The sequence below is a fragment of the Phyllobacterium chamaecytisi genome (genome assembly GCF_020164455.1).
Taxonomy (GTDB): Bacteria; Pseudomonadota; Alphaproteobacteria; order Rhizobiales; family Rhizobiaceae; genus Phyllobacterium; species Phyllobacterium chamaecytisi.
The window spans coordinates 110165-161016 of sequence record NZ_JAIQWW010000017.1 but is presented as its reverse complement, the minus strand read 5'-3'; the positions used below and the strand labels follow the sequence as shown (position 1 = coordinate 161016).

The 50852-nt window shown below is 55.4% G+C and carries 49 protein-coding genes and 1 pseudogene (1 of these 50 cut by a window edge); 35 read left to right on the top strand and 15 right to left on the bottom strand.

Annotated elements, in window-relative coordinates:
* The first annotated feature begins 35 nt into the window (after window positions 1-35).
* Window positions 36-476, top strand: coding sequence for a PPC domain-containing DNA-binding protein (locus tag LB462_RS23215; RefSeq protein ID WP_224512902.1), 441 nt, complete (start codon window positions 36-38; stop codon window positions 474-476).
* 138 nt (window positions 477-614) lie between these two features.
* Here LB462_RS23215 and LB462_RS23210 read toward each other — a convergent pair whose 3' ends face one another.
* From LB462_RS23210 to LB462_RS23195, 4 genes are all read right to left on the bottom strand, one after another.
* The gene (locus tag LB462_RS23210; RefSeq protein ID WP_224512900.1) at window positions 615-836 is read right to left on the bottom strand and encodes a hypothetical protein; all 222 of its coding nucleotides are present in this window, start codon (window positions 834-836) and stop codon (window positions 615-617) included.
* Window positions 833-1645, bottom strand: coding sequence for a DUF2092 domain-containing protein (locus tag LB462_RS23205; protein ID WP_224512898.1), 813 nt, complete (start codon window positions 1643-1645; stop codon window positions 833-835). The genes LB462_RS23210 and LB462_RS23205 overlap by 4 nt, the downstream gene beginning before the upstream one ends.
* A 274-nt stretch (window positions 1646-1919) precedes the next feature.
* Window positions 1920-2243: a hypothetical protein gene (locus LB462_RS23200; RefSeq protein ID WP_224512895.1), complete on the bottom strand. Its 324-nt coding sequence runs from the start codon at window positions 2241-2243 to the stop codon at window positions 1920-1922.
* 33 nt (window positions 2244-2276) lie between these two features.
* Entirely contained in the window at window positions 2277-4439 is a 2163-nt protein-coding gene (locus LB462_RS23195) for a mechanosensitive ion channel family protein (protein WP_224512893.1), read from the bottom strand.
* 277 nt (window positions 4440-4716) lie between these two features.
* Here LB462_RS23195 and LB462_RS23190 point away from each other — a divergent pair, with 277 nt between their 5' ends.
* Both LB462_RS23190 and LB462_RS23185 read left to right on the top strand, forming a co-directional pair.
* Window positions 4717-6321 carry a serine hydrolase gene (locus LB462_RS23190; protein ID WP_224512891.1) on the top strand — a complete coding sequence of 535 codons (1605 nt, stop codon included), beginning with the start codon at window positions 4717-4719 and terminating at the stop codon, window positions 6319-6321.
* Between the two features lie 846 nt (window positions 6322-7167).
* A complete protein-coding gene (locus tag LB462_RS23185; protein WP_224512889.1) occupies window positions 7168-8262 on the top strand; it encodes an LCP family protein in 1095 nt (364 codons plus the stop codon).
* Window positions 8263-8375: 113 nt separating this feature from the next.
* Here the strand turns inward: LB462_RS23185 and LB462_RS23180 are convergent, their stop codons facing one another.
* Window positions 8376-9149, bottom strand: coding sequence for a class I SAM-dependent methyltransferase (locus tag LB462_RS23180; RefSeq protein ID WP_224512887.1), 774 nt, complete (start codon window positions 9147-9149; stop codon window positions 8376-8378).
* A gap of 198 nt (window positions 9150-9347) precedes the next feature.
* On the opposite strand from LB462_RS23180, the gene LB462_RS23175 reads away from it, so the two are divergent.
* On the top strand, window positions 9348-10151 hold the full coding sequence (locus LB462_RS23175) for an FkbM family methyltransferase (RefSeq protein WP_224512885.1): 804 nt from the start codon (window positions 9348-9350) through the stop codon (window positions 10149-10151).
* A 27-nt stretch (window positions 10152-10178) separates the two neighbouring features.
* Here the strand turns inward: LB462_RS23175 and LB462_RS23170 are convergent, their stop codons facing one another.
* Both LB462_RS23170 and LB462_RS23165 read right to left on the bottom strand, forming a co-directional pair.
* Window positions 10179-10733 carry an NUDIX hydrolase gene (locus LB462_RS23170; protein WP_224512883.1) on the bottom strand — a complete coding sequence of 185 codons (555 nt, stop codon included), beginning with the start codon at window positions 10731-10733 and terminating at the stop codon, window positions 10179-10181.
* 78 nt (window positions 10734-10811) lie between these two features.
* Entirely contained in the window at window positions 10812-11909 is a 1098-nt protein-coding gene (locus tag LB462_RS23165; protein ID WP_224512881.1) for a rhamnan synthesis F family protein, read from the bottom strand.
* A 155-nt stretch (window positions 11910-12064) separates the two neighbouring features.
* Between LB462_RS23165 and LB462_RS23160 the strand changes: the two are divergent.
* The 3 genes and pseudogenes from LB462_RS23160 to LB462_RS23150 all read left to right on the top strand — a co-directional run.
* Window positions 12065-12202, top strand: a pseudogene (locus LB462_RS23160) (hypothetical protein); the annotation flags it as partial.
* Window positions 12203-12297: 95 nt separating this feature from the next.
* Window positions 12298-13272 carry a GDP-mannose 4,6-dehydratase gene (gene gmd / locus LB462_RS23155; protein WP_224512870.1) on the top strand — a complete coding sequence of 325 codons (975 nt, stop codon included), beginning with the start codon at window positions 12298-12300 and terminating at the stop codon, window positions 13270-13272.
* 28 nt (window positions 13273-13300) lie between these two features.
* A complete protein-coding gene (locus tag LB462_RS23150) occupies window positions 13301-14299 on the top strand; it encodes a GDP-mannose 4,6-dehydratase (protein ID WP_224512879.1) in 999 nt (332 codons plus the stop codon).
* An 8-nt stretch (window positions 14300-14307) separates the two neighbouring features.
* On the opposite strand, the gene LB462_RS23145 is transcribed toward LB462_RS23150, so the two are convergent.
* Both LB462_RS23145 and LB462_RS23140 read right to left on the bottom strand, forming a co-directional pair.
* Window positions 14308-15627, bottom strand: coding sequence for a glycosyltransferase (locus LB462_RS23145; RefSeq protein ID WP_224512877.1), 1320 nt, complete (start codon window positions 15625-15627; stop codon window positions 14308-14310).
* Window positions 15628-15913: 286 nt separating this feature from the next.
* Entirely contained in the window at window positions 15914-16093 is a 180-nt protein-coding gene (locus tag LB462_RS23140; protein WP_224512875.1) for a hypothetical protein, read from the bottom strand.
* A 511-nt stretch (window positions 16094-16604) separates the two neighbouring features.
* Here LB462_RS23140 and LB462_RS23135 point away from each other — a divergent pair.
* From LB462_RS23135 to LB462_RS23090, 10 genes are all read left to right on the top strand, one after another.
* Entirely contained in the window at window positions 16605-18023 is a 1419-nt protein-coding gene (locus LB462_RS23135; RefSeq protein WP_224512872.1) for a mannose-1-phosphate guanylyltransferase/mannose-6-phosphate isomerase, read from the top strand.
* Between the two features lie 81 nt (window positions 18024-18104).
* Window positions 18105-19079, top strand: a complete 975-nt coding sequence (gene gmd / locus LB462_RS23130) for a GDP-mannose 4,6-dehydratase (protein ID WP_224512870.1) — start codon at window positions 18105-18107, stop codon at window positions 19077-19079.
* A gap of 63 nt (window positions 19080-19142) precedes the next feature.
* Window positions 19143-19928, top strand: coding sequence for an ABC transporter permease (locus tag LB462_RS23125; RefSeq protein ID WP_224512868.1), 786 nt, complete (start codon window positions 19143-19145; stop codon window positions 19926-19928).
* Complete coding sequence (locus tag LB462_RS23120) at window positions 19928-21160, top strand: ABC transporter ATP-binding protein (protein ID WP_224512867.1); 1233 nt, start codon at window positions 19928-19930, stop codon at window positions 21158-21160. The genes LB462_RS23125 and LB462_RS23120 overlap by 1 nt, the downstream gene beginning before the upstream one ends.
* A gap of 4 nt (window positions 21161-21164) precedes the next feature.
* Window positions 21165-22025: an FkbM family methyltransferase gene (locus LB462_RS23115; RefSeq protein WP_224512864.1), complete on the top strand. Its 861-nt coding sequence runs from the start codon at window positions 21165-21167 to the stop codon at window positions 22023-22025.
* Window positions 22025-22987, top strand: a complete 963-nt coding sequence (locus tag LB462_RS23110) for an FkbM family methyltransferase (RefSeq protein ID WP_224512862.1) — start codon at window positions 22025-22027, stop codon at window positions 22985-22987. The genes LB462_RS23115 and LB462_RS23110 overlap by 1 nt, the downstream gene beginning before the upstream one ends.
* Before the next feature lie 65 nt (window positions 22988-23052).
* Complete coding sequence (locus LB462_RS23105; protein ID WP_224512860.1) at window positions 23053-24300, top strand: glycosyltransferase family protein; 1248 nt, start codon at window positions 23053-23055, stop codon at window positions 24298-24300.
* Window positions 24301-24766: 466 nt separating this feature from the next.
* Entirely contained in the window at window positions 24767-25720 is a 954-nt protein-coding gene (locus tag LB462_RS23100) for a glycosyltransferase family 4 protein (RefSeq protein WP_224512858.1), read from the top strand.
* Entirely contained in the window at window positions 25717-26820 is a 1104-nt protein-coding gene (locus LB462_RS23095) for an FkbM family methyltransferase (protein WP_224512856.1), read from the top strand. The genes LB462_RS23100 and LB462_RS23095 overlap by 4 nt, the downstream gene beginning before the upstream one ends.
* A gap of 265 nt (window positions 26821-27085) precedes the next feature.
* The gene (locus LB462_RS23090; RefSeq protein ID WP_224512854.1) at window positions 27086-27391 is read left to right on the top strand and encodes a hypothetical protein; all 306 of its coding nucleotides are present in this window, start codon (window positions 27086-27088) and stop codon (window positions 27389-27391) included.
* Window positions 27392-27398: 7 nt separating this feature from the next.
* On the opposite strand, the gene LB462_RS23085 is transcribed toward LB462_RS23090, so the two are convergent.
* Entirely contained in the window at window positions 27399-28070 is a 672-nt protein-coding gene (locus tag LB462_RS23085; protein ID WP_224512920.1) for a pentapeptide repeat-containing protein, read from the bottom strand.
* 157 nt (window positions 28071-28227) lie between these two features.
* Between LB462_RS23085 and LB462_RS23080 the strand changes: the two genes are divergently transcribed.
* Complete coding sequence (locus LB462_RS23080; protein WP_224512852.1) at window positions 28228-28656, top strand: DUF4864 domain-containing protein; 429 nt, start codon at window positions 28228-28230, stop codon at window positions 28654-28656.
* Window positions 28657-28670: 14 nt separating this feature from the next.
* Here LB462_RS23080 and LB462_RS23075 read toward each other — a convergent pair whose 3' ends face one another.
* Window positions 28671-29606: a dimethylarginine dimethylaminohydrolase family protein gene (locus tag LB462_RS23075; protein ID WP_224512850.1), complete on the bottom strand. Its 936-nt coding sequence runs from the start codon at window positions 29604-29606 to the stop codon at window positions 28671-28673.
* Between the two features lie 11 nt (window positions 29607-29617).
* Entirely contained in the window at window positions 29618-31207 is a 1590-nt protein-coding gene (locus LB462_RS23070) for a zinc-binding metallopeptidase family protein (protein WP_224512848.1), read from the bottom strand.
* 110 nt (window positions 31208-31317) lie between these two features.
* Here LB462_RS23070 and LB462_RS23065 point away from each other — a divergent pair, with 110 nt between their 5' ends.
* The 6 genes from LB462_RS23065 (at window position 31318) to LB462_RS23040 (ending at window position 37673) form a co-directional block, all read left to right on the top strand.
* Complete coding sequence (locus LB462_RS23065; protein WP_224512846.1) at window positions 31318-32208, top strand: LysR substrate-binding domain-containing protein; 891 nt, start codon at window positions 31318-31320, stop codon at window positions 32206-32208.
* Window positions 32209-32334: 126 nt separating this feature from the next.
* Window positions 32335-33441, top strand: coding sequence for an ABC transporter ATP-binding protein (locus tag LB462_RS23060; RefSeq protein WP_224512844.1), 1107 nt, complete (start codon window positions 32335-32337; stop codon window positions 33439-33441).
* 43 nt (window positions 33442-33484) lie between these two features.
* Window positions 33485-34600 (top strand): ABC transporter substrate-binding protein, encoded by a 1116-nt coding sequence (locus LB462_RS23055; RefSeq protein ID WP_224512841.1) that lies wholly within the window; start codon window positions 33485-33487, stop codon window positions 34598-34600.
* Between the two features lie 64 nt (window positions 34601-34664).
* On the top strand, window positions 34665-35498 hold the full coding sequence (locus LB462_RS23050) for an ABC transporter permease (RefSeq protein ID WP_224512839.1): 834 nt from the start codon (window positions 34665-34667) through the stop codon (window positions 35496-35498).
* Between the two features lies 1 nt (window position 35499).
* Window positions 35500-36312 carry an ABC transporter permease gene (locus tag LB462_RS23045; protein ID WP_224512837.1) on the top strand — a complete coding sequence of 271 codons (813 nt, stop codon included), beginning with the start codon at window positions 35500-35502 and terminating at the stop codon, window positions 36310-36312.
* Window positions 36309-37673: an FAD-binding oxidoreductase gene (locus LB462_RS23040; RefSeq protein ID WP_224512835.1), complete on the top strand. Its 1365-nt coding sequence runs from the start codon at window positions 36309-36311 to the stop codon at window positions 37671-37673. The genes LB462_RS23045 and LB462_RS23040 overlap by 4 nt, the downstream gene beginning before the upstream one ends.
* Window positions 37674-37685: 12 nt before the next feature.
* Here the strand turns inward: LB462_RS23040 and LB462_RS23035 are convergent, their stop codons facing one another.
* On the bottom strand, window positions 37686-39137 hold the full coding sequence (locus LB462_RS23035; RefSeq protein ID WP_224512832.1) for a DHA2 family efflux MFS transporter permease subunit: 1452 nt from the start codon (window positions 39135-39137) through the stop codon (window positions 37686-37688).
* Between the two features lie 392 nt (window positions 39138-39529).
* On the opposite strand from LB462_RS23035, the gene LB462_RS23030 reads away from it, so the two are divergent.
* The 7 genes from LB462_RS23030 to LB462_RS23000 all read left to right on the top strand — a co-directional run bounded on the left by LB462_RS23030 (window position 39530) and on the right by LB462_RS23000 (window position 46446).
* Window positions 39530-40117: a thioredoxin family protein gene (locus LB462_RS23030; RefSeq protein ID WP_224512830.1), complete on the top strand. Its 588-nt coding sequence runs from the start codon at window positions 39530-39532 to the stop codon at window positions 40115-40117.
* Between the two features lie 13 nt (window positions 40118-40130).
* Complete coding sequence (locus tag LB462_RS23025; RefSeq protein WP_224512828.1) at window positions 40131-41762, top strand: FAD-dependent oxidoreductase; 1632 nt, start codon at window positions 40131-40133, stop codon at window positions 41760-41762.
* On the top strand, window positions 41759-42088 hold the full coding sequence (locus LB462_RS23020; RefSeq protein ID WP_224512826.1) for a 4Fe-4S binding protein: 330 nt from the start codon (window positions 41759-41761) through the stop codon (window positions 42086-42088). The genes LB462_RS23025 and LB462_RS23020 overlap by 4 nt, the downstream gene beginning before the upstream one ends.
* A 12-nt stretch (window positions 42089-42100) precedes the next feature.
* Entirely contained in the window at window positions 42101-42937 is an 837-nt protein-coding gene (locus LB462_RS23015) for an ABC transporter ATP-binding protein (RefSeq protein WP_224512823.1), read from the top strand.
* 19 nt (window positions 42938-42956) lie between these two features.
* Window positions 42957-43823 (top strand): ABC transporter permease, encoded by an 867-nt coding sequence (locus LB462_RS23010; RefSeq protein WP_224512821.1) that lies wholly within the window; start codon window positions 42957-42959, stop codon window positions 43821-43823.
* Between the two features lie 42 nt (window positions 43824-43865).
* Window positions 43866-44894 (top strand): aliphatic sulfonate ABC transporter substrate-binding protein, encoded by a 1029-nt coding sequence (locus LB462_RS23005; RefSeq protein WP_224512819.1) that lies wholly within the window; start codon window positions 43866-43868, stop codon window positions 44892-44894.
* A 115-nt stretch (window positions 44895-45009) separates the two neighbouring features.
* Window positions 45010-46446 (top strand): MFS transporter, encoded by a 1437-nt coding sequence (locus LB462_RS23000; RefSeq protein WP_224512817.1) that lies wholly within the window; start codon window positions 45010-45012, stop codon window positions 46444-46446.
* 7 nt (window positions 46447-46453) lie between these two features.
* Here LB462_RS23000 and LB462_RS22995 read toward each other — a convergent pair whose 3' ends face one another.
* Together LB462_RS22995 and LB462_RS22990 are read right to left on the bottom strand one after the other, a co-directional pair.
* The gene (locus tag LB462_RS22995) at window positions 46454-46879 is read right to left on the bottom strand and encodes an OsmC family protein (RefSeq protein WP_224512815.1); all 426 of its coding nucleotides are present in this window, start codon (window positions 46877-46879) and stop codon (window positions 46454-46456) included.
* 36 nt (window positions 46880-46915) lie between these two features.
* On the bottom strand, window positions 46916-47248 hold the full coding sequence (locus tag LB462_RS22990) for a hypothetical protein (protein ID WP_224512813.1): 333 nt from the start codon (window positions 47246-47248) through the stop codon (window positions 46916-46918).
* 267 nt (window positions 47249-47515) lie between these two features.
* Here LB462_RS22990 and LB462_RS22985 point away from each other — a divergent pair, with 267 nt between their 5' ends.
* The 4 genes from LB462_RS22985 to LB462_RS22970 all read left to right on the top strand — a co-directional run.
* Entirely contained in the window at window positions 47516-48064 is a 549-nt protein-coding gene (locus LB462_RS22985; RefSeq protein ID WP_370637274.1) for a tetratricopeptide repeat protein, read from the top strand.
* Between the two features lie 95 nt (window positions 48065-48159).
* Window positions 48160-48747: an RNA polymerase sigma factor gene (locus LB462_RS22980; protein ID WP_224512918.1), complete on the top strand. Its 588-nt coding sequence runs from the start codon at window positions 48160-48162 to the stop codon at window positions 48745-48747.
* Window positions 48744-49544 carry an anti-sigma factor family protein gene (locus LB462_RS22975; RefSeq protein WP_224512808.1) on the top strand — a complete coding sequence of 267 codons (801 nt, stop codon included), beginning with the start codon at window positions 48744-48746 and terminating at the stop codon, window positions 49542-49544. Before LB462_RS22980 ends, LB462_RS22975 begins: the two co-directional genes overlap by 4 nt.
* 80 nt (window positions 49545-49624) lie before the next feature.
* Window positions 49625-50852: the 5' portion of an AMP-binding protein gene (locus tag LB462_RS22970; protein WP_224512807.1), read on the top strand. Its footprint extends 491 nt past the window's final position; the window shows 1228 of its 1719 coding nt (coding positions 1-1228); its start codon is at window positions 49625-49627; its stop codon lies off the right edge, out of view.

Below are 50852 nucleotides of genomic sequence, written 5' to 3'. Positions count from 1 at the left end.
GCGGGATTACCCCAACAATCGCATAGGAGGCTATCGTGGCCAGCGACACCGGGACGGTCAGGTACACAAAGACTCCGACAGGCTATCTCATGGTATTGCTTCAAGGGGACAACATGTTTGTCCAACTTGAGGCGTTGATGGATAGCGAACAGATCCCCTCGGCGAGCTTCTCGGCCTTCGGTTTCGCAAAGACTGTCACTTTTGGCTTCTTCGATTTCGTCAAGAAACAATACGATCCAGGATCGTTCGAGAACGTCGAGATGGCAAGCATTACCGGAACGCTGGCTTGGAAAGATGGCAAACCTTCAGTTCATGCGCACGGGGTCGCTTGCGATCATAGGTTCGCGTCCGTTGGCGGCCATCTTCTGGCTTTAGAGGTCGGAACTGGATCACTTGAGATCACCATTACCGCGCACTCGCGAAAACTTGAGCGCAAATTGGACGCCAATATTGGCGCGAATGTACTTAGAATCTAAAAGCCGTCATGGATTATGCACCTACGGTGGCTGGGCCTTGTCGTCCCCGACGCACGACAAGGCAATGGTGCCGGACCGACGAGATGCAACTGAGACGGCTCTGCTGTACTGTCTCTACACGGTATTTAGCCCCATATGCTAACAGACATACACTCCGGCCACACAGCGCCGAACTGTGCGCCTTGTAGTCCGCCGTGCAGCACCAGCAACACTCACGGGGGTGAGCGGACGCCCGACCCTTGCTTCTGCTAGTGTGACAAAACTGATGCCAGGAATGGGCAGTTCCGTTCCCCCTTCCAGCAGGAATGACGAGACGATCCCTGTCAGCAGTGCAATCTTGAGTTTCCTTGAAAGGGTCATTTGGTGCCTCCCACAGCAAAATGGTCCGGAATTTCATCGATGTTTACGAGTTTTTTCGGATCGTCGACCTTCTTGGCATTGGTCGGGGCCTTGAAAGAGAAATTGTCCGCAACGACATCAGTCCCGGTCTTCCAGTCACTGATTTGAACGCTGTATTGCGGGCCCCGATCGCCCTTGGGATCGGTGATGACGTACCTGCACGGATAGGGCTCCGCGCCTTGGGCAACCCATATCTGCCAGTCGACATCCTTCGCCCGGAATGCCAGATGATCGCACTCGGTGCCGCCGATCACACCACTTCCGAGATCCTTCACGTCGATGACATCCTGCATCAGCTCGGCGTAGACATCCGGCAGGAGGAGATCAGCACCTGGCACAGGCCTATTATAAGTGTACCGCAGCTCGTCGATCAAATGGTCGATCGTCCCCGGCACTTCGAATTGGGCATAGAGATTGTCATCCTTGCCGAGCAGCGTCAGGGTCTTGCCGTCAAATGTCATCTCGACATTGGCAAACCCGCCGGAGCGGGTTGCTCGAATCTTGTCTGGCCTGCCCACTTCCATCGTGCCCGAGCTTGCCAGCAGAAGTTTCTGGTGCTCCTTGGTGACGACCTCGAGATTGGTGTCATATTTGAAGGAGATGGCCTTTTGCGCCGCAAGATAGTCGGACATCCCCTTGAGGATAGTTTTGGCTTCGGCTTCTCCTGCCGATGCGCCCGTCGGTGTTCCGGACGCAATGATCAGCGCCAGGACCGCCGATGAAAGCGCGGTCGCGGTGAAATGCATGGAATTATGAGCGGTTGTGATCATAGAAGTATGCCTTCCTTGTGTTGTTATTGCAGATCCCTCGGATCGTGCGTTCCCTCGGAGGTAAAGCAAATGCTGCGCTCTACAGCGCGTCTCACTACAAATTTCAATTAAGCGTCGGGCCGACAAAAATCCCCAACATGCCGAATGCCACCAGGCCGCCGATCACTCCCCTGGCGACCGCTTATACGCTATTGCAAGCATGGATGGCGGACACCAATGAAGAAGACTTCCATCAACAAGAGAGGACCGACAATCGCGTAGGAACGCCTGGGGTCTAATCGCCATTGTCTCGGTCATCATCGTCGTCGTCATCGTCGAATCTCGACGGATCGACAACTGGGAGCAGGAAGATTCGCCAGTCCTCGCCCAATTGGCTACCCGTCGCGCGGCTGGCTTGCCAGGTTTCGGCTTCCTTCGGGAGCGCTCCACGTAAATTGATTTCCGCGACACCGTCCCAGAGGCAACGGCCCTGGTTTTGAAACACATGCAGGTCCCGCCGTAACGCCTCATCCGACAGACGCATCCTCGCATCATCTTCATTCGCCGCGTCGAAGGCGACAATTCCCCGTCCCAAAATCTCGGCCACGAACACGCTCATTTTTCGATCCTCCCAAATCCCTGTTGATAGCCTTCAGCTTTCGCCCTCCACCAATTTCAATTTGGCATCAGCAGCCTTCTTGCGTGCAATGGTTTCGCCGGAAGCGGCGGCCATGGCATTTCCCGAATGATCCTCGCCGCCTGCGACCTGCACCGTTGGTGAGGCAAAGCCGATGCCGTTCAACGCAAAGGCTTCGCGGATCATTGCGTAGGCGCGACGCCGGACGGAAGACTGGTGGCCGGGCTTTGTCATCACGGCGAAGCTCAGGTTGATGCCATAGTCGCTAAAGGCCTCCACGCCCTTCATCTTGACTGTCTCGATGATCTGCGGGCCAAGTTCCTCATCCTCGAGCAGCGCCGCACCAACACCCTTCACCAATTTTTTGACCTTGGCGAGGTCGGCGTCGAAGTTGACCGAGATGAGGAACTTGTCGATGACCCAATCCCGGCTCATGTTCTGCACCGCACCCAGCGTACCGAACGGAACGGTGAAAATCGGACCGCGGTGGTGGCGCAGTTTAACCGAGCGGATGCCGAAGGATTCAACGGTGCCCATGTAGGTGCCGCTCTTGATGTATTCTCCGACGCGAAATGCATCATCGGTCATGTAGAAGATGCCGCTGATGATGTCCCTGACCAGCGACTGCGAGCCGAAGCCGATCGCGACGCCGAAAATGCCCGCACCCGCAATCAATGGGCCGATCGCCACACCAAGGCCGGACAGAACCATCAGGACCGCGAGGACGGCGATGAGCACAGCGAGGAAATTGCGCAGGATCGGTAGCAACGTCATCAGCCGTCCGCTGCGGGCCAGCGCAGCTTCATCGCCACCTGCGATGCGGGCGCGTTCAATGCGCTGATTGATGAGGCCCTTGGCCATATGCCAGATGAGATCGGCTGCCAGAAGGATAACAATGCCGCTCAAGACGCCTCGGGTCATACGGCTTGCGGCCTCATCGTTCATCAAACCCATTGCCCGAAGTCGAACAACGGCGGCGAGCCAAGCGACTGCAAGGATGATGATGACGACCCGCGCGCCCCGCTCTATGAGCACTTCAAACACGGGATTTCCAGTCTTTAGGGTATCTCCGGGGCTGCCGAAAAACGATTTAACGATAGTACTGGTCGTTCTCAATATCGGCGGGAGGACGAGGGCGTATATGCCGACCCACAGAGCAAGGCTCATGCCAGCGACCCACAACAACCAGAGCAGGCACATATAGAATGTGAGCAGCCACTCCTTGACCCGATACGCTCGGGAGGCAACGTTCGCTTGGGGGCGGTTCCAGACGGTTTCGAGTGCGACTGCCAGAAGGCCAAGGCCGAGTATATAGAGGATCAGGCTCTTGACGTTGGGGGTAAAATTGAGCGCCGTCATTAAGGCCGCTGCGGTCCAACCTGTGAAGAATATTCCCGCAAAGTAGGCGACACGCCGATACCAGAACGCCGCCGCCGCATCGTCCATGGGGATGAGGCGCACCACGACTGGGCTCTCGCCGCTTACTTGCCCCCGGACTATTCCGAGCAGTATGGCTGTAATCTGCATGATCACGCGCCAAGCGATAAGGGCCACCAGCATGGGAAGGACAAGCATGGCCAGAAGCGGCGGCCAAGTGAAGGCGTGGAAAGCACCGATGCTGGCCAAAGCAAAGACCAGTAAAGGAGCGATGGCCGCGAAAATCGAGCGGCCGATCATATGGTGACGTTTGGGCGCCCCCTCCATCGTGGCGGGCGCAGCCATTCGTCTGCCCGCGCGGACGAAAATACGTCGGACGACAAATTCGGCACCGAAGCCAAGCGCGGCAAACGCAACGAAGAGGAACAGGATCGATGCCGGACGCCGATCATTGATTTCGATCATGATCGTGGAGCGTGCCCCCGAAAACTCAGCGGGTGCTGCCGGAATGGCTTGTACGATGCCGCGCAAGTGCGCACGAACGGCGCTCGACCAGACCATGAAGTCGCTCGCTCTGGGTACAACAGGTACCTCAGCAGCGGGCGGCGGCGCACCTTTTGTGGTGATCCACGCTTTGATTTCCGGATCATCCAGGAGCTTGATGAGTTCCTCAACCTTTGCGGGAGGGGGCGGTGCTGCCGCGGTCTGCGCTGGCGAAGGCGACACCCACAATAAAGCGAGGCTCAACGCCAGCAGGACGCTTACCTTGGCGGTCAAGTCTCGGATTGCAGCTATGTGCATTCAAATCCCCTGACATTCTTTATACTATACGCTCAAGAAGACGGCCCGTCTCAAAAACAAATGGTGCGCTGGCGCATTTCCTGCATGCTCTGGCCCGGAGTCATTGAACCTGGCCGCGTTACCAACGACCTTTGCTCGCTCCCCGGATCTCATCCCGACTTTTGCTCCGGACACGACTCAATAACAGTAAAACCTCCAGGTTCATCGCGAAGGAAAGTCGAGCAAGCATCACACAGTTCGTGTATCGTTAGGCCATCACCATGCGAGGGGAATGGAGATGACCGAAGCTGCAAAGCGATATGCCAGGCATATCCGCGTTTTGTGCCTGCAACTTCTCGTTGGGGTAGTGTTGGTGGGCATTGAACCAATTGCCAGCCAGGCCCAGTCTTTCGAGCACGCGACAAAAGACAAGATCTTGGCAGCTTTGCCAAAGTTGGAAGAGGCGGCGCAACAAGTCATCGCCAATGGCGGGGTTCCGGGTATTTCTATTGCCGTCGTCTATCAGGATGAGGTGGTCTACTTGAAAGGCTTCGGCGTCAGGGAAGAAGGCAAGAGTGATCTGGTCGACGCCGATACGGTGTTTCAACTTGCCTCGTTCTCCAAGCCGATGGCCTCGACTGTCGTGGCGGCGATTGTGAGCGAAGGGGTGGCGAGTTGGGATTCGCGGATTGCCGACATCGATCCATCGTTCCAGCTTTACGACGCCTATCCGACCACACAAGTGACCGTGCGCGATCTCTTCTCTCACCGCAGCGGCCTCCCCGGAGGGGCCGGAAACGAACTCGAAGAGATCGGCTATGACCGCGAAGCGATTCTTCAACGGCTCCGCCAGGTCAAGCCGGAGAGCAGCTTTCGATCCGGCTACTCCTACAGCAATTTCGGCCTTACCGCGGGCGCGGTCGCTGTGGCCAAGGCGGCAGGCATGAGCTGGGAGGATGCGGCAGAGGCGAAGCTGTACAAACCGCTTGGAATGTCATCAACCAGCTCGCGCTACGCCGATTTCCTGACGCGAACAAACCGCGCTACCCTCCACGCCCAGCTCGACGGCAAATGGAGTGCGCTTGCCAAGCGCGATCCCGACGCGCAGTCACCCGCAGGCGGCGTCAGCTCCAATGCGCGGGACCTCGCTCAATGGCTCCGGCTTGAGCTCGGCAACGGCAATTATGACGGCAAGCCGCTCATCGACGCAGAAGCGATCAGCCAAACCCATCTGCCGCTGATGGCGCGCGGCAAAAACCCGGTGACCGGCGGATGGTCGTTCTACGGACTTGGCTGGAATGTGGAGTATGGCCGGTACGGCGAAGTTTGGGGCCATGCCGGCGCGTTCAGCACCGGCGCACGGACGCTGGTCAGTTTGCTCCCCGCCGAGGAACTCGGCATCGTCGTCCTTAGCAACGCCTTCCCGACGGGTGTTCCCGAGGGGCTTGCCGACACGTTCTTCGAGCTCGTGATGACCGGAAAGACGACGCAGGACTGGGTTATCGAATGGAACAACATCTACGGGCAGCTCTTTGGGCCGGCGATCGAGGCCGCGATCAAGCGTTACGGGACACCGCCCGCCTCCCCGCTGCCAGCGCTGCCGCTGTCTGCCTATGCCGGCACCTACTTCAATCCTTATATTGGCAAGGCAGTAGTAGCCGAAAAAGATGGCACGCTCGAAATCCGCCTTGGGCCAAAAGGCAAGGCGGTTTTCCCGCTCAGCCATTTTGATCGAGACCTCTACACCTACCGGCCATCCGCGGAGATGCCGACCATGCCCGTTGCGGTCACGTTCGAAATTGGGTCAGATCAAAAGGCGGCCCAGGTCAAGATCGACGATCTGAACGAACTTGGACTTGGCGTGTTGACTCGCATCGAGACTGACCGCCCCGCATCGCCTTAGCTTCGCTCCCGCAGCCAAGAGCCATCTTGGAAGCGCCTCGAACGTAGCTTGAATGGAGGTTATATCTCGGCCACATTCACGCGCTCGGCAAGCGCCGAAACCAGAGACATAGAAACAGGAATCGCAGGCTCAAGCGTTCACTTATTCACAGCAATGACTGCGAAGCAACGCGCTGATTCCAACGACCATGCTCATTGCTCGCCGCAATGGTCATCCAACTTGAAACTGTAGTTCCGGGTGCAGCGTTTGTTCTATCAATCTTGCGCGAGTTTCTCTCCCGGTTCAAGGAACCTCCCGCGAACCGATTTCCCCTCGACCTCTATCGTAATCTGATCTCCCGGGGAAATCGGAGCCGGTGCAACCTTCGCCGCAGCGCATACTGCTTTTGTAATTCTTTGAAATCCGTCCCGGCCCGTTGAAATGGCAGGTATCAAGCTCGCGAGACTAGACGAGTCCGGGGCCCATCCACACTCGTCATATACCGAGTTTCTGAGGGAGCTGGTCGCTAAATTGCTGTCGACACTAGGAGTAGTCGTACACGCAGATAAAAAGACGAAAGCGGTGGCAATCAAGACGTAGCAAGCTAATCTCATTTCAGCATTCCCCGATGGATATCGTTCAGGTGACTTCGCCAATTATCATCTTTTCAGTCTAGTTGCGACCGCGAAGACATTGCAGGGGAACGATGTCCAGCGTTGAGAAAGCAGCTCCTATGACGCCGCCGCTACGGCTGCCCTGCCCTTGCGTTTTAAATACGTATGACTAGAATCCTATTTGGCAGGGAACGTGCTGGGTCAAAGCCCTTGCCAAGTGCGGCTATTGGCCCGGCCTCTCCTGGAGAATAACGTGAGCGGTGGGGTGATCGACGAGCAGCCGGCAGCCGAGGACAAGCCCCAGCGCCGCCTGCGGTGGTCACTCATTGTTGTCATCCTCATCGCGCTGCTGCCTGCCACCGTGTACGCGAAGCTCACCCGCAACATCAGTCACATCGAAGTCACCCGCGAGGATTTGGGCGACGTCCGCCCGGCAAAGGCACCGACCGATGCGCTGAACATCCTCGTCGTCGGGTCGGACCAGCGAGACGACAGGTACGCAGGGGAGCGTGCGGACATCATCATGCTCGTGCACCTGTCCCCCACACGGAGCGAGGCGGCCGTGATCAGCTTCCCGCGCGACTCGCTGGTCCAGCTTCCAGCCTGCCGCTCCGGGGAAAGGCGGCCGGGTCAGCAGCGCCGTCTCGGCATGATAAACTCCTCGTTCAGCTTCGGCGGTATCGGCTGTACCTGGAAGACCATGGAAGCGCTCACCGGCATCCACATCGACCACTTCGTCACGGTTGATTTCACAGGCTTCAAAGGGATGGTGGATGCGATTGGCGGGGTGGACCTCTGCATCCCCGAGCCGATCCGCGACAACTACGTACAGCTCGACCTGCCCGCCGGGTGGCAGACGCTGCAGGGCGAACAGGCGCTGGGATACGTCCGTACCCGTCACAGTATTGGCGACAGGTCCGACATCGGCCGCATCCAGCGCCAGCAGGATTTCGTCGTCGCCATGGCGAAGAAGACGCTGAGCAGCTGGACTCTGATCAACCCGGTCAGGCTGCTTGGCTTCCTCAACACGGCTACCAAGTCCATTACCACCGACCCTGCCCTCACACTCGGCGTGATGTTAGACCTCGGACTCATTACCCGCAGGCTGTCGTCCGATAATATCCACTTCGTCATCACGCCGTGGCGCTACTCGACCAGCTACCCCGGCCGGATAGAGTGGCTCCAGGGACCGGCCAAGAAACTGTTCCGGTCGATCGCCGCCGACAAGCCCTTCACCGCGATCAAGGTCAGGGATACCCAGTCCATCCTGCCACCCACGAAGGATACCGTTCCTTACTTCCCAGAAGCGGCGGCCGCGACCGCTCCCTGCACACGTCCAGCCGGCTAGGCCAGCTATGATGCAGCGCTGACGTCCGCGTGATGCTATCGAGGGAGCCAAAACAGGTTCGCGCCGCTAATAGCCGACGCACGGCCCATTTGCGGTAAATCGTGTGTTTGCAGCTACCCTGCCGCTTCTAATTGATTGCCTAGTTTAAACAGCCGCTCATCACTGCCAACGATTGCCCGTAATTGATGATAGCGCGCCTTTGATCCGGCAGGCGTTCGCCGGTACATTCGGAACAGATTTTCGTCCGGAGTTTTGCCAAGGAAAAGCTCGTACGCCTCAGCAAGGAATTGCCTATAGTCTGGCATGTCGTAAAGATACTGCCAGTCCTCAACCTTCTTCGCCCACGTCGATATTAGCCAGCCATCTTGGAATTGAAACCCGTCATGTGCCAGGCCGGCGGCGGCGAGATAGACCCGCAACGTTTCCTCGGTGAACCCGTTGAGATGGAAATCTCCAGAGTGGACCTGATTGCCGAAGAGACAAACACGCCAATTATGAATGTACTCGAAGGTTCCTTCTTTGCGCATGAGGTCGATGATGCCGTATATCCACGATGTTTGAACAAATAGCTTGCCACCAGGCTTCAGAAGCCATGCCCAATCGAACAGCGCATTCATCATAAAGGCGTGTGGGATGTGTTCTAAAACGTCTTTTGCTGTGACCTCATCAAAGTGTCCGCGCGGCAGAAAATAAAGATCATGATCCCGAACTAGGACATCAGGTTTGCAAGCCGGATCACTGTCGAGATTCAGATATCCCGGCCTTTTATCGTAGCCGCAACCTATGTTGATTCTGGTTGGGATGTTTCCGGTCAAGGGCCGTCTGCTAGGCTTCAACCGCCTTTTGATCCGCTGCAAAAACATTCTGGCGTGCACAAGTTTATCCATTCATTCCCCCAAGTGTCTGATTTGGTTATCAACCGAGGAATCGAGGCGCGTCAACAGGTTTACGGGGCATTCCTGAATGAGCGTCATTTTACTCACCGCTGCAGCAACTACTTAAGAATGAATCAACTGCGACCTACGGTAGTCGGGAGGTTGAATATAATCCTCAACGGGATATTATCTTCGTTGGAGGGGGACCCAATGATACGTCAAGCAAGAAACTACCTAGCCCGATGGCTTTCAGGTCAGCAACCTGTAAAAATAAGCGGAAAATCTGCCACCGAAACAGCCGACCAATGCCTCAGACTTCATCAATCAGGCATTATTCCACAATACGAGGATATTTTGGCAGATGGCTATTGCCGTTTTCTGAAAGATGGTGACGTCGCTATTGATATCGGCGTCAACCATGGGGTGCATTTTGATAGATTGAAAGAATGCGTGGGTCCCAACGGTTACGTTGTGGGTTTTGAACCGGTCCCCGATTTTGTCGCTATTGTTCACTCACGTCATGGCAAGGTCATCGATCTGCGCCTAAAGGCATTGTCATCTGAACCCGGATGGGGTGAATTTCTGCATATGACGAAATCAATCGGAGAGTCGGGTTTTAAGGAGCGAACGACGAGCGAAGATCGCGGCGCAAAAGTTATAAAGGTTGAAATCAGCACCCTCGATATCGAGTTCACGGGTATCCCAAAGATCGACTTCATCAAAATTGACACCGAAGGGCACGAGATTTCGGCTCTGAAGGGAGGACATGAGGTTATTGCGCGCACCCGCCCTATCATAAGTGTTGAGTATGGCAGTCCTACCTACAGCCTGTACGGACTGACTGCCGAAAGCCTCTATGATTGGGCCGACGAGAATGGTTATGGGATATCCGATTTATTCGGCAATCTTGTAAAGTCGCGCAAGGAGTGGGTGTACGTCTGTGATCGTTCCTATTGGGACTTTTTTCTCGTTCCAAGAGAAAAGGCCGAAATTTGGCCTTCCGTCTTTGCTTGAGATGAGAAACCACACTACGTGTCGACACTACGGCCTCTGAGGAGCCACGGAGAAATGTTTTTCCGCGAGATGAACACAGGCCATATGGTGGCTCAAGCGAAGCAACGGTGTCGTACGAACCTCATCCCACGGAGCAAGTACGACATCGATCTCCTCCGAGGCGTCTAGCTTGGGCCGGCCGGTGAGTTTGGCATCAAGTGCGAGGAAGTAGTGGATCATATTGTCCTGATTGGTCCAATTGGCATAGAGTGAACCGAGCGCGATAACGTGCTGGCTCCTCGCATAACCCGTTTCCTCCAAAAGCTCGCGCTTGGCCGTGTTCATTGGTGTGATATCTGTTTTGTCGACAACGCCACTGGGTAGACCCGTGACCACTAAACCGGCCCCGTGCCTATATTCCTTTGTCAGGACAACATCGCCTTGTGACGTGATGGGTAAAACGCAGACCCAATCCGGGTACTCCAGCACGTAGTACGGTTCGATAACGACTCCGTCGCTGCGGCGACAGCTATCGGATCTGACCTTGATCCAGCGATCTTCCAGTTCAACCCGGCTCGACATAACTTTCCAAGGTTCAATCATTGCGCTTCATCTTCTGTGATTATGCCGCGGCTTGAACACGACGGGCGGTTTTTGCAATGTCGACAATGGTCGCTGCAACTAAAGGAGGCCTTCCGCGAATCTGACCATATTCCAGTAGGACAAATCCCGACCTGAACCTTTTTGCTTCATCTCGACCAAGATATCCTCAAAGTGATCGTCGGTTCGGACTTCATGGAGATGCTCTTCGATCTCATTCAGGCTGAACTGCAGCCGGTAATACAAATCTCGCTTCATCAAAGGACAACCCATAAAGCGTTGATAAAGAAATGCGCCCGTATGTATTTGAGAACGGGTCGCTATGCGCCGGCACATTTCCTTCACGAACGCCGGCTTCGACAATTTTTGCAGTTCAGCCTCTTTCGCGCGCACCAACCGCGGAAGATAGCCGCTCAGCTTTTGCAATTGATCCCGCGAAAGTGCGTCCAAATGAGGCCGCAACTGATCTGGCGTATAGAATATTTCGACGCTTTCGGCTATCGGGGCGATGGCGGCGGTCAAACCCTTTTCGCCTTTGTTGATTGTCCAAAGCCGGGAATTAACCGGCAGGTAGTTTTGCCAGAAATTCTGAAATTCTTCACTGAAGAAAATCCGATGATTTACACTGATACAGAAAGACTGAATGTGGTACGTATATTCGTGATTTTCGAACGGGGCAGCAATATCAGCTGTCGAATTTGCCAGCCTGTTGAATAAGTCTGGCAAACCTTCTTTAAAGTAATAGACGCTATCATTTAAATAGCAGACGCGACGCGGCCTTAGCCTGTCCCGAATGAAGAGCGTGGCGTCTCGGTAACCGCCAATATCAAAACCGTTGTTATTCCTGATCAGGATGTGTGCGCAATGCTTCTTGAGCTCAGATAACCGTTCATCGTTCAACGGATGGTTGACCACCGCAATGACGTTAATACCCAAGGCGTTGAAGGCCGACAAAGCGTTTGTAACGTACCAGGGAAACGCTTTCGGCTGCCATATCAAGTAAACTGCGTAGACATCCCCCTGCTCCGCTTGCGCCCCAACGTGATGATCGATCTTGGGCGGTCTTGATAGGCATCGACGCTCTGACCAAGCTTTTAGAACCCTTAAGTCGTGATATAGAAAGCGGACAAGCCGGCGCAACGGAATCATAGCAATTCGTCTGATGACTTTAAGGATCACAAGAACTCCAGCGCAGACATGTTGTCTGGTGGACTTAACGGCTTCCCGAGGATAGTCAAGTGGACCACTTCTCCTGACTTCGATGCCGAGCCGAAGTAGCCAACACCAGGCACTACAAAGGGGATTGACGACCGCGTGCGACACTCTAATAGCTAACACATGAATCGACTTATATTCCTTGCGGCCATAAACATCGCCTTGAAAATCCCGGAATCATGCGTCTTGTGATGATCGAGGTACAAAGCGGGGATTATCTCGGCGAGGATGACATCATCCGGTTTGAGGATGTATACCGGGCGGCAATAGATTTCAGCGACAGGACAGAACGCTCTGGTCCAGCCCACGGACAGGCCGGGCGCAGACATGAAATTATCGACGGAGAGATTAGTTGGCCAAGAAAGCATTGGTAACAGGCATAACGGGACAAGACGGTGCATATCTTGCGCAGCTTCTGTTGGACAAGGGCTATGAGGTTCATGGTCTGGCACGGCGTTCCAGTACCTCGGAAGTGAACCTGACCCGGCTCGAATGGCTGGGGATCGAGAACGATGTCCATATCGTCGACGGCGATTTGCTCGACCTTTCCGGGCTGCTTCGCACGATGAAGGAGGTCAAGCCCGACGAGGTCTATAATCTTGCCGCACAATCATTCGTCAAATCGTCCTGGCAGCAGCCTTTCCTGACCGGTCAGGTTACGGCGCTCGGCGTCACCAACATGCTTGAGGCGGTGCGGCTTGAAAAACCCGATGCTCGGTTCTACCAGGCTTCCTCCTCGGAGATGTACGGGCTTATTCAGGAACCGATGCAGTCCGAAACCACGCCGTTTTATCCACGCTCGCCCTATGCGGTTGCCAAGCTCTATGGTCACTGGCTGACGGTCAATTATCGGGAAAGCTTCGGGCTTCATGCCTCGAGCGGTATTCTGTTCAATCATGAATCGCCGCTGCGCGGCATCGAGTTCGTCACGCGCAAGGTCACCGATGCCGTCGCACGCATCAAGCTTGGCCTTGCCAAGGAACTGCGCCTTGGCAATATCGATGCCAAGCGGGACTGGGGTCATTCCAAGGACTATGTTCGTGCCATGTGGATGATGGTGCAGGAAGACGTTGCCGACGATTATGTCATTGCAACGGGCCGCACCACCACTGTCCGCCACATGTGCGAGATCGCCTTTAGCCATGCGGGTCTGAACATCGACGACCACCTCATCATCGACCCTGCCCTGTTCCGCCCGGCGGAAGTCGATGTCCTTTTGGGCAATCCCAAGAAGGCCAAGGACAAATTCGGCTGGGAACCGAAGATATCGCTCGAAGACATGATCGTTGAAATGGTCGAAGCCGATTTGAAGCGATTGACCAAATGAATGCAGCAAGCTCGAAAAGAGTGGAACAATGAAATCAGACACGTCCTTTGAACATCGTATCCTCATAACCGGTGCCAACGGATTCGTCGGATCTTGGCTTCAGCGGGAACTGAAGTCTCGCGAGCACGAATTGGATATTACCATATTTCCCTTCGGCCACGGGACGACCTCGCTCCCCACTTTGGATGTGCGGAAATATGATCAGCTCGTCAAACTTGTCGACGATTGTCAACCAACCGCAATCATTCATTTAGCGGCTGTAGCGGCACCAACCGAGGCGCACAAAGCGCCACGACTAGCCTGGGACATCAATGTCACCGGCACCATGAACATGGCTTACGCAACAATGGAGGCAGCGCCGGATGCGCGATTCATCTTTGTAAGCAGCTCGGAAACGTACGGAGAGTCGTTCAACGATTCCATGGGTAAGCCGATCGACGAGAACGCCGTTCTCAAGCCCATGAACGCATATGGGGCTAGCAAGGCAGCGGCCGATGTACTGATCGGGCAGCTTGCCCACGAGGGTCTGAACACCATTCGTTTTCGGCCGTTCAATCACACTGGACCGGGCCAAACTGACGCTTATGTTGTTGCAGCATTTGCAAAGCAATTGGCGGAGATTTCTGCCGGCCTCAGGTCACCCATTATTAATGTAGGCAACCTGACGGCGTATAGAGATTTTCTAGATGTGCGTGATGTGGTTCGGGCTTATGCTGACGTAGCCCTTTTTGATTTTCCGGGCAGTCACGGACAAGTATTCAATCTTGCGTCAGGGAAGACACGACGAATACAAGACATTCTTGATCTGTTGATTAATATATCCGGCCAGAAAATCGACGTCCAGTTTGATCCAAAGCGACTGCGCGCCAGTGCAGTTGAAAGCGCATCCGGTGATGCGGCCGCAGCGCTCCACACACTCAACTGGCGACCTACAATCCCATTTGAACAAACCTTGACCGAGGTATTTGAGTATTGGAAAGAGAATGCGGCGAGCCGTCACGCAATCCGAGCCTCCCCTGCTCGTTGAAGTTCAGTTCATTGGCGTGAACGAGTGATCTCGCGGATACGGCTTTCAACTGCCGCTCCTACCGATACTTTGCTGTATTTTTCGTCTACCAGGATCTTCCCAGCTGCGGCCTTGCGTTCACGGAGCTCTCGATCACCGAATACGAGCTTGAATGCCTCAACGGCGGACTCCATTCGGGGCTCGGCCCAAAATTGATTTTCAGACCATATATATTCATGAGGCTCGACCGGTCTCATGTCATAGGCAATCGGAAAGCCAGTTGCCTCAGAGAGGAAGTCTTTGCTGCCGGAAAAGTCGGTGCCTACTACCACGTTTCCAAATGTCATCGCTTCGACCATGCCAAGCCCAAAGCCCTCGGCACGATGGAGGGACACATAGCAGTCACAAGCGCGGATCAAACCGAGCACTTCTCGTCTCGACATCGTCGTGTCTATCACCCTGATCCTTGGATCGACTTCGACAGCAAGACGGATTTTCTCCTTGATATCAGGGTGATGCGTTTCGGCGCCCGTCGATTTAATTATCAATCCGACGTTGTCATCCCGATCGGGAAATGCCTTTTGAAATGCTTCAAGGACGCCCAGTGGATTTTTGCGGTGCGGGGACGAAAAGTAGTCGAATGAAAACAGGAAATAGAAGCGCTTCTCGTCCATTCCCAATGACTCACGATCAGGGTAATCGGCGTCTTTGACAACGACGCAGGGAGGAATGATGGTGATTGGGCCAGAGAAAATACCTTTGAACGCATCGTGAACAAATTGATTGGGTACCCACATTTCGTTGATCTGGCTCAACAGAGGCGCCCATTCTTTAGGAGCTTGCGGAAGTTCCCAATAGGTTCGCAATATGCGGTAGCTGCCAGTGGTCAACCGCGGATCTATGTATGCAAATACCGTCGCCAGTTGATCGACAGTGACTTCGGTCACGCTAATGTCGTAGCGATGGTCGCGATCGTATCGTTCCGGCATAAACTCGCCAGTGATGCGGGATTCGACTCCCACGCGATAAGGGTAGATACCAAAATCCATCCGCCGTTGAGCCACAGCTGACACTAACCCACGCAACGATTCCGCCAGACCTAACCCGGCTTCCACATATCCAATGAACAAGACACCTTTTCGCTTTGGAAAGGGTTTCAATGGTCGAAGTACATATTTCTTGAATGCTTGTAATATTTTCTGTCTGATTTTGGCTAATCGTGGTCGTAGGCGGGAGAACGTCGAATCCCAGCTGGGACGAACCGCATCGCGAAAACCCGGGAAGGCGGCGATCCTGGCACTCCAGTTTCTAACCGCCGAGACGCTGTCTCTGTCGCCGCCTTCGTTCATATGGGAACCCGGCCCCCTGCCCTTAAACCTATCGCGTCCGACAAACGCAACGTCCGTTAGGTGATCAACGGAGTTACCGTCTATGTCAAGTCTGGTGAGGTAGGGGTAGCAGGGCTGATCTGCTTCAACCGGATCTGGCTCCCCAAGCATGGGACTGATTGCGAGCGATGTCCGTCTAACTATGAAATGCGAAATAGGCGCTTTGCAAGAGCACTCGCAACCGAAGTGAACCACACAGAAGGCTGAGCTTTGAAAGCCATCGGTTGCCTTTGTACAAACGTCCGGATTAACGATCGCTTACGATATGCTTCAAATAAATAACCGGGCCTTCCAACGGTGCCATATCATAATTGATTTGATCCGGTTGGCTGACATTTTCGCGCTTCGCCGCCCTGACCGCGCGGTAGCTTTTTTTCCGCTCGATTTTCAAGGATTGGTTGGGTTCAACTTCAATCGTGTCTGTCATAAATGACTCCTATGATTGGCGATATAGGAGACCACAACGCAACCATCGAGTCCATTATCACCCGCCCCATCATATCGGCTGATACTCCTCGCCTTTTGGACAATCCTTGGGATCGCCGGCGCCGAAATGGCAGCAGAATGGGCCATGCAATCGCGAGAAAAGAACGAGCGAGCGCGCTCTTTTCCAGGCTTTTAGGTCTCAGTGGTTGTCAAGGGCTTTCAAAACGAATAGACGGGCGACATCGAAAATTGTGGTCACAGGCGAACCTCTTATGGAGTTTCAACCATTAATAATCAGAGGTCTCGCTATATGCCAATCAGAAGTAAGATTCCCCGCATGCAGCACCGACTTAAATTTATTGTCCAAATGACGGGTGCCGGAAAGATGACCCCAAAATTCTTTCCAGTTTAGTTTGCTACCCCAAACGGCCATCTTGTGATTGTAAGCGCGCCTCCGACAATGCCGAGCCGGAGTAACTGGAAACGCGCGGAAGTATCCCGGAGTAGACTACATGAAGATCATTCCAACCATAATGAGTGGTGGCGCAGGGGCACGGTTGTGGCCAGTGTCGCGCGAGGCCCATCCGAAGCCTTTCATTAAGCTAGGCGATGGCAAGAGCCTGCTTCAGCATGCCTTCCTGCGGGCGGCTTTGCTACCGGACGTAGAGCAGATCCTCACCATTACGAATCGCGAACTCTTTTTCAAGACTGAGGACGAGTACCGGGAAATTAACGATTCAGACATTGCATGCACCTACCTGCTCGAGCCGATGGGGCGCGACACCGCAGCTGCCACCGCCATCGCCGCGCTGCATGTTCAGCAGGCCTACGGCGACGATGCGATTATCATCCTTTTCCCCGCCGACCACATGATCAGAGATCTCGACGCTTTTCGTGCCGCCGCCGTAAGGGCAATTGACCTCGCATCGAGTGGGCGTCTTGTGACGTTCGGGATCAATCCTGAGTTTCCCGAGACTGGCTACGGTTATATCGAAGCAGATGGACAAAATGTCGTCCGCTTTGTCGAAAAACCCGACCTCGCGCGGGCAAAGGAATATGTCGCATCGGGACAATTCTACTGGAATTCAGGCATGTTCTGCTTTTCAGCCGGAACCATGATCGGATTGATGCAGCAACATTGCCCCGACATCCTCGATCAATGCCGCAAGAGTCTGCTCGCAGCGCACCAATCCAGCGCAGCAAGTGGAACACAGGTGGCCCTCGATCGCGATCTGTTCGCGCAGGTTCCCAAAAATTCCATCGACTATGCGGTTCTCGAAAAAGCCGAAAATGTCGCCATGGTTGGCTGCGATATCGGCTGGACGGACATCGGTTCCTGGAACGCAATTTCCGAACTGATCGAGCCGGACGAGTCCGGAAACCGGATCAATGGCGACACCGTTCTCATTGCGACCGAAAATTGCTTTATCCAGAGCAGCGGCGACAGGCTAGTCGGCACCGTCGGGGTCCAAGATCTGGTGATCGTCGATTCCGCAGATGCTGTTTTGGTTGCACATAAGGATCATACACAAAACGTGAAGCAACTGTTTGCCCAGTTAAAGGCGAACGGCCATGAGGCGCATAGTCTGCATCGAACGGTTCATCGCCCGTGGGGCACCTATACAACCCTTGAAGAGGGTCAGCGGTTCAAGATCAAGCGCATTGAAGTCAAACCCGGTGCTAGCCTGAGCCTTCAGATGCATCATCACAGATCGGAGCATTGGGTGGTTGTCAGCGGAACAGCGAAAGTCGTCAACGGCGACCAAGAGCTGATCCTTGCCACGAATGAATCGACTTATATTCCTTGCGGCCATAAACATCGCCTTGAAAATCCCGGAATCATGCGTCTTGTGATGATCGAGGTACAAAGCGGGGATTATCTCGGCGAGGATGACATCATCCGGTTTGAAGATGTATACGGACGGCAATAATCCTGGAATAGACAATATATTTGATTCACTGGCGGCGGACGAAACAATTCGCTGACGTGATTGCAACGACGGAGAGATTAGTTGGCCAAGAAAGCATTGGTAACAGGCATAACGGGACAAGACGGTGCATATCTTGCGCAGCTTCTGTTGGACAAGGGCTATGAGGTTCATGGTCTGGCACGGCGTTCCAGTACCTCGGAAGTGAACCTGACCCGGCTCGAATGGCTGGGGATCGAGAACGATGTTCACATCGTCGACGGCGATTTGCTCGACCTTTCCGGGCTGCTTCGCACGATGAAGGAGGTCAAGCCCGACGAGGTCTATAATCTTGCCGCACAATCATTCGTCAAATCGTCCTGGCAGCAGCCTTTCCTGACCGGTCAGGTTACGGCGCTCGGCGTCACCAACATGCTTGAGGCCGTGCGACTGGAAAAACCCGATGCCCGGTTCTACCAGGCTTCTTCCTCGGAGATGTATGGGCTCATCCAGGAGCCGATGCAGTCCGAAACCACGCCGTTTTATCCACGCTCGCCCTATGCGGTTGCCAAGCTCTATGGTCACTGGCTGACGGTCAATTATCGGGAAAGCTTCGGGCTTCATGCCTCGAGCGGTATTCTGTTCAATCATGAATCGCCGCTGCGCGGCATCGAGTTTGTCACGCGCAAGGTCACCGATGCCGTCGCACGCATCAAGCTTGGCCTTGCCAAGGAACTGCGCCTTGGCAACATCGACGCCAAGCGGGACTGGGGTCATTCCAAGGACTATGTTCGTGCCATGTGGATGATGGTGCAGGAAGACGTTGCCGACGATTATGTCATTGCAACGGGCCGCACCACCACTGTTCGCCACATGTGCGAGATCGCCTTTAGCCATGCGGGCCTGAACATCGACGATCACCTCATCATCGACCCTGCCCTGTTTCGCCCGGCGGAAGTCGATGTCCTTTTGGGCAATCCCAAGAAGGCCAAGGACAAATTCGGCTGGGAACCGAAGATATCGCTCGAAGACATGATCGTTGAAATGGTCGAAGCCGATTTGAAGCGATTGACCAAATGAATGAACGTCGTGCATGCGTGCAATTGGCCGCGGCCAACTACAGCGCCGTAGGAGGCAATTGATATGCTGCAAAGCGTATGGCGCTATCGCCATTTTATCCTGGCCTCAATTCGTGGGGATCTTCGTGGCCGTTTTGCCAGATCGCGCTTGGGTGCGTTCTGGTTCATTCTGCATCCGCTCGCGCAGTCACTCATATTTTCCATCGTCCTTGCAGAAGTAATGCGGGCGCGCATGCCCAATATCGACAACCAGGCGGCCTATCCAATTTACCTCCTGTCAGGAATGGCGGCGTGGGGGCTCTTCAGCGAAATTTTGAACCGCAGTCTGAATATTTTCATCGAACAGGGTTCTGCGATGAAAAAGATCTCGTTTCCCCGGTTGTGCCTGCCGGTTATTGTTTTGGGAAGCGCGTTGATCAATCACGTTCTTCTGCTGGCGGCCATTCTGGTCATCTTCATGTTTTTTGGACATTTTCCGGGTCTCGCCTGGTTTTACCTGATCCCGGGTATGGCGATTATTTCGATACTTGCTTTCGGCATTGGTGTCTTCCTGGGCGTTCTCAATGTGTTTGCGCGCGACATCGCGCAGTTCATGAGTGTTTTCATGCAGTTGTGGTTCTGGTTTACGCCGATTGTCTATCTGAAATCGGTTATCCCCCCGAAGTTCCTTCCATTTATCGAACTCAATCCGATGACTCCGCTGGTGGGTCTCTATCAGGACGCGCTGCTTCTCAATCAAGGGCCATCATGGGTAGGTCTGTGGCCTGCCGTTTTCTTTGGCGCGATAGCCGTAGCCTTATCGTTCGTCGTTTTCCGGCGTGCCAGCCCTGATCTTGTGGATGCTCTTTGATGTCTGTTGTCCTTAACGTTTCCAATGTTACCAAGTGCTATGCAACCTACAGGAGCAACCTCCAGCGCTTTGCAAACTGGTTCGGCGCATCTATCGCACCCACAAGCGAATTCCTGGCGAGCAAGAACATTTCATTTCAGGTGATGCAGGGTGAAGCTGTCGCGCTGATTGGCCAGAATGGTGCAGGCAAAAGCACGATACTTAAAATGGTTACCGGTACGGTGCGCCCTACTGAAGGTACGATCAGTGTAAATGGACGTATCAGTGCAATACTGGAGTTGGGTCTCGGATTTAATGCCGAGTTTACCGGGCGACAAAATATTTATCAGGCCGGAGGCCTTATGGGGTTCTCACAGCAGGAACTCACGGAAATGATGCCTGCTATTGAAGATTTTGCCGAGATCGGTGAATTTTTCGATCAACCGATTCGTGTCTACTCAAGCGGAATGATGGCACGCTTGGCATTTGCGCTTGCCACGGCAAAGCGCCCCGACGTCCTTATCGTCGATGAGGTACTTTCGGTTGGCGACAGTTACTTCCAGCACAAAAGTTTCGATCGTATCCGGCAGTTCAAGGCGCAGGGCTCGTCTATTCTCCTCGTGACCCACGGTCTGGGCGACGTGCGTGCTTTGTGTGACCGAGTTATCCTCTTGGACAAAGGTACCGTCCTGAAGGATGGTGATCCCGATGAAGTTGTCGACTTCTACAATGCGATGATCGCCGACCGGGAGAACGCCAAACTTTCCGTTGAACAAAAGCGCAATGACAAGGGTTGGCTGCACACACGCTCAGGTACGTTTCAGGCGTTTGCCGCTAGTGTCCAACTCTTGGATGCCAAGGCATTGACGCCGGTTAGCACTGCAGTCGTGGGTCAGAAACTGATTCTGCGCGTCGATGTCGAAGTGAAGGAGCAGCTGCCAAAGCTTGTCCTCGGGCTGATGCTGCGAGATCGTACCGGGCATATCATTTGGGGGACGAACACTTGGCATACACGCCAAATCCTTGAGAAACCAGCCGTTGGCCAAAAATTGCATTTTGATATTGCGTTTAGCTGCGATCTTGGTCCGGGCTCTTATGGTTTTTCGACGGCAGTCACGGGATCAGACACGCATCTCGACGCCAACTATGAATGGCAGGACAACGTCGTGGTTTTTGACGTCGTCAATACAACTCGGCCGATCTTTGTGGGCTCATCGGCTCTTAATGCGCAGATCGAAATAGTGAGAGGTTGATCCGATGGATTTGCTTGGCCGTACCCTCATGACCATCAATTGCACCGATGCAGAAACTATCCGCAAAGTTTCTGACGCAGGCACGATAATTGAAACCTCAGGTGGTCCGGTTCAGATCATGCACAATGGTCTCAAGGTCGTCGCTGGCGGTTATTACGGCGATTGGATGGCACACGTCATACGAGCTCTACGGGGACATCACGAGCCACAAGAGGAGCTCATTTTTGACAGCATTGTGCGGTTCTCGCGCCACAACTCATTAGTCGTCGAACTTGGAGCTTTCTGGGCTTATTATAGCCTTTGGTATTTGAAAGACGTTCCTGGCTCCCGGGCAATTTGCGTCGAACCCGATTCCCTTAATCTTCAGGTCGGGCAGAAAAATGCGTCGTTAAACAGTCTGCAGAACCGCGTGGATTTTCACAACGCCTGGATCGGTGGCACCTACGCTGATCAACTTACATTTCGTGCTGAGAGCAAGAAGCAAGATGTTACCTTGCCGTGTTTTGATATGGACCACCTGGTTACGCTTTGCAATGATGACGTAATCGAAGTTTTGCACTTGGATGTGCAAGGTGCAGAACTTGCCTTTCTGGAGTCGATGCACTCCGCCGTTTCAAGAAATCTAGTTCGTTTTCTCGTTGTCTCAACGCATCACAGTTCAATTTCGGGTTCGAAGACAACTCACAAAGATTGTGTGGCTGCAGTGACCCGCTTGGGCGGCACAATTTTTGTGGAGCACGATGTTCAAGAATCATTTAGCGGCGATGGTCTCATCGTTGCGAGTTTCTTCGAACAGGATGCTCGTTTGAAATTTCCTGAAATTAGTCGCAATACGGCACGTAATTCATTGTTCCCGGAGCTTTGATGTTCATTTCATACGCACAAAATTTCGAGGATGTGATCCTTTGGCGTGCCCTCAAACATTTAGAGAACGGCTTCTACATCGATATAGGCGCACAGGATCCGGTCATCGATTCCGTCAGCCGCGGATTCTATGAGAAAGGTTGGCGCGGGCTGCATGTGGAGCCAACGGCGACCTATGCCGGGAAATTACGCGCCAACCGCCCTGACGAAGAAGTTGTGCAATCAGCGATAGGAAATGGAGAGGGAGAAATCGCCTTTTTCGAGATTCCTGAAACCGGATTGAGTACCGGGGATTTGGCAGTAGCAGAATTGCACAGGGCGAATGGCGTCAAAATTGTAGAAACCACGGTGCCATTGATGGCGCTCAACAAACTGTTCGAACATGTCGGCCCGCGTGAAATTCATTGGCTCAAAATCGACGTGGAAGGAATGGAGCAATCCGTTCTGGAAAGTTGGCTGCCGTCCAGCGCAAAGCCTTGGATTGTAGTGATGGAGAGTACCAAGCCCAATTCGCAGATACCTTCGCATGAATGTTGGGAGCCGATACTGCTCGGTATAGGTTATGAGTTCGCTCATTTCGACGGGCTAAGCCGCTATTATGTCTCATCAGAACGTCTCGATCTAAAGAAGGCCTTTGGTGTGGGGCCGAATATTTTCGACGATTTTGCGATTTCTGGAACAGCTCAAACGAGTGTCGCCACAGTTGTTAACAAACGCGCAGAAGAGCTAGAAAAACTTCTTGCCACGCAAAACATCGAGATATCCGATCTGAAACAGCAACAGAACAAACAGGTTATCGAGATATTTGACTTGATGAATGTTGTTTCGAAAAGCGAACTCAAGAACAGTGAACTTGAAGAACTAGTGTCAGTAAAAGCCCATGAGCTGGAGGCTATTTACAAGAGCTGGTCTTGGAAAGTGACATATCCATATCGTAGATTCATGCGATTATTTCGCCTATAGCAGCAGTGATTCGGTTGCAAGGTGTCTCTCAGCTGCAACCAGCTATATTGAACATGGGAAATCCAATGTCTACCTCGCCCAAAGGCACGGTTCTTATCCTCAGCACGTATCCGCTCGTCGCGCCCAAACATGGTGGCGAAGTGCGGCTGTTGAATATCAAGCGTGTCTATGAGAACGCGGGGTGGAGCGTTGTTCCCCTCGCCGTATACCCGGAAGAGGCTTACCCGAAATGGAATACCGGGCCTCGTGACGTCGGATTTCCCGCCGATAGCTCCTACAGGCTGTTCAATGGCCAGAACCTTCCGTTCGTTACGGATATCGCTTCTGGAGCATTTGCAAGCAGTGAGGATGGCGCGTTGCCGCAAATCCTCGCGAACATTCCAGATCGTATTGATGTAATCCACGTTGAACAGCCGTGGCTGTGGCCACTGGCCAAGGCACTGCGGGAAAGCCCAAAATATTCTTCATCGTTCCTTGTCTATGGTTCGCAAAACATTGAGGCTCCGCTGAAGCGCGGCATCTTCAATGATTGGAATATCGTGGAGTGTGAAGATGCCATTGAGGCGGTCGATCAGCTCGAGCGGAAGGCAGCAGGGGAAGCCGACTTGACTGTTGCCGTAACGCAGGAAGAGGTCGACGTCTTGACGAGCTGGGGCGTGAAGAATGTCAAATTGTTGCCGAACGGCATCGAACCCTGGCAAGCCGACGAGGACGCCATTGCAGAGTGGCGCCAGAAGCTCCCGAAGCACCCTTGGCTTCTCTATGTGGCGAGCGCGCATCCGCCCAATTTTACCGGTTTCGCGCAAGTTTTTGGAGAATCCCTTGGATGCTTTCCTCCAACCAGCAGGCTGGTCATTGCAGGCAGCGTGACCGAGCACATTTATCAAGTTATGAGCAATACGAAATGGTCGACCTTGAATCTGTCGCGACTGCAACTGTTGTTCACACTGTCCGATCGTGATCTTGCTGCGGTTAAATCGTTGGCGCATGGCTTTATCCTGCCAATACCCTTCGGCGGCGGCTCGAATATCAAGACCGCCGAAGCTCTGTACTCCGGCGCGTACGTTGTCGGCACACCATCTGCCTTCAGGGGCTTTGAATCGTTTGTTGAACTCCCGGAAGTGATCGTGGGAGCCAATGCAAAGGAATTTCAACGCGCGGTTAAGGATGTCCTTGCTCGCCCGCGAGCCGTGCCATTGCAGGCTGGCTCTCAACAATCGGAACTTCGTCAAAGCCTGCGCTGGGACGTTTGTCTGGCTCCTTTGCCAGCGATGGTTGACAAACTGAAACGCGAAAAGGTGCGTAGTGAGTAAAATCTGGTTTGATGTTACGTCGATACTTCAGTGGAATCGACCAGCTGTTGGCGTTATCAGGGTCGAGGCGGAATGTGCCAAATATGCGCTCGACCAATTAGGGTCGGGGGTCGAATTCTGCCGCTTTGATCGTCATGCGGGTTATATAAAGGTCCCAGCCTCCGACGTAAGGCAGACAATTGACAGGATTGGCCACGCTCACCAGACTCCCGTTGTATCACCGGCGATGGATGGCACACTCGCCCGCCCTGCTCTCCCCCTGATTATTCGACTGGCGATAGTCGTTAAGCGTGGTTTGAGCAAGCTACCGCGCGGCATCGGCGAATCTATCTTTCGTTCCCTGTCCCTCAGACGCGAAGCTGCAGAGGCAGGTATCAACGGCCTCCGGGAGTTCCGAAGAGCTTTTGGTGCCCTGCGCCGTCCGGTGGGCCGAACCGCTCCGCTACTAGCACGTTTGACACCCGACATGGCGAACGCCCCATTCTCCAAGGGAGACGTCTACATATCACTTGGCCTGGATTGGGATCAGAAAAACCTCGTTTATATCGCTGAACAGAAAGAACTTTTGGGCTTTAGAGCAATATTCTGTTGCTACGATGTGATCCCGGTCAAATACCCTCATCTTTGCGTTGGCGATGTCGCTGCAAAGTTTGCGCATTATTTCGCCGATCTTGCTTGGTGTGCCGACGAATTTGTGAGCATTTCCGAATGCAGCAAACGCGACTTGCTGGCCCTGTTGAACGAACTCGGGACACCTGTACCCGAGACAACCGTTATCAAGCTTGGCAGCCACCTTCCAGCATCGAACGATTCTGACGTTTCCCACCACACGAAGGAAGCAGTCGGTGATCGCTTCATCCTTTTCGTTTCGACGATCGAGCGTCGGAAAAATCACGAAACGCTTTATCGTGCATATACGCGCCTTGTCGATAAAGGCGTTAAAAACTTGCCGAAACTGGTGTTCGTCGGCATGCCGGGCTGGGGCGTAAATGACTTTCTGGCCGATCTGCGATTTGATGGGCGTGTAAAGAATCGCGTTGAAATGCTTACAAATGTGAGTGATGCGGATTTGACCTGGCTTTATAAAAACGCGCTTTTCACAGTTTTTCCATCTTTATACGAGGGTTGGGGCCTGGCCGTCGCCGAAAGCCTTTCTGCAGGCAAATTCTGTCTCGCTTCGAATGTCGCCTCCATCCCGGAAGCTGGCGGCGATCTCGTTGAGTACCTCGATCCGTGGGATGTTGAAAAATGGGCCGAGCGCCTTGAATGGTACTTCAACAATCCCAAAGCATTGTCGGAAGCGGAAAAGCGTATCGGAAAAGAGTATAACGCCCCGAGGTGGGAGAACACGGCGGGGACCGTGTTTGGTAGGGCCGAGGCATTGCTTGGCATTGGCACCGCGAACCCCGTCGGCGATTGACATTTGACGCTATCCATCGGCAGTTGAAGCCATCTATTGGCTTGTTCTGCGGCAAGGTATCGAGAAGAAATGTCAGCCAACGCAAAGTCATGGCCATCAATTTTAACGTTAGGCGGGAGAACATGTTCAATTTCTTAAAATTATCCTCGAAAAAGGCTCAGGCTTCGTCAGATACCCGCTTACAACAAGCCAGAAAAGCTCGCGCTACTCTCGGCGATGATTTCTTTGGAGGATGGGAAGAACAGGACGCTGCACTTTTTGCCAAATACTCCGCGCCATCTGCCCCCCAGCAAGGCAAGATTATTGACTATTTCGGGATTCGGACCAGTGCAGACCTTCATCCGTGGGCGTCCCATATGGCGGGTACAGTAAATGCTTCGCCACCAATTCCAGACGATCAACTCCGCGCTGAAGCTATCGAATATTTTGCGACACTTGATGCGCTTGAACGAGCTCCGGCCGGCTCGTTCACCGTGGCAGAATTTGGTGCGTCTTACGCCCCGTGGACGTGTTTTTCCGCTGTTATTGCAGCAAGATCCGGGCGCAAGGACATCTCCGTAACGGCCGTGGAGGCGAGCAAGTACCTGTTTAGCCTCATAGATGGTCATCTTGCCGAGAATGGCATTTCAAAAGATTCCATACACGTCAACCTGATCAATGGAGCTGTCGCATCCGAAGAGTGCACGCTCTATTTTCCGAAAGTTGCCAACGCTGGAGAAAACGGCGGTCGAACTGAAACGCATATGGTGGATGTTGATTATGTGGGGCGCGCAGTCGATCACGAGGAGGTTAGAGGGTACCGGATCGCTGACTTATTGCCGCAGGGTGTTACGGACTTGGTCCATGTCGATATTCAGGGAATGGAACACATTGTCCTTTCCTCATCAATGGATGTTCTGAATAGACAGGTCCGATGCATATTTATCGGAACCCATTCCAGGAAGATCGAAGGCGAACTGCTTGAACTGTTTCACAATAACGGATGGAAACTCGTGCGGGAGAGACCCACAGCTTTCCACTATGTTCAGGACAGGCAGGAAATTACCGGCTGGACCACGCGAGATGGCGGTCAGTATTGGGTGAATCCACGAATAGCATAGGATTTTCTTGCAGTTCACCATGCAAGATGGTGAGCACATTGAAAAAGTTTGGAACCATCGCGCTCATTGCGCGTTTCACCTCTGCCAGGGTGGCATTGGACAAGTTCCAAAAAGTACCCTGACACGAGGCTCAGTATAGTCCAACCAAAATGGGCTATCTGGGCCTCACTTGTTCCTCACGGACCATGTCGCCGAGATTAGCTCCTTTGAATTGGATCGAATTGCGCTTCCAAACGTTGAGCGAATTCAACCAGGAGGACCAGCCATGAACGCAGCCAATCTGCAAATTGAAGGTCTCTGTCTCGCCATTGCATCGATAAACCGGTTGCTCGTGGCCAAGGGGCTTATTTCGCAAGAAGAGCTGGACGTCGCGTTTCATAAAGCCGAGGCCACAGCTCACGGGGATAATCGTTTTGCTGACGGCCTTACGCCGTCGAACCGCGATGCGGTTTGCTTTCCTATCAGGGTCCTCCAGGTCGCCAACGATACCGGAGCAGAAAAACCGTGGTCGTTCTCAGAACTGGCCAAACTCGTTGGAGAAACAAAAGAACCTTATAATGATCAACTCTAGTGGCTTCTCAATCAGCCGAGCATGGCCAACTGCCGGGAGTAGACAGTCCAGCCGGCAGCTTTGTCGACGTATCGCCACACGCGAGGTCGATTTGTGGCTGTTGCAGGCCCTGCGCAGCTGACAGGTCCAGACCTTCTATTCTGGTGCGAAACATGAATGCCCCTTCGAACACCGGTTTACCCTCGATGGTAGAGCCCGTCAGGTCGGCACGCGAGAGGTTGGCAAGCCAAAACCGCGCGTCCGTCAATATAGCCTTTTGGAAATTCGCACGCCCCAGTTCCGCTTTCTCAAAGTTTGCTTTCTTGAGGCTTGCTCCGCTGAAATCGGCGCGCTGAAATTCCGCGCTGGCGAAAGATGCGCCATCGGCAGAAATGCCGGTGAAACTTGATCGATAGGCTTCAACCCTTGAGAAGTTGGCATTCTCGGCTTTGGCACCCGCCAAAGACGCCCGCATCAAGCTGGCCTTTTCGAAATTTGCAGACGTCAAGTTGGAATTGCCTAGATCCGTTGCATTGAAATCGGTTCCAGTCAGGTTGGCCCCCTCCAGATTACTCCCCGGAATGATGATGCTTTTCTTGTTGCACTCACTCCAGTCCAGGCCTGGCGAAGCCATACTGCCACAATCTGCTGCTACAGCTGGATCGTATCCAAATGGAGATACAGACGCTGAAAACACCATCGCGAAAGCCAGACACCTTACTATTTGCATTGCTGCGACTCTCCTCATAGTTGGCAGAATGGCGCTTTGCCGGCGGAAATTCAATTCCGGGTGATCGTGAAAAGCGTATATTGGTGACGAGAGGTCCGGTGAAGAGGACTTATCGCGAAGGAAGGATATGGGTAGAGCGTTTTGCTTGAGATTGGCGGTCGGCGCATTGCTATTATTCGCTGTGCCTGCGATTGCTTTTTCCGATGAGGCTGTCGAAACGGCTCAATCGGTCATAAAACAGCAAATAGAAGCCTTTCTCAAAAACGATGCGAGTACCGCGTTCTCTTTCGCTTCGCCAGAGATACAGGGCAAGTTCCTCAATGAATCCCTCTTTTTTGAGATGGTCAAAAGAGCCTACCAACCTGTCTATCGGCCAGGCAATTTCGCCTTCGGACGAAACAAGATCGCCGGCGATCAGGTGATCCAGGAGGTCCTGATCACTGGGCCAGATGGCAAGGACTGGACTGCCATTTATCAACTCGTGAAACAGCCAGACGGCACCTACAAGATCAACGGTGTCCAGATTGTTCAATCCGCGCCCGGCCCCGCCATCTAAATAGTCTGCGATTCCTATTCCGGTGACCGCAAAAGCGCCTGTGCCATGCAGTGAATACCACCACCGGTTTTAGAGATTTCACTCATATCGACCGCAGCAACTTCGAAACCTGTTGCCCGCAGTTTCTCGATCAGCGTTTTGCTTGATGTCGGTGCGATAACGCGGTCCTTGCCGAGCGACATGAAGTTGCAGCCCAGATTCATCGTATCCTGAAATGGTACATCGATGATCTCGTGACCCTTGGATCTCAGCCAGTCGACGATAGCCGGCTCGGTGCAGGCAAGACAAACCGCAGTAAGCTTCGGCGCGATCGGCACAACCATCAAATCGATGTGGACGTAATATTCGTCGATAAACGCAAGGCGCGTCTCCCAGCCCTCCTTGCGGAACCAGTCTTCTACCTGCCGGGCGCCCTCCTCCTGCGTGCGTGCGCCGCCGCAACCGATCAGCACACAGCCCTCCTCGATGACGTTGAAATCACCGCCCTCGAATGTGCCGGCAGTGACCATGTCGTAGATCGGAATGCCGAGCCGCTCATAGGTGCGGATGGCCGCGTAGTTCTCGCCGCGACGCCACCAGTTGGCCATGGCGGTGATGATCGCACCATACGGTGTCATCACACTCGAATCACGTGAATAGACCTGCATCGGCAGCTCAGGCTCCGGCTCGTGCCAATGGATCTTCACACCAAAATGTTCGTAGGCTGCAACCAGCTCCTTGTGCTGGGCCTGCGCAGTCTGGATATTGCAAGGCGCTTCGCGCAAATGTTTGCGCGACAGCGAACTTGTCGCCATATGCCGAAGGAAAGCCGGCGAACCAAGCAGCACGTCAGTTAGCGGATCCGTTTCATTGCGAAACCCCCAGCCTTTGAGTGGTTTGGTGCCGCCATTGGCATTGCGCCGCTTCAGTGTGAAAGCATCGGCCGCAAAGTCCTGTGCGTGACGTGTCATTGGACTGTCTCCTATTGTGCGCCGGTGGGTATCCACCACTCGCGCCCGCGTGCAGTTGTTACATATTCCGGCCAGCGGAAATGGATCGGCGGTTCGTAATCACACAGCGGCGCGATCCACTTCGAGCCGCCAACGCCGCCACCTGTCCGTTCGATGAATTCATCCCTTGCCAGTTTTCGCGCGCCTTCGTCCTCAAGCAGGCGCAAGGCTGTCAACGCAACAGTCTTCGCAGCGCAGACCACCATCGGATCGATCGTCGCCGGAATGCCGCCAAGCGCGTTCATCACCCAGCCTGGATAAGCGTATCCCTTGGGTGCTTTCAACGCCGGTCGCGCCACATAGAAACGCACTGTCGGCGCATGCCAGGTCATATCGGTATAGTCGTCTGACGTGGAGTTGATCTGTGACGGCGGCAGGTCACGGCGCAGGATTGCTTCTGCCTCCCGCGGTGAAATCAGCTTTGTGCATTCGTCGATGAATGGCTCGTCCATTGCCTCGACACCGGCATTAATCTGGATTTCCCGGACAATGGCCTTCGCCGTCTCATCCCAGCGCGGCGCGCCGACAATGTTGAGTGCTTCCCAGGTGATTTCAGCCATAGCGTGATTAGCGAGGCCGGGGCGTGACTTGCAAACCCAGTGCCGCTCCACCCGGCAACCTGTCATCGCCGCAGCATGCTCGGCGTTGCGGTCGAGCGCTGCGGTCAGCTGTTCCGCCATGGCAATCGTCGGTACACGCATCATATACTGGATCTCGGCAAGACCCGCCGGAAGATTGTCGGCCGTCGCCTGCCCCGCGGTCAGGATCGCTTCGCTGATCGACCAGCCGCCTTGGTGCGGCAGCATGGAATCGCGCAACGCCTTCGAGGCCATGTACATCATCATCAGCGCGTCATTGGCGCCTGGCGCCCGGACTGCGGAATGAGACTGCGGGATGGGTGCGCCGTCGCTCAAACCCCATCGCTCCGGTTGATCGCAGACGAAGCGATAGATCATCGAATAGGCGGCGCCGCAATGCGTGTCCCAACGCACGGTATTGCACAGAGGCAGCATATAGAACGGATGGAACGAGATCATGCCGTCCAGCCCGTCATAATAGCCCTTGGCGGCGTGGATCGGCTTGGAACCGCGAACTTTCTCGGCGGGCTCACCTGTAAAGCGCAACGTCCCGGCGATGCCATGCCTTTCCATAGCGGCCTTGGTTGCCAGCAGACCACCCAGACCAGATATGCCAAGTCCCGAATGCGGATCCGTATGGCCGCCCGCGTGCTCGCTTAATCCAGAACGTGGCCGCTTCGCCGTCGACGCGTCCTGGCAGTTGCCAGGCACCGCATCGTACTCTGCATACATGCCGATCGTCGGCGACTCGCCATTTGTTCCGGCCTTGTTCGTCCAATGGGCGCAAAATGCCGTTGGCATGCCGCCGGAGCCAGCCTCGACATCAAAACCCTCTTCACGCAGCCGCGTCACGTACCAATCGGCCGATTGATATTCGCGCCATGCGGTTTCGCCGAAGTCGAAGATCGTGCGGGTCCAGGACGACAGATCAACCTCGTGATCGTCGACGAAATTCAATGCCGATGCCGCTGCTGCCGTGATCAAATTCTGTCTCCCGCTGCCTGGAGATAATCATCTGGAAGGCGGGACAAAAAGTGATATGTTTTTTCAAAACGTGCAAATTCTATTCACCCCTCCCTCACAAGGACCGTCTGATGCGGATACCATCCACCCAGGCACTTCGCGCGCTGGAAAGCTTCGCAAGACATGGGAGCGTTTGGCGTGCGGCGGAAGAATTGCATCTGACCCGCAGCGCGGTCAGTCATCAATTGCGGCTGCTCGAACGCGATCTCGGGTTCGAGTTGCTGCAGCGGGATGGAAAAGGCGTCACGCTGACGCCTCGCGGCCGCAAATATGCCAATGATGTTCGCAAGGCACTCATCGTCATCGACGATGCAGGCGAACGGCAAAGCCCGGCTGGTACTGGCGGTTCCCTATGCATTAGCTGCACGGCGGGCTTCGCTTCGTTGTGGCTATGCACCCATATCGCCGAGTTTCAGGAGAAATATCCGGATGTGGCGCTGCGCATCATAACGCCGCGCAAGCTCGATGATGTCAGCGATGCCAGCGTCGATCTCTTCATTGCGTTCGGTGATGGCAATTGGCCGAATAGATCGGTCGAGCTTCTATGCGAGGTGGAATTCACGCCGCTCTGCAGCCCTGTTCTTCTCAACAATCTGGGCGGCATCGCCGAGCCGAAGGACATCTTGCGCGCGCCGTTGCTGCACCTTGGCGATTTCGAGGACTGGACCCGCTGGCTCGCCCTCGCCAACGTCGACAATCCGGATTCGGAACGGGGAATTGTGTTTTCCGATATGAACCTCGTCTACTCCGCAGCCATCACTGCGCAAGGAATTGCGATGGGCGACGAACTCACCTGCCGCAAAGCCATGAGAGCTGGTCAACTCATCCGGCCGTTCGATCTCAGCATCAAATCACCGAAGTCCTATTTTCTTGTCACGGACTATGCGAAAATTGATCATGCTGCTCAGCTTGCATTCACGCAATGGTTGAAATCACGCTTGTCGCAAACCCGCAGCGCGTGAAACACAGCCATGAGGGCTCTCGCGAAGTGGCGTGAATTTCATTCACGTATCGCGGCAATATAATTCAATTGTCGAGATAGCGGATTGTGCCTAGGCTTCTCACAAAAGCAGGGGAAAGAGGTCTCAATGCCTCAAAGCATGCAACCGGGCGATGCGAAAGCCGCCGAGATCAAGGCTGTATCGATTGGCAAGACGTTCGGCGCGTTCCATGCGCTGAAAAATCTCTCGCTCGACATAGGTCGGGGCGAGTTTCTTACCCTTCTTGGCCCTTCTGGCTCAGGCAAAACGACTTTTCTCATGATCCTTGCCGGGTTCACGGCTCCCACCACCGGCCGTTTGATGATGGACGGCAAGGACATCACCGATGTGCCAGCTGAAGACCGCTCCTATGGCATGGTGTTTCAGGGTTATGCGCTGTTCCCACATCTGACCGTCGAGCAGAACATCGCCTTTCCGCTAAAGGTGCGGGGTCATTCTTCGGCTGATGTCAAGCGCAAGGTCGCGGAGATCGTAGAGCGCGTCGGTCTTACTGGCCACGAAAAGAAGCTGCCGGCCAAGCTTTCCGGTGGTCAGCAACAGCGCGTGGCCCTGGCCCGCGCTCTGGTGTTCGAACCCTCCGTTCTCTTGCTGGACGAGCCTTTTTCGGCTCTCGACAAGAACTTGCGCGAAATGATGCAGCAAGAAGTCAAACGCCTGCACCAGGAGACCGGCACGACCTTCGTTTTCGTCACGCACGACCAGTCCGAAGCGCTCGCGCTATCATCGCGGGTCGCCATTTTTAATCATGGGGAGCTTTTGCAAGTTGGTAAGCCGCAGGACGTGTATGAACGTCCGTCGAATCGCTTCGTCGCCGAGTTCCTCGGGGAGATCAATCTTCTGCCACTCGACACCGTGGAATTGAATGGCGAAACCGCCGCAGGCAAATTCGAGGACCGGACCATCGTCCTCAACAAGTCCATTACCCTGGCGGGTAAGAAAGCCGTTGCCGCTGTCCGGCCTGAACACATGTTCATCTCGGCATCGCCGCAAACATCAGACTGCAATGCCATCACCTGCCGGGTCGAAGGCGCCACCTATTTCGGCGCGTCGACCAAGTACCATTTGCGGACGCGCAGCGGAACCAGCCTTGCGGTTTCGATGCCTACAGCATCGACGTCGCCGATAGCGCCACAATCCGATGTGTGGGTTTCATGGCCGGTGCACCAGGGCTTTTTACTGCCTGATGGAGGTTAGGCAGCATTCGGACTGTACCAAATAACATCCAGAGGGAAACAAAATGGATAATGCATTTCAAAAGGACTGCCTCGAAATACTCGCCAGCAAGGTCGAGAAAGGGGAAATCAGCCGGCGCCGGTTCACACAGATGGCAGCAGTGCTTCTTGCAGGCGCACCGGCACTCCTGCGTTCAACCGGTTCCTACGCCCAAGCTAAAGAACTCGTTCTGGTCAACTGGGGCGGCGACGCCATGACGGCCTATGACAAAGCTTACGGCCAGCCCTTCACCAAGGAAAGCGGCGTCACGGTCAAGATGGATGGTTCTGGTCCGACAGAAGGGGCCATCACTGCCCAGTTCAAGAGCGGCAAACCAAGCTGGGATTTGATGGATATCGATCCCTTCTCCGGTATTTCCCTAGGCAAGCAGGGCATGCTGGAAGAGATCGATTACAAGATCGTCGACAAGAACAAGATGCGGCCCGGCTTTGGATGGGATCATGCGGCCTCGACCTATTTCTTCTCGTACATCATCGCCTATGATTCTTCCAAATTCGGCGACCAGGCACCAACCGGCATGGCCGACTTCTTCGACGTGAAGAAGTTTCCCGGCAAACGATCGCTCTACAAGTGGGGTTCGGCAATGTGGGAAGCTGCGCTTCTCGCCGATGGCGTTGCACCGGAAAAGCTCTATCCGCTGGACCTCAAGCGTGCGCATGACAAGATTGCCGCATTCAAGGAAAACGTCGTGGCCTATTGGGGCGGCGGCGCGGAAAGCCAGTCTGTTTTGATGGATGGCGAAGCCTCCATGGCGCTTATCTGGTCGACGCGCGCCTCATTACTGGAACAGGATTCCGGCGGCAATATCAAGTTCATCTGGGACCAGGGTCTGATTTCTCCCGGCGCTCTCGGCGTGATGAAGGGAAATCCCGGTGGTAAGGACAATGCGATGAAATTCATTGCCAGCGCGCAGACGCCGGAACGACAGCTCGAGATGTTCAACATGCTCGGCCAGGGCCCGGCAAATCCTGCGACGGACGCGCTGATCCCGGCGGAAAAAAAGCGCATCAATCCTGTGGATCCTGCCAATATGTCCAAGCAGGTCCCGCTAGACATGGAGTGGTATGCCGAAAATTACGGCAAGGCATTCGACGAATACACGAAAGTCATCTCGGCTTGATCGCTCTTGGCGCGAAAATTAAGTTTTCGCGCCAAGCCTTTGATTCATAAGGCGAGGAAAGCGAATGATCGGAAAATCGATCACCTCTAGAAAGATTCTGTTGCTGGCGCCACTGTTGCTGTTCCTTGGGCTTGCCTATGTCGTTCCATTTCTGGGTGTCGTCCGCTGGAGTTTCACCATGCCCGAAGTCGGGCTCGGCCAATATCGGGCGCTGATGACGGATCCTCTCGTCCAATCCGTCTTCATTCGCACCTTGCGGATTTGCCTCATCGTGACCGCCGCCGTGCTCGTCACAGCCTATGCAATCGCCTATGTGTGGGTTCGGGGTAGTTCGGTTCAGCGCATGCTGGCGGAATTCTGCATCCTCGTTCCCTTCTGGATATCGGTGCTGACGCGAGCCTTCGGCTGGCTGGCGATGCTGTCCAATCGGGGGCTCATCAATACATGGCTGCAATCGGCCGGCATTATCAGCGAACCGCTGGCACTCGCACGGAATGAGCTTGGCGTCATCATCGGCATGACGCATTTCCTCATACCCTTCGCGGTGTTTCCGATCGCTTCGGCCATGCGCAGTATCGACGAACGCGTTTTGCTTGCGGCACGCGGCATGGGTGCATCGCGAACGCGCATTTTCTGGACTGTTTTCGTGCCGTTGACCTATGGCGGGTTGATCGGGGCCGGGCTGATTGTATTCGTCTTCGCGCTTGGCTTCTTCGTCACCCCGGCAATCCTCGGTGGCGGCCGCAGCGTCATGGTGGCGGAACTGGTTTATCTCCGGATATTCCAGAGCCCGGACTGGGGGCTGGGCGCGGCGATCAGCGTTGTCCTCGTGCTGTTCATTGGTGCCCTTCTAGCGCTGATGCGACGCTTCATCAAACCTGCGCATCTGATTGGATAATATGAGTTCATCTCGCCCAGGTCCTGTCATATTGATCGTTGCAACAGCGGTAGCTCTGTTCCTGCTGATGCCGTTGATCGCGGTCATTCCCGTATCATTCACGCCGGCGCGCTTTCTCTCCATGCCCTCCGGCACACTGTCGCTGCGCCACTACCAGGCATTGATCGATAATCCTGCCTGGGGCCAGAGCATCCTGCTCAGCCTGCGCATCGGCATCCTTTCGAGCGCGATAGCCACGGCGTTGGCGACCATGTTCGGGCTCGGCATCTGGATGTTCCAGCCGCGCTTCTCGGCGCTGCTGATTGGCTTCGTGCTATTGCCGCTGGTGGTGCCACCCGTCGTTTCAGCCATGACGTTGTATTTCCTGATGACAACGCTATCGAGTTTCAACAGCTGGATCGGCTACGACACGTGGCTGGGCGTGGCGCTAGCCCATGCGGTGATGATCACACCCTTTGCGGTGGTGCTCATCCTTGTCGCGCTGTATCAGGTCGATCGTCGCATTGACCTTGCCGCACGGGGGCTTGGCGCCAATCTGGCAACACGCGCCTTCAGGATCATCATCCCTAACATCAAGTTCGGCATTGCAACCGCAGCACTGTTGTCATTCGTGCTGTCGTGGGAGGAAATCGGCGTGACGCTGTTCATCACCAGCGTTAATGCGATCACGCTGCCGCGTCTGATGTGGATGGGGCTACGCGACAACATCGATCCTGCCATCGCCGCGATCTCGGTCTTGCTGATCGTAATCACGGCAGTCATTCTCGCCTTCAGAATTTTCATCGACCGGCGCAGGACGACAGATCCGCTATGATTGCAGACAAGATTCTCGATGAACTGCGCTTGATCGTGGGTGCCACTGGCGTGAAGACCAGCGAAATACTGAGCCTCATTCACCCCGGTTCCGATGAACGCAATCTCGATGCCGGCGTGATGGTCGTCCCTCGCAATACCGGAGAAGTCGCGTCGGTCCTCCGCCTTTGCAACGAGCACCGCATTGCCGTCGTGCCACATGGCGGACGCACCGGGCTGGTGGGTGGCGGCGTATCGGCGGTCGGGGAAATCATCCTCTCCCTTGCTGCCCTTAACAAGATCGAATCTCTTTCAGCAGACGGCGGAACTGCCACTGTCGGGAGCGGCGTCACATTGCAGTCGCTTCAGGAAGCGGCCGAGAAGGTGAACCTCGCAACCGGCATCGATATTGCCGCGCGCGGCAGTGCCACGATCGGCGGCATGATCTCGACCAATGCCGGTGGCATGGAGGCCTTTCGCCACGGTGTCATGCGTCATCGTGTTCTTGGCCTCGAGGTGGTGCTGCCCGACGGCAGGATCATGACCGATATGGCGCAAGTGACGAAATCCAACGAAGGCTATGACCTGAAGCAGTTGTTCATCGGAGCCGAGGGCACGCTCGCAATCATAACGCGGGCGGTCATCAGGTTAGCGCCCGCGGACGAATTCACAGCGACGGCACTCGTCGCCTGCCCCTCTGCAACCGATGCGATTACTCTGTTCCGCAAGCTCCAACGGAGTCTTGATCTCCTTCGTGCGGAGTTCATGGTACGGGACTATTTTGTGTTGGCATCGGCAAATCTCGGCCCCGCTTCCCTCGCTGCCTTTACCGAAGCGCCAGCATATCTCATCCTGGAAATTGACGCTGCGGATCAACCGACGGCGCAATCAGACCTTGAAGAAGCACTCGCCGAGGCGATCGAAGAAGGGCTTGTCGTCGATGCAATCCTCGCTCAAAGCGAGAAGGAGCGCACCGAAATCTGGAACATTCGTGAGGACAGCAGCGTGGTCGATCGCGTTCATCCGAACGGCTACTGGTTCGACATTTCCGTTCCATTGCAGGGACTCGAAACGTGGCTGACGCAGTTCAACGAAGGCATCGCCGCGCTTGGATCCGACGTTCGTGGATTTGCCTTCGGGCATCTCGGCGATGGCAATTTGCATGTCGGCGTTGCGGGAGCGCCGGACAAGGATGCCGCCAAGGCAATCGTCTACGCCAATCTACGCGAGTTAGGCGGATCGTTCTCGGCCGAGCACGGCATCGGCCTGGACAAACGGGCGGATCTACATGCATTTGTCGATCCGGTGAAGCTCGCCCTCATGCACTCGATCAAGGCCGTGCTCGATCCAAACGGAATCATGAATCCGGGCAAGGTACTCTGAATCGGCCCGCGCCTACGCCTGATGCCCGCTGATGTCAGAGCCCGCCGTCGGCGAGAAGCGCCTGTTCCAGATCGTCGCGGTGAGCGAGATTGCCGTAACGACGAGAAACGCCACCGAAAAGTCGCCAAGCTTGGGGTCGGTGTGATCTTGCACAAGCATTGATGTGTTCAGGGCCAATGCGCCGACGCAGATGCCGAGCGAAAGCATCAATTGCTGGAAGGTCGTATAGAAGCTCGTTGCCGAACTCATCCGCTCCCGATCGATCTGGTCATAGGCAACAATATTGTAGGCGGTGAACTGGAACGACATGAAGAACCCGCAAAAGAACAGGATCGTGAAGATAAGCCAGATTGGCCAATCCGGACGGAAGAAGGCGCAGAGCGCGTAGCCAAGCGTTGAAATCCAGCCGATGACTGTCAGGCTGTTGCGGAATCCATATCGTCTCAGGATTTTGCCGGCAGTCGCCTTCATCAGCATCGATCCCAGCGCCGTTGCAATCACGATGCCACCAGCGGACGCCGCTGACAGGCCGAACTGCAGTTGCAACATGAGGGGCAACAGGAATGGCTGTGCACCTTGCGTAATGCGGGTCAGCGAACCCGCCATGACCGACTCCTTGAAACTCGGAACCCGCATCAGGGAAAAATCGAGGATCGGCGATGGATGACTGCGCGCATGGCGCAGGTAGGCGGCACCGAACACAAGTCCGATGGCAATGAGAAGAATGGACGTCACCGCCTCGCCGCTTCGACTGGACATTTCAAATCCGAACAGCAGCGAACCCAGCGACACGCCGGAAAGAAACAGTCCAAAGGTGTCGAACTTGCCCTTCGATTCACCCTTGAATTCCTCGATGTATATCGAAACCAGGATGAACCCGAGAACGCCGATCGGAACGTTGATATAGAATATCCAGCGCCAATCGAGATAGGTGACGATCAAGCCGCCAACTGGCGGTCCGAGTATCGGGCCTATAAGCGCGGGCACAAGCAGCCATGACATGGCCGCAACGAAGTCCTTGCGCTGGACGCTGCGCATGAGGACGAGACGCCCGACCGGCATCATCATCGCGCCGCCAAGCCCCTGGATGAGCCGGGCAAATACCAGAAAAGTCAGGTTCGGCGCTTGCGCACAGAGTATCGACCCGAGCGTGAATACTGCAATCGCGGTGCGAAAAACCGTGCGGGATCCAAACCGGTCTGCCACCCGGCCGCTGGCAGGAATAAAGATCGCCAAGCTCAGGAGATACGATGTCAGCGCGATACTCATCGATGGCGGGCTGACACCGAAATCGCGCGCCATTGTCGGCAGCGCGGTCGCAAGGACTGTTGCGTCGAGTTGCTCCATGAACATGGCGCTGGCGATGATCAGGGCGATTAGGCGAAAATTTGGAGCCGGTTTTTGAGTCGCCCCAATGGGAGCGCTCGGCTGGCCGGTAGCGACCTGACAAGTCTGGTCTGACATCGCTGGAATAGCTCTCGATGGCACGGTCGGCTTGAGATGAAGGCAACCGCAGATAGTAAGCACTTAGTGGCTTGGATGAGCGGGATATAATCCTCGACGCTGGCTATGGCCATATGTCTTTTCGCTTTTCTGCATGGCGCGACAAAAAAGCCTCAGGTTGAACCAAGCTCGTCGCCACAACCCCGGAGTCCTCCAATTCACGGGAAATTTCGCGTACGGATCTTTTCTGGTCTCTCATTTTAATCGGGCCCGGTGCCGGCAGGACGATAATTTTCAAAAATCTGCCATCTCCAAAATAATATGCCTCTTCATACACTACCAATTCAGTAGAGTATTGGAGTCAGGCAGCCATATGAGCTCTGCCGACACGTTTAGATCAATGGGAGCGCACAATGCCTAAGACAGAATCAAACGCGATTACGCTCGGCACAAAAGCCGCTGACTTCATTTTGCCGGATGCGGAAGGAAAGCTCTACGAGCTTTCTAGCTTCTCCGAAAAACCCGCCTTGCTCGTCGCTTTCATCTCCAACCGTTGTCCGTTCGTTGTGTTGCTGCGTGAAGCGCTGGCACAGTTTGCGCTCGAATATGCGCCGAAGGGATTGCAGATCGTCGCCATCAACAGCAATGACGCGAAGGCACATCCGGAAGAAACGCTGGCACGCATCGGTGAGGAAGTCGCCAACTTCGGCTATTCGTTCCCGTATCTGAAGGACGAGTCACAGACCGTTGCCAAGGCCTATCGCGCCGCCTGTACGCCCGATCTGTTTCTCTTCGATGCGGAGCGCCACCTCGCCTATCACGGCCAGTTCGACGATGCGCGTCCCGGCAATGGCAAGCCAGTAACCGGCGCGGACATCAAAGCCGCAGTTGATGCAGTGCTTCTCGGCCAGAAGCCGTCTGACAAGCAGGTCGCATCCATCGGCTGCAACATCAAATGGCTGGAAGGCAATGAGCCGTCCTCCCTCTCGCACGCTGCCTGAGAATTCCGAACGCATGTCATCTGATCGGGTAAAATCCACCAGCAATGATCCGCTGCATTTGCAAGCGGATGTGCTGGTGCTTGGCGGCGGTCCTTCCGGCGCATGGGCAGCGCTGGCAGCTGCCGAAGATGGAGCTCGTGTTGTCCTCGCTGACAAGGGCTATCTTGGCACGAGCGGCGCCACAGCCCCATCCAACACCGGAACCTGGTGCGTTCCGCCGGGTGAAAATCGTGGTCAGGCTGTCGAGCGGCGCTGGCAGCGTACCGGCGGGCTCGCCGATCAGCGCTGGATGCTGCGCTGCGTCGATCAGGCTTACGAAAATCTGGTTAAGCTTTCCGAGTGGGGCTACCTGTTCCCGCACGAAGATGACGGCCGGCTCTATATCGCCAACCTTCGCGGTCCCGATTACATGCGCTTCATGCGACGGCGGGTGCTGAAGGCCGGTGTCACTGTGCTTGACCACCACCCTGCCCTTGAACTTCTGTCGAATGGCGATGCGATCACAGGCGCTTCCGGCGTAGACCGGCAGCGCAACCGCGACTGGAGCGTCGAGGCAAAAGCCGTTGTGCTCGCGACGGGCGGATGTGCCTTCCACGAGCGTATCCTCGGCGCAACAGGCCTCACTGGCGATGGTTACCTGATGGCTGCGGAAGCCGGCGCGCATCTTTCTGGCATGGAGTTCACCGGGAAGTACACGCTTGCCCCCTATGAAACGTCGCTCAACAAAGGTCTGCCCTACAGATGGGCCACGTTCTACCGCGAGGATGGCTCACCTCTCGTCGACGCAAATGGCGAACAGATATCCAACGGCATTGGTGAACGCGAAAAGGACATAGCGAAGGCGCTGATAGACGGTCCGGTTTTTGCCCGCCTCGACCATGCCGAGCCCGCCTTGCAGGATTGGCTGCGCCGCGGCCAGCCCAATTGCTTCGTGCCGCATGATCGCGCCGGCATAGACCCATTCAAGGATTTGTTTCGCATCACATTGCGGGCCGAAGGCACGGTGCGTGGCACGGGCGGCATCATGCTCGCGACCGCCGATTGCGGCACGGGCGTTCCCGGGCTCTACGTCGCCGGCGACGCAGCCAGCCGTGAAAACATGACAGGTGCGGTGTCAGGCGGCGGCGCGGTCAATTCGTCCTGGGCTATCGCCAGCGGTTGGTGGTCGGGCAAAGGCGCTTCGACCCACGCGCGTAAATCGGCACGGAAAGCCTTCCGTTCCATGTCGAAACCCCTTGGCGAAGCGGGGCTACGACCGGCCGGAAACGCTCGAGCAGACCTGCGCACCGCCGAAATCATCGAAGCTGTTCGCGCCGAAGTCATTCCGCTGGAAAAGAATTATTTTCGCGACGGTACAACCTTGCACACCAGCAGCGAGCGGCTGGAGCGCCTGTGGAATGATGTGCGTCAACACCTCCACGCCGAGGGTGTGGACCGCGTGCGCAGTCGCGAGACCGCGTCGATCACGGCTTCGGCGCGCTGGTCGCTTGCTTCTGCGCTCGCCCGCAATGAAAGCCGCGGCATGCACCGGCGGGCAGACCGTCCCGGGAATGATCCCGCATTCGCCCGACGCATCCTCGTCAGCGGGGTCGATGCAATCAGCATTGGCGAAGCGCAAATCAGTCGCGAGGGCATCGCGTCATGATTGAGATTGTCTCCGCAAGCCGTTGTATTGAATGCGATATCTGCGTGAAGGTGTGCCCCGCGAATGTGTTCGACGCCGTGCCGGATTCAGCACCCGTTATAGCGCGCCAAGACGATTGCCAGACCTGCTACCTCTGCGAAATCTATTGTCCCGTCGATGCACTCTATGTCGCGCATCGCGCGGAAGGCCACTTTCCGATCACAGAAGCCGAGGTCGAGGAACGCAATCTGTTTGGCAGCTATGCGCGCGCGCTCGGCTGGAAACGCGGCAAGGCTGGCGGAACCGAACATGACCCGACGCATCGCATTCGCGTCGCGGCAGTTTGAAGGAGAATGCAGATGGACCGAATTGTCGTCTCCGGTATTAGAAAAACCTTCCAGCTCAAGCCGGGTCAATATGTGACTGTCGACGGCGAGGAGACCGATCGTGTTACCGTCCTCGATGGCGTCGATCTGAACATCCGCAAGGGCGAGTTCATCACGCTTGTTGGTCCGAGCGGCAGCGGCAAATCTGTCCTGCTCGATATCATCGGCGGGTTGACCCAGGCGAGCAAGGGCATCGTGCAACTGGACGGCACCACCATCACCAGGCCCGATCCCAAGACCGGTTATGTGTTCCAGCAATATGCGCTCTTCCCTTGGCGCACAGCCCTGTCGAACATCGAATATGCCCTGGAGGTGCGCGGCGTACCAAAGCGCGAACGCAGCGACCGCGCGCGATATTTCCTTGCTCTGTTCGGACTGTCCGGTTTCGAGGATCGCTATCCCAATCAGCTTTCCGGTGGAATGCAGCAGCGTGTGGCCATTGCCCGAGCGTTGGCGAGCAACCCCGAAGTGCTGTTGATGGATGAACCATTCGCCGCGCTCGATGCGCAGACACGCGAAATCCTGCAGAGCGAACTCCTGAAGATCTGGGAGAAGATCAATACGACCGTCATCTTTGTCACGCACTCCATCGATGAGGCGATTTATCTCGCCGACCGCATCGTTGTGATGACTGCCCGTCCCGGCACGGTGAAGGAGATCATCGACATCGATCTGCAGCGCCCGCGCGATGGCGACATTCGATCCAGCACGGAATTCAACGCATATCGCGCCCGCGTTTGGGAAGCACTGCGTGATGAAGTCAACAAGGCGCAAAAGGATTGGGCGTTGTCGCCTGCCTACGCCAACTAAAAATCCAGGGAACGGAAACATGGCCTATATCAGCGAAAAACCCGGCATCGGCATCAGGTTGCCATCAATTGCAGCGCGCAGTGCTGCCCGGCCTACGCGCAAGCACAAGACGGTACGCGGGGACGGTACCTTCAGCTATGGCCTGCCCTTGCTAATCCTGTTTTTCCTGCTGTGGGAAATCGCGCCGCGCCTCGGCTGGCTTAATCCGATCTTCTTCCCCCCGCTCAGCGATGTCTGCCGGTCATGGATCGGCTTGGCAGAAAGCGGCGTCCTCGCCAAGCATATCGGCATCAGCCTGCAGCGGGCAGCGATCGGCTTTGGATTGGCGACAATTGTTGCCGTTCCGCTCGGGTTCCTGATGGGGCGTTACTCGCTTTTCGAAAAGATTTCAGATCTGCTGGTGCAAACCCTCCGCAACACATCGCAGTTCGCTCTGTTGCCGGTCTTCATTCTGCTCCTTGGCATAGGCGAAGCGTCCAAGATTGCGATCACCTTCTATTCGTCGGTGTTCTTCCTGCTGGTGAACACGATCAGCGGCGTCAAGGCAGTCGATCCGCTCCTGTTGAAAGCGGCCCGCTCGATGGGAACATCGGATGTCGATCTGTTCCGCAAAGTCATCCTTCCGGCGAGCATTCCATCCATCGTCGCGGGTGCGCGTCTCGCGGTGAAATCCTCCATTTTCGCGGTTATCGGCGCCGAGATGCTCGCTGCCAAATCTGGCCTCGGCTACCTGATCCAGCAATCGCAGCTGATGATGGAAACTGGCGATATGTATGCCGGCATTCTGACCATGACACTCATCGGCCTTATCGTGAATTACCTGCTGGTCTGGTTCGAACGTTGGGCAACCTCATGGAAGGGCCAATCCGACACCTCACCTCACTAAGAATTTTCACTTTCTGCAAAACGCCAACGAAGGAACCATATTATGACGATTTCAAACAACGGCGTTTTGCGCCGGACCCTGATAAAAACCATCGCCGCCTCGCTGCTTGGTTTGACAAGCTTCGCCCTGCCCGCCATCGCGCAGGAAAAGCCGGATGTCATTCGCATCGGGAGTACCGCACCTGGCCATCTGAAATTCATTCTGGCCCAGCATGATGGCTGGCTGGAAAAGGAATTTGCCAAGGATGGTATCAAGGTTGAACTTGTGACCTTCACCGGCGGTGGTTCTGAGGCAACCACCGCGCTTGCCACTGGCGCTATCGAAGTCACCTATACCGGCAACAACCCCGCCCTGCGCGTCGCTGCATCGGGCGCAGATGTCAAGCTGATCGGCATCTCCAGTTTCGTCAAAACGGGCGGCTCGGCCATCATCGTTCCGACGAACTCGCCGCTTAAAACCGTCGCCGACTTGAAGGGCAAGAAGGTTGCGTATCTCGCCGGCACAGTGCGTCACTCGAATTTCAGCAAGGCGCTGAAAGGCGCCGGCTTGAAAACCGACGACGTGGAATCGCTCAATCTGCCATTCGAGGCGTCAGGCCCTGCACTGCTGCGCGGTGATATCGACGCAATCGTGGAAACGGACAGCACGGCGGCAAAACTCGTCGACACCGGCCAGGCTCGCATCCTTCTCGATGGATCGGAGCACCCCGAATGGGCCGTGCCGAACGTCATTTCAGTCAATGGCGCCTTCGCGGAGAAATATCCAGATCTGGTCAAACGCCTGCTGAAGGTCGATATCCAGATTTCGCGCTGGGCCGACGCACACCCGGAAGACACGATCAAGATTTTTGTCGACGAAACAAAGTCCTCGGAAAAATCCGTTCGCAAGACCTACAAGGATGGTGTGTTCTTTCAGGACCCTAAGATCACCGACGAAGCGCTCAATTCGCTCAAGGAAGAAGAGAAGTTCATGGCAGAGGCAAAGCTTCTGAAAGGAACGATCGATTACAGCAAATGGGTCGACACCAGCTATCTCGACGCTGCCTACAAGGAACTCGACGCCAATCAATAATCCGCGAGCGACGTTGACAAATCCGGTTGCCGGGCCTGAATTGCGGGCCCGGCACTTTGATATCTGGCCGCGCTGTGTCGTGGCCATCCCGCATGAAATGCACTGAGGTTATGAAATGACGACTGCACTATCGGACGGCGAGGAAACAGCCGTCACAGCGCGGCAACCGCGTCTTGTCGCTCTCGTTGTTGCAGTCGCCTTCTTCATGCAGATGCTTGACGGGACGATAATCACGACCTCCCTGCCCCAGATGGCACATTCATTCGGCATCGAGCCCGTGGCGATGAGCATCGGCATTACGGTCTACATGCTGTCCATGGCCGTTTTCATCCCGATTTCGGGCTGGATGGGTGATCGCTTCGGCGCTCGCAATGTCTTCATTGCCGCCATCGCCATTTTCACGATCGCCTCGCTTGTCTGCGGTCTGTCGGAAACGCTTTGGCAATTCGTCGGCGCGCGTGCCGTTCAGGGCGTGGGCAGCGCCCTGATGACGCCGGTCGGGCGCATGATCGTGCTACGCAATGCGGAGAAGTCCGAGCTTGTCTCCGCTATCGCGCTCATTACGTGGCCTGCGCTGTTCGCACCGGTCATCGGCCCTGTCCTTGGCAGCTTCATCACCACCTATCTGAGCTGGCACTGGAACTTTCTCATCAATATACCGCTCGGCGTCCTTGGTATTCTGCTGGTGCTCAAATTCGTTCCGGATCAACGCGAAACATCGGTTCCGAAGTTCGACATGAAGGGTTTCGCGCTCTCTGCCGCCGGTTTGGCGCTTGTCCTCTCCAGCCTCGAATCCTTCACGCATGGCATCCACGAGTTCTACATTGCCGTCGCGATGCTTGTCGGCGGTTCGCTGTTGTCGGTCGTGGCTGCTAGACATTTTCTGCAGGTCAAAAATCCGCTGCTGGATCTGTCCGTCTTCAAGATCCACACCTTTGCCATCGCCACCGCAGCATCCGGAACGGCAGGACGCGTCTCGATAAACTCGGCACCATTCCTGTTGCCGCTGCTGTTTCAGGTCGGCTTCGGCTTCAGTGCCATCAGGACGGGCACTTTCATCCTGGTCTATTTCATCGGCAATCTCGGTATGAAGGTCGTCACCACGCCGCTACTCAGGCGGTTTGGCTTTCGCTCGATCCTTTGCTTCAACGGTCTGATCGCAGCGCTCTCCCTCGCCGCCTGCTCGCTTCTATCCGCCGAAACGCCAGAGATCATCTCCTTTGCGCTTCTGCTCGTCGCGGGCCTCTCGCGTTCGATGCAGTTCACGGCGCTCAACACATTGACCTTCGCAGACATCAACGCTTCACAGCGCAGTTCTGCCTCGACGCTTTCCAGCATGCTTCAGCAGATGTCGATGCTGCTTGGCGTTGCTATCGCCGCCATGGTCCTCAACGTGTCGCAAATGGCTCACGGCACTGCCACCACCTCGCTGACGGATTTTCGCGTGGCATTCTTCGTCGTCGGCCTTATCGGCGTCGTGTCTGCACTTCGTTTTCTGGAATTGCCATGGAACGCCGGAGCCGAAGTCTCCGGTCACGCTAGGAAGACCTGACGCTGCTTCAGTCCGCTAGCTTGGTGACGAAATCAGCATTGCCGCGCAACGTATTGCTGACGGTACAGATTTCTTCGGCAGCCTCGACGATCTTGTGCTTCGTTGCGCTGTCGAGTTCGCCATCGATCTCAATGGAAATATCGAAGCGGGCGACGCGCGACGGTCCGTCATGCGCCTTTTCGCCAGTCACATGCACCCGGACTTCGCCGAGCCTGTCGGTAACGCCAAGGCGGCTGGCAGCAATGCGCGCGCTCAATGCAATACACGCCGACAGTGAACTATACAGCAAATCGATCGGGCTGAAGCCCGGTTCGGAAACCGAGGTAACAACGCCGATCTTGCCTCCCGTCTCGGATGTGACGAGCGGCAGTTCCTTGGGCTGGAGTACGGACGTTGCGCCCACGGGGCGAGTCCTGATCTTGAGTTCCGACATTGGATGATTTCCCGACAATATGTGCCCTGACACTACTCAGCGCGCGTGCGAAACGCTACCGCTTTGTACCCTCTCGAGCGCTCTCATCGCTTCGAACAGCATTTCCCTGTCCCGTTGATGCGCCTCAAACAGTGCGACGAAGGCGGGGTTGCTGATCTCGTGCGGTTTCGGTGCAGCCTTGGCGCGATCAAGACTGTTGTCTGCAGCCCGCCTCGCGGTGTCGACGCGCTGCTTTGCTGCGTCGATTACAGAGAGAGCCTGGCGCTTGCCACCTGTCGACATGGTTGATCCCGCTTCGGTTCCTGCAATCAATGATTGCAAAAACTGTCCGCTGGTCTCATCCACGCGCTCGACTGGTCTACCGTTCATGCCATACGCTTTTCGTTCGCTAATTCACTTCACCGAAGCATAAATCCTTGTTCCTCCGGGCAGAACGCACCGGGACTCAAAATTCTTGCCGATATGAGTAAACAATTCCAGTTTCCGGCCGCTTCTGGAAAATCAATTGCGGCAATATTGTTTACGGCCTGCTGCAGGCCGATTCGTTTGCCGATAGTCCGTCTCGAAATATTTGGCCCGATCTTCGAATAAATCGCGGCGCGGCGTGTTCTCCACATGTCAGATTGTCATTCGGAGATAGAACTCATGAAACACTCGATCACATCCACCCTGCTCGGCGCCAGCCTCGCCCTTGCTGCTTTTTCCATGCCGGCCTTTGCTGCCGGCGGCGGCGGTACCGACGATTCCGCCACGACGCCCACCTGTCCCAAGGGCCAGGTCTGGAGTTCCAAGGCCAAGAAATGCGTCAAGAAGACCAGCAGCGCCGTTCCGGACAAGGACCGCACCGAGTACGCCTACACGTTGGCCAAGGCCGGACGCTACCAGGAAGCACTGGAAATGCTCGATACATTGAAGGATCAGAACACCAAGGAAGCACTCAACTATCGCGGCTATGCCACGCGCAAGCTCGGCCGCACCGATGAAGGCATCTCCTGGTACAAGAAGTCCGTCGCGCTCGATCCGAAATACGCAAAGGTTCGCGAATATCTTGGTGAAGCCTATGTCATCAAGGGCCAGCTCGATCTCGCCAAGGACCAGTTGATGACGATCAAGTCGATCTGCGGAACCACGTGCGAGGAATATCGCGATCTCCATGAGGCGATTGAAAAGCCCTCGAAGATCTGACCCGGCTGTCGCCCGGCTGAAGGCGGTTGTGATTTGTTCACAAAGAAGGGATCAAGGTGACCATCGCTCATCGCCAACTTTCTGCTTATAGTCGGGTGACACCAGACACGTCGTTAGCGGCGGACGTCCGCAGTGGACTTGTCTGGACGGAGGCAATCATCGCGAGCGAACATGAAATCCGGGCGAGCCTTGCCCAGTATCTCGGCCGGCTCTGGCGGTACGGTATTGTACTGTCCCGCCAGCGCGACGTTGCCGACGATCTCGTGCAGGCGACCTGTGTTCGCGCGCTGGAGCGCGCCAGCCAGTTCACGAGCGGGACAAGGCTTGATCGATGGCTATTCTCGATCATGCATTCGATCTGGCTCAATGAGGTCCGCTCGCGCCGCATCCGCATGGGTAACGGTTTCGTCGATGCCGACGTAACACTTTCCTTCGACGGCGAACATGAAACCGAAACGCATGTCATGGCCAATCAGGTCTTGCGTCAGGTCAATGAATTGCCGGAGGCGCAGAGGACCGCCGTGTTTCTTGCCTATGTGGAGGGTCTGTCCTATCGCGAGGTCGCGGAGGTCCTGGACGTACCAATCGGCACGGTCATGAGCCGCCTGGCAACGGCCCGTGCCAAACTAGCTGAGAACGCCGATCCGGATGTGATCGCCAAGCAAATGAAAGGAGGGAAATGATGGTTGATCTGAAGCACGCCGAAATGCCCTCCGACGAAATGTTGGTCGCGTTTCTCGACGGCGAACTTGATGGCGAGGAGCGCGCGCGGATTGATAGGCTGATCAAGATCGATGAGGCCGTCGCCGCGCGATATGAATTTCTCTCGCGCAGTGAAATGGCCTTTTACGATGCGTTCCAACCGCTGCTCGAAAACGCCCCGACGGCAAAGCTGGAAGCTATCCTGGGCGGACTTCCTGCTTCGATCACCGACGAACCCGCTTCAAGGGGCTTGAGCCGCCGCGGTTTTATGGCCGCAGCCATCGGGTTGGTCTTTGTCGGCGTCGGTGCCGATCGAGGCTTCATGGCGTTCAAGCAATCTTCCAGCGATCATAATGACGACTGGCGGGCAGTTGTTGCCGAATACCTGTCGCTTTACACGCCCGATACACTCGCCAATCTCGATAGCGACGAGCAATCGCAAAGCGCGCAACTGCAGAACGTAGGTGACGCGCTCGGCCTCTCGCTTCCTCTGCAGGCAGTGTCGCTGCCGGGCATCCCGCTCAAACGCGCGCAGGTTCTGCAGTATGATGGCAAGCCGCTTGGGCAGATCGCCTATCTCGATCCCGAGCACGGACCAATGGCTCTGTGCATCGTCCAATCGTCGAGTGGACCGCGTTCACCGCAAACCGAGCGGCGGCACGGCATGAATGTCGTCTATTGGTCGGATCAGGCCCATGGTTACATGCTGATCGGTCGTAACACAGCGGATAAATTGAACGATTTGGCGGAAGGGGTGCGAACAGCGCTCGCCGTATAAGCTTCTATAAAAGCCGGTGGGTATTCCATGCTGATTGGACTACGGTAGGCATTCTGTGCATTTGACCTCGGAGGAATGTCATGCGCCCAGTCACCGAACCGACAGAAAGCGATGTTGCCAGACTAAGTCACGTGCGCGGCGCCGATGAGCCGCCATTGCTGGAAACCACCATCTCACAAACGCTCGATAGGGCGGCCTTGCGATGGCGCGAAACCGAAGCCGTTGTCTCGGTCCATCAAGATATTCGGTGGACTTATGGCGAGCTGAAAGCAAGAACCGATGCTTTCGCCGCGGGCCTGATCGCGTTGGGGCTGCAGCGCGGCGACCGCATTGGCATATGGTCGCCCAATAATGCGCAATGGGCATTGACCCAATTCGCTGCGGCAAAAGCTGGGCTTGTTCTCGTTAATATCAATCCCGCCTATCGCCTCTCCGAGGTCGAATACACGCTGAACAAGGTAGGTGTAAAAGCGTTGGTTGCGCTCGAGCGGTTCAAGACGAGCGAATATGCCGAAATGATCGAAGCCCTCGCCCCGGAAATTTCCTCGGGTGAAGGGGAGATCAACTCTTCAAGACTACCCTGTCTGAAGCATGCCATCTTGATTGGAACACACGTTCGCCCCGGATGGATCGCGTTCGAAGATGTACCCAAGCTCGCAACAGAAATTCACCGTGCCCAACTGTCAGACCGTGACGCAACAACGGGTTGCGCGGATCCGGTCAACATACAATTCACCAGTGGAACGACAGGTTTGCCCAAGGGCGCTACGCTTTCCCATCGTAACATACTCAATAACGGTTTTTTCGTAGGCCGAAGCGTTGGCCTGAATCCCGGAGACCGGCTCTGCATCCCCGTCCCGCTTTATCATTGTTTCGGCATGGTCATGGCAAATCTTGGCTGCGTCGTGCACGGCGCAACCATGGTCTATCCGTCCGAAGCCTTCGACCCGTTGGCGGTTTTGAGCACCATTGAAGCCGAGCGGTGCACGGCTCTTTATGGTGTGCCGACAATGTTCATTGCCGAGCTCGGACATGCTGAGTTCGAGCGCTTCGACCTGTCATCCTTGCGGACAGGATGTATGGCAGGCTCGCCCTGCCCCGTCGAGATCATGAAGCAGGTCATCGAACGCATGCACATGCGGGATGTCACCATCGCTTACGGGATGACCGAGACCAGTCCCGTCAGTTTCCAAAGTTCGGGCGAAGATCCGGTTTCCCGGCGGGTCTCGACGATCGGGCGGGTTCAACCGCATCTCGAATGCAAGGTCATCGATGTCAATGGTAATACCGTTCCTCGCGGCACGCCTG

What these genes read in the sequence shown, in the direction of transcription:
- LB462_RS22990 (WP_224512813.1), bottom strand. Translation starts at nt 47,248, where the DNA reads ATGAACGGTAGACCAGTCGAGCGCGTGGATGAGACCAGCGGACAGTTT.
- LB462_RS23105 (WP_224512860.1), top strand. Translation starts at nt 23,053, where the DNA reads ATGTCTACCTCGCCCAAAGGCACGGTTCTTATCCTCAGCACGTATCCG.
- LB462_RS23020 (WP_224512826.1), top strand. Translation starts at nt 41,759, where the DNA reads ATGATTGAGATTGTCTCCGCAAGCCGTTGTATTGAATGCGATATCTGC.
- LB462_RS23180 (WP_224512887.1), bottom strand. Translation starts at nt 9,149, where the DNA reads ATGGATAAACTTGTGCACGCCAGAATGTTTTTGCAGCGGATCAAAAGG.
- LB462_RS23000 (WP_224512817.1), top strand. Translation starts at nt 45,010, where the DNA reads ATGACGACTGCACTATCGGACGGCGAGGAAACAGCCGTCACAGCGCGG.
- LB462_RS23125 (WP_224512868.1), top strand. Translation starts at nt 19,143, where the DNA reads ATGCTGCAAAGCGTATGGCGCTATCGCCATTTTATCCTGGCCTCAATT.
- LB462_RS23065 (WP_224512846.1), top strand. Translation starts at nt 31,318, where the DNA reads ATGCGGATACCATCCACCCAGGCACTTCGCGCGCTGGAAAGCTTCGCA.
- LB462_RS23040 (WP_224512835.1), top strand. Translation starts at nt 36,309, where the DNA reads ATGATTGCAGACAAGATTCTCGATGAACTGCGCTTGATCGTGGGTGCC.
- LB462_RS22975 (WP_224512808.1), top strand. Translation starts at nt 48,744, where the DNA reads ATGATGGTTGATCTGAAGCACGCCGAAATGCCCTCCGACGAAATGTTG.
- LB462_RS23200 (WP_224512895.1), bottom strand. Translation starts at nt 2,243, where the DNA reads ATGAGCGTGTTCGTGGCCGAGATTTTGGGACGGGGAATTGTCGCCTTC.
- LB462_RS23210 (WP_224512900.1), bottom strand. Translation starts at nt 836, where the DNA reads ATGACCCTTTCAAGGAAACTCAAGATTGCACTGCTGACAGGGATCGTC.
- LB462_RS23120 (WP_224512867.1), top strand. Translation starts at nt 19,928, where the DNA reads ATGTCTGTTGTCCTTAACGTTTCCAATGTTACCAAGTGCTATGCAACC.
- LB462_RS23110 (WP_224512862.1), top strand. Translation starts at nt 22,025, where the DNA reads ATGTTCATTTCATACGCACAAAATTTCGAGGATGTGATCCTTTGGCGT.
- LB462_RS23080 (WP_224512852.1), top strand. Translation starts at nt 28,228, where the DNA reads ATGGGTAGAGCGTTTTGCTTGAGATTGGCGGTCGGCGCATTGCTATTA.
- LB462_RS23010 (WP_224512821.1), top strand. Translation starts at nt 42,957, where the DNA reads ATGGCCTATATCAGCGAAAAACCCGGCATCGGCATCAGGTTGCCATCA.
- LB462_RS23060 (WP_224512844.1), top strand. Translation starts at nt 32,335, where the DNA reads ATGCCTCAAAGCATGCAACCGGGCGATGCGAAAGCCGCCGAGATCAAG.
- LB462_RS23205 (WP_224512898.1), bottom strand. Translation starts at nt 1,645, where the DNA reads ATGATCACAACCGCTCATAATTCCATGCATTTCACCGCGACCGCGCTT.
- LB462_RS23045 (WP_224512837.1), top strand. Translation starts at nt 35,500, where the DNA reads ATGAGTTCATCTCGCCCAGGTCCTGTCATATTGATCGTTGCAACAGCG.
- LB462_RS23015 (WP_224512823.1), top strand. Translation starts at nt 42,101, where the DNA reads ATGGACCGAATTGTCGTCTCCGGTATTAGAAAAACCTTCCAGCTCAAG.
- LB462_RS23100 (WP_224512858.1), top strand. Translation starts at nt 24,767, where the DNA reads ATGGCGAACGCCCCATTCTCCAAGGGAGACGTCTACATATCACTTGGC.
- LB462_RS23030 (WP_224512830.1), top strand. Translation starts at nt 39,530, where the DNA reads ATGCCTAAGACAGAATCAAACGCGATTACGCTCGGCACAAAAGCCGCT.
- LB462_RS23090 (WP_224512854.1), top strand. Translation starts at nt 27,086, where the DNA reads ATGAACGCAGCCAATCTGCAAATTGAAGGTCTCTGTCTCGCCATTGCA.
- LB462_RS23035 (WP_224512832.1), bottom strand. Translation starts at nt 39,137, where the DNA reads ATGTCAGACCAGACTTGTCAGGTCGCTACCGGCCAGCCGAGCGCTCCC.
- LB462_RS23175 (WP_224512885.1), top strand. Translation starts at nt 9,348, where the DNA reads ATGATACGTCAAGCAAGAAACTACCTAGCCCGATGGCTTTCAGGTCAG.
- LB462_RS23195 (WP_224512893.1), bottom strand. Translation starts at nt 4,439, where the DNA reads ATGCACATAGCTGCAATCCGAGACTTGACCGCCAAGGTAAGCGTCCTG.
- LB462_RS23140 (WP_224512875.1), bottom strand. Translation starts at nt 16,093, where the DNA reads ATGACAGACACGATTGAAGTTGAACCCAACCAATCCTTGAAAATCGAG.
- LB462_RS23050 (WP_224512839.1), top strand. Translation starts at nt 34,665, where the DNA reads ATGATCGGAAAATCGATCACCTCTAGAAAGATTCTGTTGCTGGCGCCA.
- LB462_RS23005 (WP_224512819.1), top strand. Translation starts at nt 43,866, where the DNA reads ATGACGATTTCAAACAACGGCGTTTTGCGCCGGACCCTGATAAAAACC.
- LB462_RS23085 (WP_224512920.1), bottom strand. Translation starts at nt 28,070, where the DNA reads ATGGTGTTTTCAGCGTCTGTATCTCCATTTGGATACGATCCAGCTGTA.
- LB462_RS23145 (WP_224512877.1), bottom strand. Translation starts at nt 15,627, where the DNA reads ATGAACGAAGGCGGCGACAGAGACAGCGTCTCGGCGGTTAGAAACTGG.
- LB462_RS23055 (WP_224512841.1), top strand. Translation starts at nt 33,485, where the DNA reads ATGGATAATGCATTTCAAAAGGACTGCCTCGAAATACTCGCCAGCAAG.
- LB462_RS23025 (WP_224512828.1), top strand. Translation starts at nt 40,131, where the DNA reads ATGTCATCTGATCGGGTAAAATCCACCAGCAATGATCCGCTGCATTTG.
- LB462_RS23075 (WP_224512850.1), bottom strand. Translation starts at nt 29,606, where the DNA reads ATGACACGTCACGCACAGGACTTTGCGGCCGATGCTTTCACACTGAAG.
- LB462_RS23135 (WP_224512872.1), top strand. Translation starts at nt 16,605, where the DNA reads ATGAAGATCATTCCAACCATAATGAGTGGTGGCGCAGGGGCACGGTTG.
- LB462_RS23150 (WP_224512879.1), top strand. Translation starts at nt 13,301, where the DNA reads ATGAAATCAGACACGTCCTTTGAACATCGTATCCTCATAACCGGTGCC.
- LB462_RS23190 (WP_224512891.1), top strand. Translation starts at nt 4,717, where the DNA reads ATGACCGAAGCTGCAAAGCGATATGCCAGGCATATCCGCGTTTTGTGC.
- LB462_RS22995 (WP_224512815.1), bottom strand. Translation starts at nt 46,879, where the DNA reads ATGTCGGAACTCAAGATCAGGACTCGCCCCGTGGGCGCAACGTCCGTA.
- LB462_RS23170 (WP_224512883.1), bottom strand. Translation starts at nt 10,733, where the DNA reads ATGATTGAACCTTGGAAAGTTATGTCGAGCCGGGTTGAACTGGAAGAT.
- LB462_RS23115 (WP_224512864.1), top strand. Translation starts at nt 21,165, where the DNA reads ATGGATTTGCTTGGCCGTACCCTCATGACCATCAATTGCACCGATGCA.